Annotated in this window: 51 protein-coding genes and 1 pseudogene (1 of these 52 running past the window's edge); 26 read left to right on the top strand and 26 right to left on the bottom strand. The window is 58.1% G+C overall.

The features are described 5' to 3' along the window. Nucleotides 1–17: 17 nt before the first annotated feature. From RBB75_RS19050 to RBB75_RS19040, 3 genes are all read left to right on the top strand, one after another. Nucleotides 18–1,454, top strand: a complete 1,437-nt coding sequence (locus RBB75_RS19050) for a right-handed parallel beta-helix repeat-containing protein (RefSeq protein WP_218884538.1) — start codon at nt 18–20, stop codon at nt 1,452–1,454. 413 nt (nt 1,455–1,867) lie between these two features. Continuing rightward, nucleotides 1,868–3,439, top strand: a complete 1,572-nt coding sequence (locus tag RBB75_RS19045) for a right-handed parallel beta-helix repeat-containing protein (protein ID WP_179638194.1) — start codon at nt 1,868–1,870, stop codon at nt 3,437–3,439. A 455-nt stretch (nt 3,440–3,894) separates the two neighbouring features. Beyond that, nucleotides 3,895–5,271, top strand: coding sequence for a lipopolysaccharide biosynthesis protein (locus RBB75_RS19040; protein WP_179638193.1), 1,377 nt, complete (start codon nt 3,895–3,897; stop codon nt 5,269–5,271). Nucleotides 5,272–5,306: 35 nt separating this feature from the next. Here RBB75_RS19040 and RBB75_RS19035 read toward each other — a convergent pair whose 3' ends face one another. The 3 genes and pseudogenes from RBB75_RS19035 to RBB75_RS19025 form a co-directional block, all read right to left on the bottom strand. Further along, nucleotides 5,307–5,894, bottom strand: a complete 588-nt coding sequence (locus RBB75_RS19035) for a hypothetical protein (protein WP_218884537.1) — start codon at nt 5,892–5,894, stop codon at nt 5,307–5,309. Between the two features lie 396 nt (nt 5,895–6,290). Then, nucleotides 6,291–6,944: a glycosyltransferase family 4 protein gene (locus RBB75_RS19030; RefSeq protein WP_353070415.1), complete on the bottom strand. Its 654-nt coding sequence runs from the start codon at nt 6,942–6,944 to the stop codon at nt 6,291–6,293. After that, nucleotides 6,945–7,478: pseudogene (locus RBB75_RS19025) on the bottom strand (glycosyltransferase); the annotation flags it as partial. Nucleotides 7,479–7,782: 304 nt separating this feature from the next. Between RBB75_RS19025 and RBB75_RS19020 the strand changes: the two are divergent. Beyond that, nucleotides 7,783–8,556, top strand: a complete 774-nt coding sequence (locus RBB75_RS19020) for a WecB/TagA/CpsF family glycosyltransferase (RefSeq protein ID WP_179638190.1) — start codon at nt 7,783–7,785, stop codon at nt 8,554–8,556. A gap of 50 nt (nt 8,557–8,606) precedes the next feature. Here RBB75_RS19020 and RBB75_RS19015 read toward each other — a convergent pair whose 3' ends face one another. Further along, nucleotides 8,607–11,144: an ABC transporter permease gene (locus RBB75_RS19015; RefSeq protein WP_353068977.1), complete on the bottom strand. Its 2,538-nt coding sequence runs from the start codon at nt 11,142–11,144 to the stop codon at nt 8,607–8,609. A 231-nt stretch (nt 11,145–11,375) separates the two neighbouring features. On the opposite strand from RBB75_RS19015, the gene hemC reads away from it, so the two are divergent. From hemC to RBB75_RS18990, 5 genes are all read left to right on the top strand, one after another. Continuing rightward, nucleotides 11,376–12,356: a hydroxymethylbilane synthase gene (hemC, locus tag RBB75_RS19010; RefSeq protein ID WP_179638188.1), complete on the top strand. Its 981-nt coding sequence runs from the start codon at nt 11,376–11,378 to the stop codon at nt 12,354–12,356. Between the two features lie 75 nt (nt 12,357–12,431). Then, a complete protein-coding gene (locus RBB75_RS19005) occupies nt 12,432–13,181 on the top strand; it encodes a hypothetical protein (protein WP_179638187.1) in 750 nt (249 codons plus the stop codon). Between the two features lie 279 nt (nt 13,182–13,460). Beyond that, complete coding sequence (locus RBB75_RS19000) at nt 13,461–14,618, top strand: glutathione-independent formaldehyde dehydrogenase (protein ID WP_179638186.1); 1,158 nt, start codon at nt 13,461–13,463, stop codon at nt 14,616–14,618. Nucleotides 14,619–14,682: 64 nt separating this feature from the next. Then, entirely contained in the window at nt 14,683–15,141 is a 459-nt protein-coding gene (locus tag RBB75_RS18995; protein WP_353068976.1) for an ester cyclase, read from the top strand. A 146-nt stretch (nt 15,142–15,287) separates the two neighbouring features. Next, nucleotides 15,288–16,058, top strand: coding sequence for a uroporphyrinogen-III synthase (locus RBB75_RS18990; RefSeq protein ID WP_353068975.1), 771 nt, complete (start codon nt 15,288–15,290; stop codon nt 16,056–16,058). Nucleotides 16,059–16,264: 206 nt separating this feature from the next. Here the strand turns inward: RBB75_RS18990 and nth are convergent, their stop codons facing one another. Together nth and RBB75_RS18980 are read right to left on the bottom strand one after the other, a co-directional pair. Continuing rightward, nucleotides 16,265–17,035, bottom strand: a complete 771-nt coding sequence (nth, locus tag RBB75_RS18985) for an endonuclease III (RefSeq protein WP_353068974.1) — start codon at nt 17,033–17,035, stop codon at nt 16,265–16,267. Nucleotides 17,036–17,040: 5 nt separating this feature from the next. Next, a complete protein-coding gene (locus RBB75_RS18980) occupies nt 17,041–17,874 on the bottom strand; it encodes a chlorite dismutase family protein (RefSeq protein ID WP_353068973.1) in 834 nt (277 codons plus the stop codon). Nucleotides 17,875–17,944: 70 nt separating this feature from the next. On the opposite strand from RBB75_RS18980, the gene RBB75_RS18975 reads away from it, so the two are divergent. The 5 genes from RBB75_RS18975 to RBB75_RS18955 all read left to right on the top strand — a co-directional run bounded on the left by RBB75_RS18975 (nt 17,945) and on the right by RBB75_RS18955 (nt 21,902). Further along, the gene (locus RBB75_RS18975; protein WP_179638181.1) at nt 17,945–18,571 is read left to right on the top strand and encodes a DedA family protein; all 627 of its coding nucleotides are present in this window, start codon (nt 17,945–17,947) and stop codon (nt 18,569–18,571) included. Between the two features lie 111 nt (nt 18,572–18,682). Next, nucleotides 18,683–19,009, top strand: coding sequence for a type II toxin-antitoxin system HigB family toxin (locus tag RBB75_RS18970; RefSeq protein ID WP_179638180.1), 327 nt, complete (start codon nt 18,683–18,685; stop codon nt 19,007–19,009). After that, nucleotides 19,006–19,407 carry a helix-turn-helix domain-containing protein gene (locus RBB75_RS18965; protein ID WP_179638179.1) on the top strand — a complete coding sequence of 134 codons (402 nt, stop codon included), beginning with the start codon at nt 19,006–19,008 and terminating at the stop codon, nt 19,405–19,407. The genes RBB75_RS18970 and RBB75_RS18965 overlap by 4 nt, the downstream gene beginning before the upstream one ends. A gap of 117 nt (nt 19,408–19,524) precedes the next feature. After that, nucleotides 19,525–20,370, top strand: coding sequence for an ATP-binding response regulator (locus RBB75_RS18960; protein ID WP_179638178.1), 846 nt, complete (start codon nt 19,525–19,527; stop codon nt 20,368–20,370). A gap of 176 nt (nt 20,371–20,546) precedes the next feature. Further along, nucleotides 20,547–21,902, top strand: coding sequence for an inositol-3-phosphate synthase (locus tag RBB75_RS18955; RefSeq protein ID WP_179638177.1), 1,356 nt, complete (start codon nt 20,547–20,549; stop codon nt 21,900–21,902). Between the two features lie 76 nt (nt 21,903–21,978). Here RBB75_RS18955 and RBB75_RS18950 read toward each other — a convergent pair whose 3' ends face one another. From RBB75_RS18950 to RBB75_RS18940, 3 genes are all read right to left on the bottom strand, one after another. Continuing rightward, a complete protein-coding gene (locus RBB75_RS18950; protein WP_179638176.1) occupies nt 21,979–22,386 on the bottom strand; it encodes a septal ring lytic transglycosylase RlpA family protein in 408 nt (135 codons plus the stop codon). 130 nt (nt 22,387–22,516) lie between these two features. Then, nucleotides 22,517–23,128 carry a ribosome biogenesis GTP-binding protein YihA/YsxC gene (yihA, locus tag RBB75_RS18945; protein ID WP_179638175.1) on the bottom strand — a complete coding sequence of 204 codons (612 nt, stop codon included), beginning with the start codon at nt 23,126–23,128 and terminating at the stop codon, nt 22,517–22,519. 98 nt (nt 23,129–23,226) lie between these two features. Continuing rightward, nucleotides 23,227–24,063: a hypothetical protein gene (locus RBB75_RS18940; protein WP_353068972.1), complete on the bottom strand. Its 837-nt coding sequence runs from the start codon at nt 24,061–24,063 to the stop codon at nt 23,227–23,229. 661 nt (nt 24,064–24,724) lie between these two features. On the opposite strand from RBB75_RS18940, the gene RBB75_RS18935 reads away from it, so the two are divergent. Both RBB75_RS18935 and RBB75_RS18930 read left to right on the top strand, forming a co-directional pair. Then, nucleotides 24,725–26,833, top strand: a complete 2,109-nt coding sequence (locus tag RBB75_RS18935; RefSeq protein ID WP_353068971.1) for a hypothetical protein — start codon at nt 24,725–24,727, stop codon at nt 26,831–26,833. 147 nt (nt 26,834–26,980) lie between these two features. Continuing rightward, nucleotides 26,981–29,500, top strand: a complete 2,520-nt coding sequence (locus RBB75_RS18930; RefSeq protein ID WP_353068970.1) for an Ig-like domain repeat protein — start codon at nt 26,981–26,983, stop codon at nt 29,498–29,500. Between the two features lie 135 nt (nt 29,501–29,635). Here the strand turns inward: RBB75_RS18930 and RBB75_RS18925 are convergent, their stop codons facing one another. The 8 genes from RBB75_RS18925 to RBB75_RS18890 form a co-directional block, all read right to left on the bottom strand. Next, entirely contained in the window at nt 29,636–30,364 is a 729-nt protein-coding gene (locus RBB75_RS18925) for a ZIP family metal transporter (protein WP_179638173.1), read from the bottom strand. A 102-nt stretch (nt 30,365–30,466) separates the two neighbouring features. Beyond that, a complete protein-coding gene (locus RBB75_RS18920; protein WP_353068969.1) occupies nt 30,467–30,925 on the bottom strand; it encodes a DUF4149 domain-containing protein in 459 nt (152 codons plus the stop codon). Nucleotides 30,926–30,993: 68 nt separating this feature from the next. After that, nucleotides 30,994–31,842, bottom strand: a complete 849-nt coding sequence (locus RBB75_RS18915) for a zinc metalloprotease HtpX (protein WP_179638171.1) — start codon at nt 31,840–31,842, stop codon at nt 30,994–30,996. 10 nt (nt 31,843–31,852) lie between these two features. After that, the gene (locus RBB75_RS18910) at nt 31,853–33,166 is read right to left on the bottom strand and encodes a carboxypeptidase regulatory-like domain-containing protein (RefSeq protein ID WP_353068968.1); all 1,314 of its coding nucleotides are present in this window, start codon (nt 33,164–33,166) and stop codon (nt 31,853–31,855) included. 76 nt (nt 33,167–33,242) lie between these two features. After that, complete coding sequence (locus RBB75_RS18905) at nt 33,243–33,536, bottom strand: hypothetical protein (RefSeq protein WP_353068967.1); 294 nt, start codon at nt 33,534–33,536, stop codon at nt 33,243–33,245. 1 nt (nt 33,537) lies between these two features. After that, nucleotides 33,538–34,110: a cytochrome c-type biogenesis protein gene (locus RBB75_RS18900; RefSeq protein ID WP_353068966.1), complete on the bottom strand. Its 573-nt coding sequence runs from the start codon at nt 34,108–34,110 to the stop codon at nt 33,538–33,540. Then, nucleotides 34,103–36,172, bottom strand: coding sequence for a heme lyase CcmF/NrfE family subunit (locus tag RBB75_RS18895; RefSeq protein ID WP_353068965.1), 2,070 nt, complete (start codon nt 36,170–36,172; stop codon nt 34,103–34,105). The genes RBB75_RS18900 and RBB75_RS18895 overlap by 8 nt, the downstream gene beginning before the upstream one ends. A gap of 145 nt (nt 36,173–36,317) precedes the next feature. Beyond that, nucleotides 36,318–36,713, bottom strand: coding sequence for a response regulator (locus tag RBB75_RS18890; protein WP_353068964.1), 396 nt, complete (start codon nt 36,711–36,713; stop codon nt 36,318–36,320). 345 nt (nt 36,714–37,058) lie between these two features. Between RBB75_RS18890 and RBB75_RS18885 the strand changes: the two genes are divergently transcribed. The 5 genes from RBB75_RS18885 (at nt 37,059) to RBB75_RS18865 (ending at nt 44,252) form a co-directional block, all read left to right on the top strand. Next, complete coding sequence (locus tag RBB75_RS18885; protein ID WP_353068963.1) at nt 37,059–38,900, top strand: sodium:solute symporter family protein; 1,842 nt, start codon at nt 37,059–37,061, stop codon at nt 38,898–38,900. 400 nt (nt 38,901–39,300) lie between these two features. Beyond that, nucleotides 39,301–39,555 carry a hypothetical protein gene (locus RBB75_RS18880; RefSeq protein WP_179638166.1) on the top strand — a complete coding sequence of 85 codons (255 nt, stop codon included), beginning with the start codon at nt 39,301–39,303 and terminating at the stop codon, nt 39,553–39,555. A gap of 126 nt (nt 39,556–39,681) precedes the next feature. Further along, nucleotides 39,682–40,908 carry an MFS transporter gene (locus tag RBB75_RS18875; protein ID WP_179638165.1) on the top strand — a complete coding sequence of 409 codons (1,227 nt, stop codon included), beginning with the start codon at nt 39,682–39,684 and terminating at the stop codon, nt 40,906–40,908. A gap of 66 nt (nt 40,909–40,974) precedes the next feature. Continuing rightward, on the top strand, nt 40,975–43,473 hold the full coding sequence (locus tag RBB75_RS18870; protein WP_179638164.1) for a serine/threonine-protein kinase: 2,499 nt from the start codon (nt 40,975–40,977) through the stop codon (nt 43,471–43,473). 257 nt (nt 43,474–43,730) lie between these two features. Then, nucleotides 43,731–44,252: an isoprenylcysteine carboxylmethyltransferase family protein gene (locus RBB75_RS18865; protein ID WP_179638163.1), complete on the top strand. Its 522-nt coding sequence runs from the start codon at nt 43,731–43,733 to the stop codon at nt 44,250–44,252. Between the two features lie 261 nt (nt 44,253–44,513). Here RBB75_RS18865 and RBB75_RS18860 read toward each other — a convergent pair whose 3' ends face one another. Together RBB75_RS18860 and RBB75_RS18855 are read right to left on the bottom strand one after the other, a co-directional pair. Then, nucleotides 44,514–44,822, bottom strand: a complete 309-nt coding sequence (locus tag RBB75_RS18860; RefSeq protein WP_179638162.1) for a hypothetical protein — start codon at nt 44,820–44,822, stop codon at nt 44,514–44,516. A 163-nt stretch (nt 44,823–44,985) separates the two neighbouring features. Next, a complete protein-coding gene (locus tag RBB75_RS18855) occupies nt 44,986–45,912 on the bottom strand; it encodes a hypothetical protein (RefSeq protein WP_353068962.1) in 927 nt (308 codons plus the stop codon). A 371-nt stretch (nt 45,913–46,283) separates the two neighbouring features. On the opposite strand from RBB75_RS18855, the gene eno reads away from it, so the two are divergent. Together eno and RBB75_RS18845 are read left to right on the top strand one after the other, a co-directional pair. Then, nucleotides 46,284–47,576, top strand: coding sequence for a phosphopyruvate hydratase (gene eno / locus RBB75_RS18850; RefSeq protein WP_353068961.1), 1,293 nt, complete (start codon nt 46,284–46,286; stop codon nt 47,574–47,576). Between the two features lie 206 nt (nt 47,577–47,782). Then, on the top strand, nt 47,783–48,532 hold the full coding sequence (locus RBB75_RS18845; RefSeq protein ID WP_353068960.1) for an SIR2 family NAD-dependent protein deacylase: 750 nt from the start codon (nt 47,783–47,785) through the stop codon (nt 48,530–48,532). A gap of 67 nt (nt 48,533–48,599) precedes the next feature. Here the strand turns inward: RBB75_RS18845 and RBB75_RS18840 are convergent, their stop codons facing one another. After that, nucleotides 48,600–49,382 carry a PP2C family protein-serine/threonine phosphatase gene (locus RBB75_RS18840; RefSeq protein WP_179638159.1) on the bottom strand — a complete coding sequence of 261 codons (783 nt, stop codon included), beginning with the start codon at nt 49,380–49,382 and terminating at the stop codon, nt 48,600–48,602. A 335-nt stretch (nt 49,383–49,717) separates the two neighbouring features. Between RBB75_RS18840 and gpmI the strand changes: the two genes are divergently transcribed. Beyond that, the gene (gpmI, locus tag RBB75_RS18835; RefSeq protein ID WP_179638158.1) at nt 49,718–51,340 is read left to right on the top strand and encodes a 2,3-bisphosphoglycerate-independent phosphoglycerate mutase; all 1,623 of its coding nucleotides are present in this window, start codon (nt 49,718–49,720) and stop codon (nt 51,338–51,340) included. 129 nt (nt 51,341–51,469) lie between these two features. Here gpmI and RBB75_RS18830 read toward each other — a convergent pair whose 3' ends face one another. The 6 genes from RBB75_RS18830 to RBB75_RS18805 form a co-directional block, all read right to left on the bottom strand. Then, a complete protein-coding gene (locus tag RBB75_RS18830; protein ID WP_353068959.1) occupies nt 51,470–52,486 on the bottom strand; it encodes a metallophosphoesterase in 1,017 nt (338 codons plus the stop codon). Between the two features lie 133 nt (nt 52,487–52,619). Continuing rightward, complete coding sequence (gene recR, locus RBB75_RS18825; protein ID WP_353070414.1) at nt 52,620–53,198, bottom strand: recombination mediator RecR; 579 nt, start codon at nt 53,196–53,198, stop codon at nt 52,620–52,622. 45 nt (nt 53,199–53,243) lie between these two features. After that, nucleotides 53,244–53,576, bottom strand: a complete 333-nt coding sequence (locus RBB75_RS18820; RefSeq protein WP_179638155.1) for a YbaB/EbfC family nucleoid-associated protein — start codon at nt 53,574–53,576, stop codon at nt 53,244–53,246. A gap of 27 nt (nt 53,577–53,603) precedes the next feature. Next, nucleotides 53,604–55,649, bottom strand: a complete 2,046-nt coding sequence (gene dnaX, locus RBB75_RS18815) for a DNA polymerase III subunit gamma/tau (RefSeq protein ID WP_179638154.1) — start codon at nt 55,647–55,649, stop codon at nt 53,604–53,606. Nucleotides 55,650–55,816: 167 nt separating this feature from the next. Continuing rightward, complete coding sequence (locus tag RBB75_RS18810) at nt 55,817–56,275, bottom strand: SET domain-containing protein (protein WP_179638909.1); 459 nt, start codon at nt 56,273–56,275, stop codon at nt 55,817–55,819. Between the two features lie 261 nt (nt 56,276–56,536). After that, nucleotides 56,537–56,839 carry a hypothetical protein gene (locus tag RBB75_RS18805; RefSeq protein ID WP_179638153.1) on the bottom strand — a complete coding sequence of 101 codons (303 nt, stop codon included), beginning with the start codon at nt 56,837–56,839 and terminating at the stop codon, nt 56,537–56,539. Here RBB75_RS18805 and RBB75_RS18800 point away from each other — a divergent pair. Further along, a complete protein-coding gene (locus tag RBB75_RS18800; protein WP_179638152.1) occupies nt 56,823–57,152 on the top strand; it encodes a tetratricopeptide repeat protein in 330 nt (109 codons plus the stop codon). The two genes, RBB75_RS18805 and RBB75_RS18800, sit on opposite strands and share 17 nt — an antisense overlap. Nucleotides 57,153–57,247: 95 nt before the next feature. Next, nucleotides 57,248–57,671 carry the 5' portion of a DinB family protein gene (locus RBB75_RS18795; protein WP_179638151.1) on the top strand. Its footprint extends 137 nt past the window's final position, so the window shows 424 of its 561 coding nt (coding positions 1–424); the start codon lies at nt 57,248–57,250; its stop codon lies beyond the right edge, outside the window.

Raw genomic sequence — 57,671 nt, 5'->3', positions numbered from 1 at the left:
AAACACCAGGGGCACCCGTGAAGCATAACGACAAGTCGCGCCTCTGTGCGCTAGCCACGATACTAATAGTGTCGGCGGTTACGCCGCTAACGGCACAGATCGTCAAGTTGGCCCCCGGAACTGACGTCGCTGCACGGGTTGCAGCGGCACCGCCAGGTACAAAGTTTGTCTTTTCGCCAGGCATTTACATCGGCCAGCAAATCAATCCGAAAGATGGCGACAGTTTTACAGGGGAAGGGAACGTAATCCTGGATGGGGCGCAGCCTCTCAATTTTCGTGGCTCAGGCAACGTCTGGTCTGCTCCGGTGGGCGTTATTACTATCGGGAAGATTCGCTGTATGCATGACCACCCCCTCTGCAATATTCAACGTGACTTGTACCTTGATGACAAGCCATTGATGCCAGTCGCGAGCTCTGACGCACTAAGCGTAAACACATGGTTTTATGACGAAGCCAACGGCAGCGCTGTGATAGGGTTCAATCCCGCTGGCCATAAACTCGAGATAGCCGTCGCCAAAACCGCGTTCAACAATACGGGACGAAATGTAACCATCTCTCACCTCATCGTGGAAAAGTATGCATCCATTCCGCAATTTGGAGCTGTTGGAGGTCAAGGGTCTCTAGGTAACGGACAAGGTGGCGCGCAAGGGTGGACCTTGACCGACACCGAAGTGCGATTTTCTCACGGTACTGGCATTCAACTGTCAGACGGGGCCACGATCGAGCATTGCAACATCCATCACAATGGGCAAAAGGGCCTTGGGGCGCGCGGAGCGAACGTGCTGGTTGAAAACTCCGAAATCGCGTTCAATAACTACGCCGGTTACGATCCCGGTTGGGAGGCTGGCGGCACCAAATTTGCCCGCACCACCAACCTGCGAGTTCTGAATAACTACGTACACGATAACGTTGGCAGCGGACTGTGGACCGATATCGATAATAAGAACACGACCTACCGCATGAACCGAGTCGAGCACAATGCTGGCAGCGGAATTCAACATGAGATAAGTTACGACGCTCTGATCGAACAGAACACCGTTCGCTGGAACGGAGCACCGCCGCGTATCTCTCTTTGGCAGGCACAGATTAGCGTACAGAATTCAAGCAATGTTATCGTTCGGGACAATATTGTTATCGTGCCCCCTGACGCTGGCAACGGGATAGTTGTTATCAATCAAGAGCGTGGAATGGGAGATTTGGGAACCAGGCTCGGTGCGAATAATCAAATTATTCACAACACCATCACCTTCGAAGGCCGTGGAGGAGCCAGTGGCTTGATGGATGCCTCGGGATCCGCGACAAATAATCACTTCGATAACAATACGTATATTCTCAAAGCCGGTGGTGAACACTTTGAAAACCGTGGAAAGAAAACCTGGGAACAGTTTCGCGCACTCGGAAACGATCCAAACAGCAGCCTGGTAGACCTTGCTGGCAAACAAATAAAGCAGTAAGCGCGAGGGAAAATCGAGGGGAGATCTCGGCCCTTCTGCATCCGAAAGTTGATCGTTCCTTCGCTGAAGTGCCCAAGATCCAACACTCGCAATCTCGCACGCATGTGCGTCACGAATCTTTGATCCGATCCATCAAGCGGCCATCCACTGCTATACCTCCAAAGTTGCAACTATTTGCGCAAAAATCAGTATGCTCACCTCGGATTCTTGGTAGAGTGGTTGCAGTTAGACACAAAAGCACAATTCAACGCACTCGATGTTTCTCTCTAAATAGCGAGGAGGTCGAGGGGCCGCTTCATGCTGCAGCAATGCACATTTTTGCCGGGTATCCAGTTGTAGATGAAGGGGTTCTACAGCTCTGTTGTGGGCTACCACCTCTCAACTGATCTCTTCATAACCTCGCAGGAGTCGGCATGAAACAATCCAAGTTTTTTCTGAAGTGGCGGTTCGCTCATCGTTCTTTCGTCCATTCAGCGGAAGGCTTTAAAACACAAATTTGGACCAGCCTTCTGGGTGTCCAACTCTCCTTTCTTCGAAATTTTGTCTCTTCTCCGAAGCTTCCGAGACGGTTCTTACGTTCTTCAGCGATTTGTGTGTCTGTTTTTATGTTCTCCTCATTGTCTAATGCCGAAACAATCTCCCTAAAAACGGGTGAAAATATCGCCACAATCGTGGCAGGTGCTCCGGAGGGCACCAGTTTCGTCTTTAGCGCAGGCACCTACCATCTCCAACAGATCACCCCCAAGAAGGGAGATTCTTTTGCCGGACCTGCGACAGGAATGGTCGTGCTCGATGGAGCAGAACCAATAAAGTTCTCGTCGGTCGCCGGATCCTCGCCACAACTTTGGCAGGCGAGTATTGGCGCCAATCCACTCGATTTGGGTAGATGTTTCACCGGGCATACGCTCTGCCATTACACTCGGGAACTATTCGTGAGTTCGACAGTTTTGATGCCTGTTGCAAGTACCGGTCAACTCACAGCCAGCACGTGGTTCTATGACAGCACAAATGGAACCGCCGTTATCAACTTCAACCCGGGTTCAAAAACCTTTGAGATTGGTACATCGACCTGCGCCTTCTGTGGATATGCAACCAACGTTACCATCAAAAATCTGACGGTTGAGCGATACGCTTCCCCCTCTCAAACAGGGGCAATTGGAGGCAACGGGAATGGTGCCTATTGGACAGTGAACAATGTTGTCGGCCTTTACAACCATGGTGGGGCTGTTCAAATCGGCGCAAATAGCACCGTTGAGAACAGTTACCTCCATCACAATGGGCAAAAGGGCATAGGCGGCGGCGGTGCCAACTTGCAAATCGTCAATAACGAGATTGCCTACAATAACTACGACTGGTTCGATTATGGGTGGGAAGCAGGCGGCGCAAAATTTGGAGATTTGAATATCGCCGAGATCTCAAACAACTACGTACATGACAACAACGGCACCGGGCTATGGGACGATGGCAACTCCATCTACGTTCACTACAAGAGTAACCGCATAGAAAACAATGCCGGCTCGGGCATACAGCATGAGATCGGTTACAACTCCGTGATCGAAGACAACACCATTAACCGAAATGGCGCTGCACCCCGCATCTCCATGTGGGATGGCCAAATCTCCGTGCAGAATTCAACCAACACTGTGGTGCAGAACAATACGGTCATCGTGGCAGCTGCCTATGGCAGCGGCTTGGTCATCGTCAATCAGGATCGTGGATCTGGAACCTATGGACCCCACCTCGGAGCCTATGACACGGTCGAGAATAATAACGTCACCTACGAAGGAACAGATGGGGCAGGTGGAGTCATGGGCATTGTCGCGACGGGCGTAGCCAACATAATCGACTACAACACGTACCACATCACGGTTGGTTTGGATAAGCATCACTTTGAAGCTTTTGGCGTGAAGACCTTCGTACAATTTCAAGCCGCAGGTTTCGATCAGCACGGCCAAATAGTCTGGAACGCTGCGCCCGCTAAATGAGTTTTTATGATCAGGGGCTAGTTCATGATGGAAGTGGCCCGCGCAGCAACAGAAAAACCATTTCCTGTGAACTCCCGTGTTTGCTCATCAAAAAACCTGTCGCGTGGCCTCGCTTGCAACCGGTAAACTCTTGCATAGCCTAGTCATTTACTGTCGCTAGTCGTAACGACGATTGGCTGTTCCGTCTCACAAAGAAAACCTGCTCAAACATTGCCCTTGATTATGTTCTTTCTCGCTCATGCCTTGTAACATGAGAGAAGCGGGTTGGGTCTGTTTTGATTTGCCTAAGACACTTGCGAGGTGGAGCATTTTCGCTCTGACTACGTTCGAGTACTAGGAACCTGCTGATAGGGCATTTTTTACTTCGCCATAACTAAACAATGATTTTCACATGATCGAAATCTTCCAATCAGGTCTCGACGGGTAATACTTTCAAAACTTAGAGGCGCGCATACGTGGCATTGAACTCTGATGATGCAGAACCAAAGCCGTCCTTTCTTGCTCGTATTCTTGCCAGGGTCGGAGGAGGGAAAACGCCCGCCGCCCTACTTGATCAGGGGCTAGTCAGCGGCGCAAACTTCGTGACGAATGTGTTGCTTGCCCGAGGCTTTGGTCTAAGAGACTATGGCGTATTCGCTCTTGCTTGGGTCGCCGTTTTGTTTGCGAACAGTCTGCAGTATGCGCTAATCGTCACTCCCATGACCAGTGTCGGGCCAAAGCAGGATGCGGAAGAACGACCTGGTTACTATGGCTCCGTCCTCGTCCAAGAGGGAACGTTTGCATTGTTTGCGGCACTCGTGATGTACATCTCGGTTCGACTTTCCGTGAGATTCTTTCCACAATGGGGAGTGGGAAATCTTGCTCTCTCGATGAGCATGGCGACGCTCGCGTATCTGCTTCAGGACTTCCTTCGCCGCTATTTCTTCTGTACCGGTCAGAGCAAAAAGGCTCTCGTGACCGATGCGTTGAGCTACCTCACCCAACTTCCCATTATCTTCTGGCTCGCCCATACCCATAGAGCAAGCATATCCACTGTTCTTACAATCATCGCCGTTACTTCTTTGATATCGTTCTTCGCCTGCCTACGATGGTTAGAACCGGTCATCTTCGATTGGCATACGATAAAGCGCGTTTTTTTGAGGCACTGGGCTATCTCTCGATGGCTTGCGCCAACCGCTTTCATGCAGTGGGGGGCAGGGAACTTGTTCCTGATGGCAGCCCCTGTCTATTACGGCGCCGCGGCCTCCGCAATCTTGAGAGCAGCACAAAACATTGTCGCCGTAGCGCACGTCTGGTTTCTGGGCCTGGATAATGTCGTTCCAGCTCAGGCATCCAGGCAGATGCGACTCGAAGGCGTCGACGGCATGCTGCGATACATCAAGCGCATATTTCTTTTGTGGGGTGGCATTACGTTACTATTCACCTCTATCATTGCCTGCTTCCCCAGCTTTTGGCTAAAGATCACTTATGGGCAAAAGTATTCGTCAGACGGAACCGTGCTTCGGTTATATGCGCTGCTTTATCTTGTCATCTTTGTCTCGGGGCCGCTACGAGCTGCTCTTCAAGCGTTAGAGTACACCGCCCCAGTTTTTTGGGCATATCCGGCCCTTATTGCATTTTCTGTAGCCCTTGCAGGTCCGTTTGCCCGCCACCTCGGACTTAACGGCGTAATGCTGGGTATGTGCGCAACGCAATTTTTCTTTCAAAGTATCATCGGCGTTGCGTTGTGGCTTCGTGTTCGTAAGATTCGCCATCTTGCCATATCAGAAGGAATTGAGTCTTTAGAATCTTCCTCACTCATTCCAGAAGCTGCGCGTCAACTAAAAAAATAAGCAATATCGACTGCAGCACGTCTTTGCCGCGTTTACTAGCGACGCGAAATCTCTTCCAGTTGGGCAATGTCTGATGCCGTGTAGGTGTCGCGAATCTGCTCATCGTTTCGCGCCAAGATCACATTGCTATGGTAAAGACCGCCACTCTGCGTCCCGGGAACAAACGGAAACCGCAGCGGACGGCTCCAAACCTGTCGAGACTTAATCCCTGCTCGCAGGGCGTTTACATGGAGCCACAGATCGTCGGCCTTTGGGCACACCCGCATAAACTCCGAGCCGGCATCCTTTAGGCTGTGTAGAAGACGCAGCGGATAGATGCAGCCCGATACTCCAGTTGCGAAGTGAAGAAAGCTTGGATTCGTTGAACTGCAAGGCCCCCACGTTTGATACGGCGCGATCGTTCCATTCTCAATCTTCATGCGATGTGCCCGATAACAACTCACTGCTTCAGGGTCCTCACGATGCGCTCGCAACAGCCCCTCCAGCCACCACTTGCCATATAAGAGATCATCATCCGCGGTGACCAGCGGAGATCCGAAGGTGTCCGCTGACAGAAGATAGGGATAATACTTGGTGTGCGGCCCAAAGTTAGGGCTAAGGTGTACCTCAGCGCCTCTCTCCACAAGTCTCTTAAGGCTTATGGACTGATTCGCATACGCTTCCTCGCTATCAACCCACAATATTAATCTCGATGGAAGCACCGTCCCCCCTGCAATCGACTCCAGGGCCAAGTGGACCGTGCGAAATCGATCCCCGTGGGTCGTCATCGACACCACTGGACCGCCAGACGCCACAACCGGCGTTTTCGAACTCTCGTTGCGAGAATTCAAGCGCATCAACTGGATCTTCGTGACCTTCGCTTCGTTTCGGAGAAGAAAAAGCCACGTTTCGATGAAGCGGCTGGACAAGTCACTCATCTCGTTGCGGGGGTCCAATGCAAGAGCCTCCTGATAAGTCAAAGATCAGTTATTACCAAAAACTAACCTCCGGCTCCAGGCGTGGGGTCGGAGAAGGCTCCATCAATCTGTAGCACTTGCCGCCACCAGCTTTGTGTAAAGTTTTTCGGCTTTCGCAGCTCGTGCCGTCCAGGTGCTTGTTCTTGCAAACTCCCAGCTCGCCCGAGACATCGCATCCTTCTGCTCAACACTCATAGTGGCAAAACGTTCGATAGCGGCTGCCAGTCCACAGACAACCTCCGAGGGTGTCGTAACGGGGACCTTGATGCCAGCCTCTTCGGGAACCACATCCCGTGCGCCATGCAGATCCAGTGCAATCACAGGCAGACCCAGCGCCATCGCCTCCAGCAATTGCACGCCTGAAGTCTCGCGCAAGCTCGTAAATAGCATGGCATCGCTCGTCAAATAAGCCGCTCGAACCTCATCTACACTAAGACGCCTGCCTGCCCACTGGACACGGCTATTCAAGCCACGCTCGCCGACCATTCTTCTTACTTCCGCTTCTTCCATTCCATCTCCCACAATGGTAAGTGTCGAAGCATGTTGAACCTTGGCAAGTGCATCCAGTGCCATCGGCAGAGCCTTTCTCGGTAGCATCCTTCCGACCCAGATCAAGCGAAGCGGACCAGGCTCTCGCTCGAAGCTCCTTGGTCCCGCTGCGAGATACTCGGTCGCCACGCCATTGTCGAACTGTAAGCTGACGTCTGAGCGTCCCATCGCTCTTATCAATTCCAGCGTATCGCTGTTTGCCGCAAGCACGGTGGTCATCCTTTTCAGCCATCGTTTGTGCAGATAAGAGTAGCGAAGCGCCTTAGTCAAAAGAGTGCGGCGTTCCTCCGCTCCTCGACTGGGGCCGAAATATTCAAGCATAGCCGGGGGCGCCGTCTGACCTCCTCCGACTGGTCCGAACACGGTCGGCCTGCCTAATCGCCACAGCTGCGTCGGCACATGAATGCTTGTGTATGTCACGTGATGGACCAAATCGAAGCGTCGTTGGAGATCAAGGCGCCTCGCAACTTTGACAGCAAACATCTGCCACAGTGCATAGTGGAGGCCGCTTCCAGGCCTGAATAGTCTAGTCGGTACCATCACGTAGCCGAATTTAATTCTGACATTCGGGTGATCGCGCTGGTACGCGTCAATCTTCTCCCTATTGTCACTGCGGGTCAGTACCGTGACGTCGATTCCGCGCTCCGCAAGATGAATCGCCCAGTTCCACCCATTACCAGGTTCAGATCCAGAATTGGGCATGCATGCATAGGCGGATAGTAAAACATTCATTTCGAAAGCGCGCCCCTTTGTAAGCCTGAATCCTTACACCCGATCAAAAGAATATGGACGGCATAGGCGCGGAAGATATCTCTTTCGTTCATAGTCCCTCAACCAATACGCAGTCACAGTGTACCGAGAAGCGATCGACAATGTTAGCTGAATCAAATAGAGCTTCCAAATATCATTCCTCGTCGCATATAAAATAGAGATATCGATAGATAGATACGGTTTCTCAACCAACAGACGATGATCGTCTAGCGCATTTCATAACTGAGGAGTGATCATGATCGCCAGCGACCAGCCACGAGTCAACATCCTTGGTGTAGGCATCAGCGCGTTGTCCATGCAGAGCGCACTGGAACAGACCGAAGGGCTTTTGGATCGCGGAGACACCGGATATATCTGCGTCACCGGCGTCCACGGCATCATCGAAGGTCAATCCGACGATGCTTTCCGAAGCATCCTCAACAAATCATTCCTCTCAACACCAGACGGCATGCCAACCGTCTGGCTGGGACACCTGCACGGCTTCAAAGACATGACTCGCGTCTATGGTCCGGATTTCATGCTGAACCTGTGTAAGTCCTCTGTTGAGCGAGGCTACCGTCACTTCCTTTACGGAGGCCGGCCTGGCATCGCCGAGGAGTTGAGAGCCGAACTCACCCGCCGCTATCCCGGCCTTCAGATCGTAGGCACCTACACCCCACCCTTCCGCCCACTCAACGCCGAAGAGGAGGAAGATCTGCGAGCCCAGCTTACAGTGTCCAAGGCCGACATTCTCTGGTGTGGCCTCAGCACGCCCAAGCAGGAGCGCTTCATGGCCGCCTACAACGGCCGGCTGCCGGTAAAACTCATGGTCGGCGTCGGGGCGGCGTTCGACCTCCTCAGTGGTAACCTTGCCGAAGCGCCCGACTGGATGAAGAAGTCTGGCCTTCAGTGGCTTTACCGGCTTATCAAAGAGCCCAAGCGTCTATGGCGTCGATACCTGATCAACAATCCAAGATTCATCTGGCTAAGCTTTCTACAACTCTCCCGTCTCAAACGCTTCTCCGTATAAAGAAAAACTAAACTTCTACCCAAAGTGTTGCGTGCGATCTCAAGCTCCATCTACTCCGTGCGCAGCGCCGTCATCGGCTCGATATTTGCAGCCCGGCGAGCAGGAATAAACCCCGCAACCGTAGCCGATCCCAGCAGCACAGCCACCGCAATCAGCAGACTCACCGGATCATACGAGCGCACGCCATACAGTTGATCGGCCATCGCCCTTGCTCCAAAGATTGCAATCGGCACCCCAATGGCCAACCCCAGCCCGGCCTGCACAAATGCGCTTCGCATCACCATTCGCACGACGTTACCGCGGTCTGCCCCAAGCGCCATGCGCAGCCCGATCTCGCTCGTTCTTCGCGCCACCTGGTACGACGTAATTCCATATAAGCCCACCGAAGCAAGCACAAGCGCAAGTGCGCCAAACAACATCGTCAGCCGCGCAATCAACCGCTCCTGCGTAAAGTTGTCTGCCACCTGATAGTCCAGCGAGTGAAGGTCAAGCACCGTCAGGTCTGGATTGATATTTGCCAGTGTTCGTCTCACGGTGGCATCAAGATTTTGCGGCTCGCTCCGAAAAAACAGCGTCACCGAGTTGATATAAAGCCCCCTCCCCTCAGCCATCGCTTCATTCGGATCCGTCAGCCCTGTCATCGTCTGAGTCAGCGGACGAAAGTACATCGTCCTCACTTCATCTCGCGGATTCGTGTACTTGGCATCGGCCACAACGCCCACGATCTCGAATGTAGAAGAGTACTTCTGCTCGAATATTCCGAAGTGCCTGCCGACCGGATCCTCCTTCGGAAAGAACTTCTTCACAAACGCCTGGTTCACCACAGCAACCTTCTGTGACGTTGCCGTATCCTGATCTGTGAATCCGCGTCCGCGTAAGACCGGTTGCCCCACAGTCTCAAAAAAGTGGTTGCTCACCCGATCCCAAGACGAACCGTTATGGTCATTTGGCCCCGGTGCAGGCCGTCCATCGACGAACACACCCTCCCCCCAGTTGTTTCCCTCAAGTGTGCTGTAAAGCGCCAGGCCAACGCTCTGCACTCCTGGCAATGACCCGAATTGATCTTCCAGTGTCCTGTAAAACGCTGGAAGCGTCTCCGGCTTGTAACCTGCGCCAGCCGGATCAAGATGCAGAACATACCGGTTTGCCGTCTGAATTCCAAATTTCTGGTGCTCCATATTCCGTAGGCTCTTAGTCAACAACCCCGCGCCTACCAGTAGCACCAGCGACAGCGCCGCCTGAAACACAATCAACGATCTCTGCGGCAGCGACGACCTGTCCCGCGTCGAGCGGTTCGCACCCCGCAACGCCTCGGCGGGGTCAGAGTGCGAGGTAATCCACGCCGGCACAACCCCAAACACCACTCCCGTCAACAGTGACAGCAAGAATGCAAATCCCAGCACGGCCAGTGAAGGGCTCGCCGCAATTGGCAGTTGCGGCGAATCAGGAAAGGCAAGCGCCAGAATCATTCGCGTCCCCGCATAAGCTACTGCCAGTCCGGCCAGCCCACCAGCGCAACCTAGCAGGAGACTCTCCGTCAGCATCTGCCGTATCAACCTGCTCCTAGCCGCGCCCAGCGCCATCCGTACCGAAGTATCAGCCCGCCGTGTTGTCCCCCGCGCCAGTAACAGGTTCGCCACATTCGCGCATGCCACCAGCAGCACCAGCCCCGAGATCGTCATCAGCAGATAGAGTCCCTTGCCCGTCTGCTTCTGCAGATTCTGAATACCCGCGCCACCCGGCACAATCACCACATGCTGCTTCGGAATAATCGTCGACCCACCATTACGAGAATAATTAGGCTGCGCCGAAAGGAACTGCCTCAAGCTCCCCGACATCTTCTCCTGCAGCGCCGTAATGCTGACCCCCGGCTTCATCCTCCCCACGGCATACAGCCAGTTGCTATCCGGAACATGCAAAATCGAGTTCTTCCCTTCAATGGCAGGCTCCATCGCCAATGGAATCCACAGCCCCGGTGGATTACTCCTGATCCGGTCCCCAAAGAATCCCGGCGGAGCGATCCCCACCACCGTAGCTGGCTGGCCCTGTAGATAAAACGTCGATCCCACCACCTTTGGATCGCTGCCATAGTCCGATTGCCACGCCTGGTAACTCATCACCACAGCCGGAGCCCCACCCGGCGTATCGTCCGCATCCGTCAACATTCTCCCGGCAAACGCCCCAATCCCAAACGTCGTAAAGAAGTTTCCCGACACATACTGCGCCCGCTCAGACTTCGCCGGCTCCGAGCCTCGCCGCGTCGTCTTCTGCTCTCCGCCAGCCTGCATCGCCGCAAGCCGTTCAAACTCTGGCGTCGTCTCCTGAAAGTGCTTGTACAACTCGTAAGAAAAAAGATCGAAGTCCCCATTGTCATTGATAAAGCCGCCATTGACGCAGCAATCATCCTGGTCCCCCACGCGAAACAGTGTCTTCGGATCCGCTACCGGCAACGACTTCAACAGGATCGCGTGCACCAGCGTAAAGATCGCCGTATTCGCCCCGATTCCCAACGCAATCGTAAGCACAACCGTAATGGCAAAGCCCGGCGACTTGTAAAACTGACGCAACGCAACCCGAATATCCTGCATGAACTCCCTCCAGCTCTCATGTCTGTCAGGCACTTACGCTCTCACCACCGACTTGGTTCCACGAACGCTGAAATTTTGAGGAATGATTGCCACCGATAATACGTGGCATCGAACCTGCCCCCAAGGAGAGTCAAAACGGAAGTGGAGCAACCTGCTTTTCCTCACCCCGGGTACAAACCACAGCTCTATCATGCAAACACCGGCCCATCATCCCGTATCCTAATTAAGACTATGAGTTCCGAGCACAATAACTCCAGCAACCCAATTCGCATAGGCAGCCGAGGCTCTCAACTCGCTCTCTGGCAGGCCAACCACATCCTCTACGCCCTTCGTGACGCCGGGTACCACGTCGAGCTCGAGATCATTCGCACGACTGGCGACCGCATGCAGCAACCGGGCTTCATCCCTCCGCCAAACCTCGACGGCAAAGGCATCTTCATCAAAGAAATCGAAGAGGCTCTCGAAGAAGGCCGCATCGACCTCGCCGTCCACAGCTTGAAAGACCTCCCGACAAAACTAGCCCCGCAGTTCACCCTCGCTGCAATCCCCAAACGCGCCGACGCCCGCGACGTCTGGGTCTGCGAACCCTACTGGGCGCTCCACACCCTCCCTGCAGGAGGCCGCATCGGCACCACCAGCCCCCGCCGCCGCGCACAGATCCTCGCCCTCCGCCCCGACGTCACCTTCGTAGATGTCCGTGGCAACATAGATACCCGTCTGCGCAAACTCGAGCAGGGCCAGTGTGACGCCCTGGTCCTCGCCGCCGCCGGCCTCGACCGGCTCAAGCGCACTGAATCCGTCCACCAGCGCTTCTCCCCCTGCGAGCTCTGTCCCGCCCCCGGCCAGGGAGCCCTCGCCCTCGAAACCCGCAGCCCCGAACACGCCATCGACGAAGCCCGCGACACCTACCTCCGCAACGCCATCGCCTTCCTCGAGCACCCCTACACCCGCTTCGCCATCGACGCCGAGCGCACCACACTCGACGCCCTCGGCGGCGGCTGCTCACTCCCCATCGGCGCTCACTGCTTCCACGAAGAAGGGAAGTGGAAGATGGTCGCCCAGGTCGTCTCCCCCGACGGCGAATCCATGGTCCAGGTCGAAACTGAAGCCGCTCCCGACACCGACCCCATCACCCTCGGCCTCCGCGTCGCCGACGACCTCAAATCCAAAGGCGCCCTCGATCTCCTTACCCTCGCACTCTCCAACAGCTAACCGTTCTTGTAAAATGATGCCTGCTTCACGGGTCCCGGGCCATACGTCTCCGCGCTTGTTTTATTGGATACGACTATGCCAGAGGAAAACGATAAGCCTGAAAAGCTAAGGCCGCGATTCTTTCTTCTTGCCGCGCTACTTGTGCTTTTCTTCGCCGGTTTGTGGTGGCTGATCTTCTGGGCAGCCTTTCGCATCACCCCAACGGAGATTCACTGGAACGATATCTACCTCAGCTGGATTGAAAAGTGGGGTCCACACCTCGTCATCGTCCACGCCATCGTATTTTTCATCCTGCCGATAGCCGTGTTTCTCTTCATCCTCTACAAAAAGTCTCACGCATTCGAGAAATCCCGCACACGCCAACTCTACTGGCTCCATCTCACCATCGCTGCACTGACCGGCCTTCTGGTCAGCCTGCTCTGCTGGTACCTGGTCTTTCGCCGATCCGTCGGAGACCACTTCGCCTCCCATTCCTTCTACTACAACGTACTCGCGCGCTCTATCCTTTGCACCGGCCTCCTCCTCGTGGGCATCCTCCTCTACCTGTTCAAAAAACATCTGAAGATCTTCTATGGCCTGTCGCAAATCGTTATCGCAATCTTGTCGAATCTCACGCTTCTTCAAAAATCCAACCTCACCCACATGCCCGCACGAGATCTAAGCTCCTTAGGACTCTTTGCATTCGCCGCATTCACCTTCTTGCTCAGCAAAGGTGTCAGCGACGTCGTAGAAGGAGTGCAGGAACGGATCGTCAAGATTCCTGACAAACCCCCCATCCCGGCCCAAATCTCCGAACCTGAGACCCCCAAAGCGCACACACCATAAATAAGACCAATCACACCATCCCACGCAAGCCGGCAAACCTCACCCGGCTCCTTCGCATCTACTTCTTGCATAGCCGGCGACCGATCGCGTCGTCGCCGGCCACATTTCTCTCCGTACGCCGAGAGTGTTTCGAACCTTTCCTATGCAGCGTCTGCTAATAACAGCACCGCCCAGAGCAGCGACGGCAATAAATCCAGAACCGAACCAAACAGGCGAGCACCATTGCCTAACCCGGCTGCGCCACAAAGCAGCCAAGCCTCACCAGAAAAGGAACGTCACATGAAAGCACTCGTCTACCACGGCCCGAAGAAAGTTAGTATTGACTCTGTCCCCGACGCCAAAATCGAAAAGCAGACCGATGTCATCATCAAGCTCACTACTACCAACATCTGCGGCTCTGACCTTCATATGTATGAAGGCCGTACCGACGTAGAAAAAGGCAAAATCCTCGGCCACGAAAATCTCGGAGAAGTGGTCGAGGTTGGGAAAGCCGTCGACTCTGTGAAGAAGGGAATGAAGGTTGTCCTCCCTTTCAACATTGGCTGTGGATTCTGCGCTAACTGCGAGCGCGGCCTCACCGGCTACTGTCTCACCTGCTCCGACCCATCAGTCATGCCAGGCATGGCCGGAGCAGCCTACGGATTCGCCGGCATGGGCCCCTACTCCGGCGGGCAGGCCGAGTACCTCCGCGTCCCCTACGCCGACTTCAACTGCCTCAAACTCCCCGAAGACGCCACCGCCAAAGAGAAAGACTACGTCATGCTCTCTGACATCTTTCCCACCGGCTGGCACTCCACTCGTCTCGCCGACCTCAAACCCGGCGAATCCATCCTCATCTATGGAGCCGGCCCCGTCGGTCTCATGGCTGCACTCTCGGCCAAGATCCAAGGCGCCAGTCAGATCTTCGTTGTCGACCACAAAGCCGACCGCCTCACCCTCGCTAAAAAACTTGGAGCCACTCCCATCGACTCGTCCAACGACAACGTCAGCGAACAGATTCGCGAATTGACCAACGGATTAGGCGCAGACTGTGGCGCAGAGTGCATCGGCTACCAGTGCCACAACTCCAAAGGCAAGGAGGTGCCCAATATGGTCATGAACGCCCTTGTGGACGCCGTCAAAGCCACTGGAACGCTCGGTGTAGTCGGCGTCTTTATCCCGCACGATCCCAAAGCCGACGACCCCCTCGAAAAGAAGGGCCAAATTGCCTTTGACTTCGGTAAATTCTGGTTCAAGGGACAGAAGATGGGTACCGGTCAATGCAACGTTAAGGCCTACAACCGCCGCTTGATGGACCTCATCCACCACGGCAAGGCCAATCCATCCATCATCATCTCCCACGAGCTTCCTTTATCCCAGGCTCCCGAAGCCTACAAGCACTTCGACAACCGCGATGATGGCTGGACTAAAGTAATCCTCCACCCCCACGCCGCATGATCTTCACCTAACTCTCAACCGCCGAGCCTCATCAACGGGCCCGACTTCACCAGGAAGGGAACTCATGAGCAAGGAATCGAACATCGAAGCACAGAAAAAAATGGGCGAAGCTATCAACAGCGGCAAACTCGAGAGACTCCACGACGTCATGGCGTCCGATGTAAAAGACCACGATCCCGCACCCGATCAAGGTAAAGGGGTGGAAGGTTTCATCATGTTTTTCACAGAACTTCGCGCTGCCTTTCCGGACCTGTCCATCGCTGTCGAGCATCTCGTCGCAGACGAGGACAATGTAGGCTTCGCTTATACCATCACAGGCACGCACGACGGCAACTTCCTCGGCATCCCGCCCTCCGGCAAAAAGGTTAAAGCCCGCGGCATGCAGATCTCAAAGTTCAAAGACGGAAAGATCACCGAACGCTGGGGGAGCTCCGACCAACTCGGAATCATGCAACAAATCGGAGTCATCAAACCAGCCAAATCCTTAGCTGCTCCACCCGTGCTAACCGGTAAAACGGCTTAGTCGCCTCTTCCCAGTTATATGTCTTCACTAAAGCCGGACCTACCAGGTTCGGCTTTTCGTTTGGAAGCCGGGAAGGTTACAACTTTGCTTCTCTCGACCCGCTGCATAAGATGCGCTATCAGCGAGAGACATACAATATCCAAAGGATGCCAACCCTAACTAACAAACGCATCCTCATCACGCGAACCCGCCATCAGGCCTCCGAGCTTGCAACAAAACTCGAAGCCTTTGGCGCGATCACCATCCTGATCCCTACCATCGAGATCGTCCCGCCGGCCTCCTTCGCCGCACTCGACGCAGCCCTCACCTGCCTCCGCACCTACGATTGGCTCCTCTTCACCAGCGCCAACGCCGTTGAAGCCTTCCATCGCCGAGCGCAGTTCCTCCACCTCACCCAACTTGCCAAACACATCGCCGTCATCGGCCCCGCCACCCTTCGCGCCGCCAACGCCATCGGCCTCACTGTCGATCTCGTCCCTCCGCAATACATCGCCGAATCGCTGGCCGAAGCTCTTTTGCCCGAAGCCCCCGGCAGATCCTTCCTGCTCCCCCGCGCCGCTGAAGCCCGCGACACGCTCCCCGCAACCCTCACCGCCGCCGGAGCCACCGTCACCATCGCCGAAGCTTACCGCAACCAGACACCACCCGACTCCATCCCCGCGCTTCAACATCTCTTTAGCGCACCGGAGAACTATCCCGACGCCATCACCTTCACCAGCGCCTCCACTGCCCGTCACCTTATGGGTTTGTTAGAAGTTGCCAATCTCACCCTCCCGCCTAAGATCACCCTCGCCTCCATCGGTCCCGTCACCAGCCAGGAGCTTCGCGACCTTGGCCACGAACCCTCGATCGAAGCTGCCGAACCCACCATCCCGGCCCTTGTCCAATCCCTGGCCACTCACTTCACTCATCGGTAAAAAATCAAGTGAGGCGATTTGTGGTTTTAAAAGGGTTTTTTGAGAAATATGTGGTGTTTGGCGTGGTATTTCGCTGGTGAGTTTGTGGTGGTTGGGTGGTGAAACATGGTGAGTTGACAGCCATGTTTTAGGCGGCGAAAAGTACGCCAGGTTTTTGGGATTTATTTTCAGATTTTTTGCGTTATATCGAGAAGGGAGGGAGGGTACTAATGTGAGCTCCACGTTTTGTCCGCTGAGTTGCAAAGCCTCTCCAGCGTACAGTCCGCGCACCTTGGCTTTCGAGCCACGCAAATCTGCCGCCCATGATGAATGAGTTCATGGGAAAACGCGATCCACCGGTCCTGCGGAAGTATCTTCATCAGATCCCGCTCCACCTTCTCCGGCGCAGTCTCTCCGGTCAACTCCAGCCGCCGCGACAGGCGCATAACATGCGTATCTACAACCACTCCTACCGCAATGTTGAACCACGACCCCAACACCACGTTCCCAGTCTTCCGAGCCACCCCCGGCAGCGTAAGAATCTGTTCCATCGTCTGAGGCACCTTCCCCCCAAACTTCTCTACTACCACCCTTGCCGCACCCTGAATCGACTTCGCCTTATTGCGAAAAAAACCAGTCGTCCGAATCAACTCCTCAAGTTCCGGCAGGGAAGCAGCGGCCATCGCCTTCGGGGTAGGAAACGCCTTGAACAGCGCCGGAGTCACCAGATTCACGCGAACATCCGTACACTGCGCCGACAGAATCGTAGCCGCCGTCAGCTCCCACGCACTCTTATGATTCAGCGCACACACCACTCCGGGATAGGCCTTCCGCAGAGCATCAAGAATCGCCGCTACCCGCTCGGGCGAAGTCGGATTCACCGTCTTTCCAGCTTTCTTCTTAGCCGAAACCGGCTCAGTCTTCGCAATCGCGCGAGCCTTCGCTCCAACCACGGCCTTACTCTTAGCAGCAGTCCGAGCCACAGTCGTCTTCGTCATGCGCTCTAACCCAGACGATCCAGCATCTCTGACGCAGGCACCCGCACACAGCTGAAGATCGGAGTATCAGCCAGCGTATAAAGACTGATCTCGGTCTCCCGAAGCTGCTGCACCAGATCCAGAAAGTCCTCCGGAAAGTTGGTCTCAAACGCCACCACAAACTCCTGGTCGTCGATCCCGAACGAGTAGGTCGTATTCAGTTTCACCCGCGGATACATCAGCCCAATCCGGATATGCTCATCCATCAACCGCTTCCGCTCCGCAGCTGACAGCAGATACCAGGGCCGCGTCTTCCAGAACGGGTAGATAAAGATGTACTTCTGCCCACCCGGCCGAATCGCTCCACGCCCTTCGCCCTCGCTCTCATCCGGCCGGTCAATCTGATACTGCGAACGCTTCGTCATCGCCAGAAAGTTATGCGGCGAGTTCAGATATCCCCCCAGCGGCGTCCGCATCAACTCGCTTCGCATCTGGTTCAGCTCATCCACCCCATACCCAATGGACCACACGCACATATCCACATCGCCGCGTGTCCCAATCGTCGAGTACGTCAGCGACACAAACTCCCCCGGCTTATTCCACTTCGCCAGCACCTCGGCAAACGCAGCCTTATGCGCCGCCTTCTCCTGCGCCGGCAATCGCCGCCACTCCGGCATCACCTTGTAGAAGCTGAAGCAAACAATCTGCCGCTTCACCGCCGGCTTCGAAGGGTCATGCGGAGCCGCCTGCGGCTGAGAACCCGTCCCATAGCCACTCGCTGGCCGTCCCGCCTGAGTCGGCGCACTAGGATTAGTCTCGGTAGCAACAGAGGTTCCCGCTTCGGTAACAGTATTCGACATGGTGCAGATCTCCTGACTCTTCCATGCTAGCTCATCCTCACCAAACCCTCACCCCGTATACTGCACCTGCATGTCAGAAAAAATCATTGCACTCCTCATCGGCGCCATAGCCGCGGGCGGTTACGCCAGCGTTATCCTCCTGATGGCGATTCAGTCCGCCTGCATCCCCATCCCGTCTGAAGTCATTATGCCGCTTGCCGGCTACGCTCTCGCCCACACGCAGCTCCAGCTCATCATCCTGGCCACGGTGGCATCGCTGGCCTCGAACCTCGGCTCCATTCCCGCCTACTGGGTCGGCGCAAAGGGCGGTCGTCCCATGGTGGAGCGCTACGGCAGCATGATGCTTCTAAGCCGTCGCGATCTCGACCTGGTCGATCACTTCTTCTCCAAATACGGCTCCATCACCGTCCTCATCGGCCGCATGCTCCCCATTGTCCGCACTTTCATTGCCTTCCCCGCGGGCGTCGCAAAGATGAACCAGCTTCGCTTCCATCTCTACACCTTCATCGGCTCGTGGCCCTGGTGCTACGCCCTCGCCTGGGTAGGCATGAAACTAGGCGCAAGCTGGAACACCAACCCCCAGTTCAAAGCCATCTTCCACCGCTTCCACCTCGGCGTAGAAATAGTCCTGGTGATCGGCGCAGTCTGGTTCATTACCTCCCACTGGAAGAACCGCATCCGCACCGAAGCTGCCTAGCCGCAACCGCCTCTACCGCATGGCACGGCGTCGGTTGACTACTTTGCATTATGCAAAGTAAGATTGGAGAGATTGGAGAGTAAGTTAGGCTCTCATGACAGGCTTTCGTCTATGAATGTAGTAACCCGAAAGCATCTGCTCGAAGCCGAAACCCGGTATCCAGAGGCCGCAAATGAGATAAGAGCCTGGTACAAGATCGCGACCGCTGCACGGCGGAGAAACTTTGTGGAGGTCAGGCAGGTCTTCCCAGACGCAGATGCCGTCGAGGGATACGTTATCTTCAATATTCGTCAGAACCGCTTTCGACTCATTACCATCATTCACTATTCGCGGCAGAGGGCCTCACGCATCACCGAAGGCCACATCTACATCCGGTCTTTTCTTACGCACAAGCAGTACGACAACACAGCCAACTGGGACAAGGGGGTCAAACGATGAGTACAACGCTAGCCAATCCCGCCAGGATGATTCGCCTGGGAGCGCCCCACCTCATACGCTCCGACAAGGAACTTGCCGCCTATTCGAAAGCATTGTTCGAGCTCACCGCGAAGTCTGCCCCGACCGCTTACGAGGACGAAGCGATCGCGCTCCTCACTCTGCTCATCGACCAGTATGAATCTCAACATCACGTCGTGCCTGACGCCGAGCCTGCAGAGGTGCTACGCTTTCTGCTCGACCAAAACGGTCTCACCCAGCGCGACATCGCCAACGAACTCGGGAGCGAAACCACCGTCTCACTCATTCTCTCCGGGCGCCGCCAGCTTACGCGCGACCATATCCAGCGTCTGAGCCGCCGCTTTCACGTTCCCCCGTCCGTCTTCTTCTCCGAAATCTAAGCACCCGCCGTCCGTGATAGACCTCGGTTTGACGGAATGAAGAATATCGCGAAAACCTGCCACGACTCTGCGAACGAGATAATCTAAAGTTAAACGTGACCTTCCTCGGAGCCAACCATGAGCCGTGTCCTGGTCATTGGAAGTGATACCCAAGTCGCCAAAAGTATCGGCGATGCACTCGCTCTCGCCCGTATCCCCAGTGACTATGCCTCTGGTCACGCCGACGCCCTGCAGCGCCTGCGGATGCGATCCTTCAGCGTTGTCATCACCTGCGCCAACAGCTCCGTCGAAGAAGATCTGGCTCTGCTCGACGAGATGCGCCACATCCGTCCGGGCGTAAAGTGCATCGCTCTCGCCCACCACAGCACGCCGGAAGACGTAATCGCGGCCTTGCGAGCCCACGTGTTCGCCTGCTTTACGCCCCCCTTTGATGTGCAGGCGATCGCGAACCTGGCCGCCGATACAACCTCCGACAATCGGTGGCAACAGGACATCCATGTTCTCTCCGCTCGTCCTGGCTGGGTCTCCGTCCGTGTCAGTTGCCGCCTCATCACCGCCGAGCGCCTCCTCACCTTTGCTAAAGAGTTCACCAACCTTCTACCCGACACTGCACAACTCGACCTGATGCAGGCGCTGCGAGAGATCCTGCTCAATGCCATGGAGCATGGCGCCGCCTTCAATCCCGAGCAGGTCGTCGAGGTCACCGCCATTAGCACCGCACGAACACTGGTCTTTCACGTACGCGACCCCGGCGCAGGATTCCGCCAGGAGTCTCTCACCCACGCCGCCATCGCAAATCCTCCACAGGATCCCACCGCCCATATCCGGAAGCGCGAAGAGGATGGAATGCGCCCCGGCGGATACGGCCTCCTCCTCGCAAACGGCACCGTAGACGAGCTGATCTACAGCGAGATCGGCAACGAAGTCCTGCTCATCAAATACCTGGATACGCCTCCGAGGTAGAAACCCTATCCCACGCCTCTGGCTATCGTCAGAGTTGCGCAAACATAGTTGCGAACAAACATCGCCCTGTGGATGTTCGGACAGTGCCTCCCCATTTGCACCCCTCCTCTCCGCTAAGCGATACTAGAGAGTCCGCACTACACGGAATATCGCACGACAGAAGGGTACCGCCAAGAATGTCTACACCCCCGGCCGCTAAGCCAGCATCCGCTGCGCAGGACGCGGCAACCATCAAGCCTGCCACTGGAAAACTAGGCGTCATGATTCCCGGCATGGGAGCCGTCGCCACCACACTTATCGCCGGTGTAGAAGCTATTCGCCGCGGCTTCGCTAAACCCATCGGTTCCACCTCGCAGATGGCCACCATCCGTCTCGGCAAACGCACCGATGCACGCACCCCGCTCATCAAGAACTTCGTCCCCATCGCAGACCTCAACGACATCGTCTTCACCGGCTGGGACATCTTCGGCGGCAACCTCTACGACGCAGCCAAGACCGCGCAGGTACTCGACCGCGACCAGCTCGAACAGATGCGTCCCTTCCTCGAGTCCATCGAGCCGATGCCCGCCGTCTTCGACCAGCACTACGTCAAGCGCCTCACCGGCCAGAAGATCAAGACCGGCAAGAACAAGTGCGACCTCGCCAACCAGATTCGCAACGACATTGCGGAGTTCAAAACCAAAACCGACCGCCAGGTCATGATCTGGTGCGGCTCTACTGAAATCTACCTCGAGCAGACAGCAGTCCACCAGACGCTCGAAGCCTTCGAGAAGGGCCTCGTCGATAACGACCCCGGTATCTCGCCCTCGATGTTGTACGCCTGGGCCGCGCTCAAGGAAGGCATACCCTTCGCCAACGGCGCACCAAACCTCACCGTCGACATCCCCGCACTGCAGGAGCTTTCGAAGAAGATGAACGCTCCCATCTGCGGCAAGGACTTCAAGACCGGCCAGACCTTCATCAAAACCGTTCTCGCTCCCGCATTCAAGGTCCGCAACCTCGGCGTCGCAGGCTGGTACTCCACCAATATTCTTGGCAACCGCGACGGCGAAGTTCTCGACGATCCCGACTCTTTCAAGACCAAAGAGGTCTCGAAGCTCGGCGTTCTCGAGCACATCTTTCAGCCCGAGCTGCACCCAGATCTCTACAAGGATCTCTATCACAAGGTCCGCATCAACTACTACCCGCCCCGCGGCGACAATAAAGAAGGCTGGGACAACATTGACATCTTCGGCTGGCTCGGCTATCCCATGCAGCTCAAGGTAGACTTCCTCTGCCGCGATTCCATCCTTGCTGCTCCACTCGCTCTCGATCTGATCCTCTTCATGGATCTGGCCGCCCGCACACCTTCACTGCGTGGCCTCGGCATTCAGGAGTGGCTCAGCTTCTACTTCAAGGATCCGGACTCCGCCCCCGGCGTCTACCCAGAGCATGACCTCTTCATTCAGCACATCAAGCTGAAGAACACCCTCCGTCACATCATGGGGGAAGACCTCATCACCCATCTCGGCCTCGAATACTACGGCGACTAGCCCACCACACGTTCCAAGAAAAACAAGGGCGGCATGACAAATCTGTCATCGCCGCCCTTTCCATCTCTACGGCACCTTACTCCGCGTGCTGTCGAGTCGTCTTGCCATTGCCTTGCTCGATCACCTCGACCGGTACATCCCGCATCGCCTTTCTCGGAATGCCCAACCGTGCCGCTGCAGCCGGAGTGATATCGAGAATGCGGCCAGCCTGCACAGGTCCTCGATCGTTGACCTGCAACACCACGCTCTTATCATTCTTGGTATTGGTCACTTTGATCTTGGTTCCGTAGGGAAGCGTCTTGTGCGCTGCCGTCAAGGCCGATCCGTTATACATCTGCCCACTCGCCGTAACATGCCCATTGAGTCTGCTGGAATAAACGGCCGCAAGCCCCGTCTCCTTTTGGCCGACCGTCTGCCCCTGCGCCATCACCACCGGGGCCAAGCCCAGCACTGCAACAAAAAACATCATCAACGTGCGTTTCATAAAAACTCCTTCGGAAGAATTGCCTGGGAGATTTTGGCCCGTCTCAGCCACGACGCCAAAATTGTAGCCCCGTATGATTAATGGCAGTCGCGCCGGAAATCGCCTTTCATCCGATGAAGGTTTCTTCCAGCTACTCCGCCACCTCCATCATCTTCGCCCAAAGCACCTTTGTCCCCGCATCCGTCTTCGCGGACACCGGCAAAATCTCCTCTACTTCATGAGCCTTCTTCAACGCCGCAACAGACTTCGCCAGTTGATTATTCGAAAGCCGGTCCGCTTTGGTCCCTACCACCAGGTAGGGCCGCTGCGTCTGTTTGAAATATGTAATCAATTGAGTATCATTCTCCTGCGGCGGAATATTCGTATCCACCAGGCAGATGCAAAGGGTCAGCGTCTCCCGCTCCGCAAGATAAGGCTCGATAAACGACGGCCACTCCGCCGAGATCGACTTCGAGATCTTTGCATACCCATACCCCGGCAGGTCCGCGAAGATCAACGTCGGCCTCACCTTCATCTTGTCTCCCGCGCCCTCATGCAGCGCAAAAAAATTGATCGCCCGTGTCCGCCCCGGCGTCGACGACACCTTCGCCTCGCGCGAACCCAGCAGGGAGTTGATCAACGAGGACTTTCCAACATTCGACCGCCCGAGAAACGCCACCTCAGGCGCGCCGAAGGTCTTCGCTTCAGTAGGGAAGTGTGCCACATCGGTGGCGGACAACAAAAAAACAGGATTCAGTCGCATCTTTCAAGTCTACCGTCATCCAACCGTGTTCTCTGCGCACAAAAAAACACCTGCCCGGAAGATCGAGCAGGTGCTTATCAATCAAACCATTGCGGATCTTATGGTGTATCGCTTGGTCTATCGCTGTTGTCCCGATTCCGATCTCGATTGCGGACTGTGATCGAGACCGGCGCCGTCAGGTGAAAGGTGACAGTCGACTCCGACGGAATCACCACATCCTTATTCCCCGTAAACGCTGCGCCGGCCGTTCCTGCGCCCGCTCCAAGTAAACCGCCCAGCAATGCACCCTTGCCGCCGCCGGCGATTCCGCCAATCAGAGCGCCGCCACCGGCGCCGCCGCCAATAAAGCCAGCCGAACGCTTTCCTTTGCCCGACTGATCCTTCTCATAGGAGCTCGTACTTACCGCCGTCCCAGAGATCTGCGTCACCGCGATGCCAAGCGCGCCTGATCCCTTGAACCGTCCGCGACCCTTAGCCGCAACTACGGTGCCGACGACATGGGCTCCTCGCGGGAAGACAACCCCGCCTCCGGCAGTCTTCACCGGAGCCGCCAACACCCCGGAGAACCCATCGCCAACACTGTTTTTGCTTGCACTCAGCTGCTCGGTCACCGTAACCGTCACCGAAGCCCCTGCCGGGGCGGTCAATCTCACCGGAGGCGGCGGAGGTGGAGGTAGATTCGGAGCCGCTGCAGCTACGGGGCCTGGAGGCGGCGGAGGGGGAATCGCAGGAGTCGAAGTCGTAGGCGATACCGCAGGAGTAGCCGGCGCCGCCGCGCTCGACGAACCCGGGTTAGCAGGTGTCCCATCCGGATTCAGGCTTTGGGTTGGAGCCGGAGTAGCAGCTGGAGCCGGAGCAGGCGTGGAACTTTTGCATCCGCCCAGGAGTAAGGTCGTAGAAAGAGCTAAGCTTGCTGCAAGATACATTGGTTTCATGGTCTTCTCCGTTAGCGAACGATCTAATGGTAGCAGTCTACTCGGTTAGATTAGCTCTCTTTCCCGAACGTTGTCACCGGCCACCCCGCCAGTCAAAATCACCCTCAGTCACCCCTCAACCGGGTCGGCAAAACATTAAGCTCCGGGGGCGAACCGCCGGCAGTTTGCCCAAGCGAATCAGTCGAATAATGGTCAAAGTCCCACCCGCATCCCTAAGAAGAAACCAGGCCGTCGGTAACGCCTGCATCGGAGGACTGCAATTAGTTGCATATTGCGGGCAGCTACGCCGTCGAGCCTGTTAACTCTTCCATATGAATGACCCAAAAGTGTCACGAGTTATTTAGCAACAGAATGGCCAACCTCGGTTATGCTCCATCATGAGATGTTGAAAGACTTTCCGTTGTCCTGTAACTGTCCTCCCCCCTCAGGGGCTCTCCGACCCGAAGAGGCTCCGTTATCAAAGGAAGTTCCAGATGCTCCATAGTTTTTTGCATTAACCTTGCAGCCTGCATTGACCTGACAGTTTGTATTTATCCGACAGACCGACATTTTTCCCCCAGCCTGTCTCACTCTTGATATCGTGCTCTTGATTTGACATTCGTCTCTGGTCAGCATCACCTTGAACAGCAAACCGCACTACCACCTTTCGGAGGGAACACCCATGATTGGCAACTCTTTCGCCCGGCTGACGGGCTCAAAGCGAAATCTGCTCGCGCTTATGGCATCGAGCGCGGTCTTCACCGCCGGCTGTTCGAATATGGCGACGACGGCTACGAACACAAACCCACTCAGCCAGGCTGCCACCCTCAGCGGAAAGATCCACGGCGGCAACCAACCTGTCGTCGGCGCAACCGTGAGCTTGTACTACGCCGGACTGAAGGGCAGCCCAGGAACGCTGCCCAGCGTCGCCGCGACCACAACCACCGACGCCAGCGGAAATTTTGCCTTCATCAAGGACCCCGTCAACGGCAACACCGATACCGGAAACACCTTCTCCTGCCCCGCCGGCAACAATGACCCGCTGGTCTACGTCATCTCGAAGGGCGGAAATACCCAGAACAACGGGGATACTTCGCAGAACAATACTGCCGCTGCTTTCATCTCTGTCTACGGCACCTGCATTGAACTCACCGCAGCTAACCACGTCGATATGACAGAAGTGACCACCGTCGCAACAATGGCAGCCGTGCAACAGTTCTTCAATCCGACCGGCGGTGCGATCCCATATGCCATCGTTTCCGACGGTACTGGCCAGCAGTCCACCATCATCAAACAGATTCCAGCGACCATCGCACTTCTGGCTGACTCCTCCGCAGGTACCGCCGTCTCTTCGACCACACTGAACGCAGCCAGCGGAAACATCGCTCCTGGCGTCTCCGTCACGGCAACGCCCGAGGCCGGCAAACTTAATCTGCTCGGAAACATCCTCTCTGCCTGCATCAACACCGCCACCAGCGCCTCGGCACCCTGCACCTCACTCTTCGCAGCCGCGGTACCGCCAACCTCGGCGTACACCAACAACTTCAACACTAATTTCACCGCAGCAACCGATACTCTCCAGGCGATCTACTACATTCTCACCAATCCCAGTAACGGCAGCACAGCCAACGTAGCTACGCTCTTCGGCCTCGCCGGCGGAGTCGCCGGTCCCTATCAACCCGCGGCTGCCACCCAGCCTACGGATTGGACCATCGCGGTCAGCTACTCCAGCATGAGCACCTGCGGTACCAGCACAGGCGGCAGCGGCGGCTTCATCAGCTCGCCCATCGACATCAATATCGACGCGGCGGACAACGTATGGATCGCCAACTCGCAGGCCGGTACCGGCAACCTCTCTGAGATCTCGGGCGCTGGAGTACCCACCACCTGCGTCCTTCTCGGCAGCGGCGGATCGCAAGGCGGAGCGACTATCGACTCCAACAACAACGTCTGGATCGGTTCCGGCGCAAGCCTTTATCGCTACAACCCGTCCAACTCCACCGCTCTCGCCTTCCCAGCCACCGTCTCGCCCGTCGGCGGGGTTACAGCAGATGGCGTCGGGAACGTTTATTTCACCTCCGTCGCGGGCGCTGTTGGCTCTCTCTACAGGATCCCCAACGCAGCGGCAGCAACTACCGCGGTCACTCCGATTCAGATCTCCAGCAACGTTGGCACAAACCCGGTTCGCCTCATGCCGGACTACCAGGGAAATGCTATCCAGGGCAACATCTTCGTGACCACCGGTACGACGTCAGTCGCCGAGGTATCGCCCAGCGTCGCAGGTGGAAACCTGAATGGCTTCCTCACCAGCTCAATCCCAACCTCCGGCAACTCCTACGGCATCTCGCTCAGCCATGACAACAGACTCTTCGTCTCGTCGTTCAACAACGGCAACATCGATGGACTCATTCTCTCTGCTGGCACCTACACCAACCTCAACGGCTTCCCCTACAATACTCCGGCAATGATCGGAGCCGCCGCCCCAACCTCCATCGCAGTCGATGGCCGTCTCAACGTGTGGATTCCTAACAATACAAATGGCACTGGTACCGGTAGCGTCAGCGAACTCGGAAGTCAGAACATCGCGGGCGGACTCTCTCCCGCCACCGGCTACCAGAAGGATTCGACCGTCTTTACCTCCGGTCGCGCCACCGCAGTCGACCAGGCCGGTAACGTCTGGGTTGCAGGCGACGGTGCCAACTTCATCACCGAGATCGTCGGTGCTGGTGTACCAATCTATGCGCCCTACGCGGTTGGCCTGAAGAACGGCCGCTTCCAGACCGTCCCCTAACCCACTACGCTACAAACCATCAGAAGACCCCGGATGCTCTCGTCCGGGGTCTTCTGCATGGAGAGCCCTCATCTTCCGGTAAAGTAGGACAAGGTGCAACAAACCAGCCACAAGATCTTCTTCGCAGAGTACGTTTGACCAGCCTTCATGGGTAAGCAGAGCCTCCCTCACCCTCTCCGCACAAGAATCGTTCCCTTCAGGATCGCGCTCCCCCTCCTGCTCTGGCTCCTCTCCCTCTCGAGCCTTCCCGCACAAACCACATCTGTCTCTGCGCTGACGATCCCTCTCGTCCTTCCCTCCGCCATCGCCTTCGATTCAGCCGGCAATCTCTACTTCGCCGAAACAGGGAACCACGTCATCCGCAAGGTCGACACCAACGGCAATCTCACGACCATCGCAGGCACCGGCACTCAGGGCTTTTCCGGCGACACAGGTCCTGCCACCTCTGCCACCCTCGACTCCCCCCAGGGCCTCGCCCTCGACTCGGCAAACAACCTCTACATCGCGGACACCCACAACCACCGCATCCGCAGACTCAACCTAACCACTGGCTTCATCACCACCATCGCAGGTACCACCTCGGGCTTTTCAGGAGACGGCGCCCCCGCCCTCTCCGCCCAACTCAACCTCCCCACCGCTCTCGCCATCGACGCCTCCGGCAACCTCTATCTCGCCGACACCGCGAACCACCGCATCCGCCGCATCGATGCCAGCACTGGTCTCATCACCACCATCGCCGGCACAGGCACGCAAGGCTACTCCGGCGACGGGGCCGCCGTCCTCTCCGCTGCCATCGACTCACCCACGGGCATTGCCATCGACCCCTCCGGCAATCTCTACCTTGCCGACACCCACAACCACCGCATCCGCAAGATCACCTCCAGCACCGGCCTGATCACCACCATCGCCGGCACTGGCCTGCCCGGCTTCTCCGGCGACTCCGCTTCCGCGTCTGCCGCAACCCTCGCACTCCCTCACGGCCTCACCGCCGACGCCTCCGGCAACCTCTACCTCGCCGACACGGCGAACCACCGCATCCGCCGCATTGACGCCAGCACCGGCCTCATCACCACCGTCGTCGGTGACGGCACCCAGACCTTCTCCGGCGACAACGGCCCCCCCACAGCCGCCTCGCTCGATAGCCCAACCGCAACCTCCCTCTCTCCCGCCAGCAGCCTCACCCTCTCCGACACCGGCAATCAGCGCATCCGTCAGGTCGAGACCCAGCCCGCAGGCAGCAACATCACCACCATCGCGGGACTCGGTTCCACTACACCCGGAGCACTCACCCTCACCGCACCCTCAGCCATCGCCTACGGCACCGGGCAGCTCACAGCCAACCTCGCCACCAGCACCGCGGATAATACAGCCACAGGCAGCATCACCTTTCTAGCGACCACCTCCGTCATAACGAAGACACTGGGCACCGCGCCGCTCGTCTCTAACACCGCAACCTTCTCAACCACCACCTTGCCTGCTGGCGCCTATAGTCTCACCGCAATCTACTCCGGCGATCAGACTCATCCCTCCACCCAGAGTCCCCCGCTGGCTCTCACCATCAACCCTCAGCAACTCACTGCGACCACCGATCCTATTTTTGTTCTGTACGGTCAGTCGATCCCACGCCTCAGCGGTACTCTCACCGGCGTTCTCCCTCAGGATGCTGCAAACCTCACCGTCGCCTTCACCACCGCCGCTACTACAGGTTCGTCCGCCGGAACCTATCCCGTCACGCCTGCTCTCACCGGACCGACAGCAGGGAACTACACCATTGCTGCACCCTACCCCTCCCTTACCATCACCCCGGCCGGCACCGTCATCACGCTCAGCAACCTCGTAGCTACCGGCACCACTGGAGCCACCGGATCAACCGGATCAGCCTTTACCCTCACGGTGCACGTCGCCAGCACCACTACCGGCACGCCAACCGGCTCCGTCACCTTGCTCGATGGCAGCAGCCCTCTCTTCACCAACCCACTCTCCTCTGGAGACGCAGTGTTCCTCACCAGCCTCCTCGCTCAGGGCTCTCACACCTTTACTGCTGTTTATGACGGCAGCACCAACTTCACCCCCAGCCTCTCTGCGCCGCAGCTGATCACCGTCGGAACTGGCCCTCCCGCCACACCCGACTTCGCTCTCTCCGCCACTGGCAGCACAACGCAGACCATCCTCTCCGGCTCCACTGCCAGCTTTACCTTCGCCGTTCAGACGCAGAACAGTCTCTCCAGTCCCATCACCCTCGCCGCCACCGGCCTGCCGAATCTCGCCACCGCCTCCTTCAACCCCGCCACCCTGCCTCCCGGTGCCACGCCCAACTCCTTCACCATGACCATCGCGACACCTACGACCGTCGCAACAAACAGCCCCTCAGCCCACGGCCTCTACCGATCCTTCCTTGCAGGAGTCTTACTCGTTTGTCCCCTTGCACGCGCGGCTCTACGCAGACGCAAGCACCACCTCACCGCAACCAAACTTATCATCCTGGCCATCGCCGGCGTCACCCTCACCCTTGCCAGCGGCTGCGGAGCCCGCATCAACTCCGACCCTCAGCTAACCTCACCCGCAAAGAGCTACACCATCACGGTAACCGGCACTGCCACCTCCCCCACCGGAAGCCCCCTACAGCACTCCGCCACCGTAACCCTCACTCTCGATCCAGCCAGCTAACTCCAGCCGATTCCGACCAACGGGAGGACCAGCAAACTCACCATACCCCGGAAAAGGTGTACAAGTCACGAAGTGACCGCCTCCCGCGCAGGGAGCCCGTTCGGCAGGACAAGCGTATTCCCAAAAAACAAAAACCTACCCAGGCCCCAGCAGCCGCAGAATAAAAAACACCACCACCCCAGCGAAGAACACCAGAGCCATCCTCAACCCAGGTTCCCGGTTCACCTCCGGCACCAGATCCGTCGCCGCGACATAGATCGTCACCCCGGCCGACAACGGCAGCCCCACCCGCACCCAGCTAGGCTCGAGATTAATCACAAGCACCCCAAGCACCGTCATGGCCCCCAGGAACAAAGCCGAGTTCAACGCCGCCGCCGCGCCCCGGCCACCCGCCAGCATCACGCTCGCCATCGTAAAGCCTTCAGGAATCTTGTGCAGAAATACCGCAAAGAACAAAATCCATCCCAGCCAATGCGACAGCACAAACCCCGACCCTATAGCCACCCCGTCAAAAAAAGTGTGCGTCGCCAATCCCAGCAGAACCGAGTAGCTGGTCTTCGCTGAAAGAAACTCGTGGTGGTGCGTCTCCTCCCCAAAGTGAAAGTGAGGCACCAGCGAATGCTCCAGCAGATGCACCCCGCAGTACCCAGCCAGAATCAGCAGCGGAGCAAACCGCGCATTCACCCGCAGACCCTCCGGAATCATCTCCAGCATCGCCGCTGCCAGCATAAAACCCGCGCCTAGCGCGACGAAGTAGCGCAGAGCCCGGGCCGAAGGCGACTGCCGCACCAGCAAAAATCCACCCAGAAAATCAGCCAGACCCGCTACCAGCCCCAGCGTCAGGCTCAACCACAACGCCGACACCGCTAGCTCCTCCAGACGATCTTCAACTCATCGCCATCCGTCCCGGAAAATAAAGTCGCCGCATCTCCTCGCAGCAAACCAATCGCGCAGATCTTCATGATCTTAAGATTCTACCGTCTCCTGATGCGACTCACGAGACAGTACAAACACCACACCCAATCCGCAAAAGAAAACGAACCCCTCCAACTGCTCCGACAAAATATGCAGCCGCTCAAAGTCCGCTCGCCCCGCGTTCCCCACCGGAGCCGTCTCCACCACTCCACCTGCCAGCGCCCGATCCACCTCCATCGCCGGCAGTACTTTGAACTGCGAATAGTACGTTGTCGCCATCATCATCCCGGCAAGAATCATCTCAATCGCAAACTCCATCCTCGCCGCCACTTTGGCCCGCAGCCACAACAACGCTGTCGCAACATAGAACACTGCACCCCCCACCAGCCCGATCCAGTGCAGCACCCGCAGCGTTCCACCCACTACCCTCCCTGCATCATGCGCACTCGCCAGACTATGAAAAGCCACAGGCGCCACCACAAAGGCGAAGAATCCCAGCCTCCCACCCACGCCACTATCGCAAACAACCGCAGAGCCCGAAGCAAAGTCTGCATCCTAGAGTTGGTCCCCTCGAATCACTAGATGTGATCCCTTCCAATCAGCCGTTGAATTCGTTCCTTCATCGGAGGATGCGTCGAAAAAAGACCCGCAATGCCGCCGCTTCCTAGTAGCGGAGCCACGATAAACAGATGCGCGTTTGAAGGCGAAGCCTCCATCGGAATTCTCTTCGAATATTCATCCAGCTTCTGCAGCGCACGAGCCAGCGCATACGGATTCCCCGTCGTCGCCGCCCCTGTCGCATCGGCCTCAAACTCCCGCGTTCGCGAGATCCACAGTTGAATCAGCGAAGCTGCAATCGGCGCAACAATAATCATCAAGAGAGCCTGCAGCCCGCCACCGCCGCGTCTGTCTCTACCACCGCCCCCGCCAAACAACGAAGCATAGTAGCCCATCCGCGCCACCATCGTAATTGCCCCGGCCAGCGTCGCAGCAATCGAGCTGGTCAGAATATCCCGATTTCGCACGTGCCCCAACTCATGCGCCAGCACACCCTCCAGCTCCTCATCATCCAGTAGCTGCAGAATCCCATGCGTCACCGCCACCGAAGCATGCTGCGGATTTCTCCCCGTAGCAAATGCATTCGGAGACTCCGTCGGCAGAACGTAGATCTTCGGCATCGGCAGCCCCTGCTTCGCCGTTAGCCTCTCCACCGCCGCGTAAGCCCGAGGCAACTGCTCCCTCGTCACCGCCTGTGCGTTGTACATCCGCAGCGCTATCTTGTCCGAGAAGAAGTAAGTCCCGAAGTTGAACGCAACCGACAGGACAAACGCCAGCACCATGCCGTTTCGGCCGCCAAAACGATCCCCGATCAAAATCAGGAACACCGTTAGCAGCACCAGAAGTAACGTCGACTTGAACGTATTCATCGCCAGTCCCTCAGACTACGGGTCCCGCCACATCAGACGTCTCTTTACTCCGTTCGCCACGCGCTAATGCCCTGCGCAGCATCACCTCGAGCGCAGCCTTCTGCTCAACATACTCGCTTTCGGTTAACTTCCCTTGCAATCGATCCGTTTCAAGCGAGAACAACTCTTCCTTCATCGCCGCAAGCAGGGAACCAGGCCCCGCCGGCGAACCACTCCCCCCCGCAACCCCAGCGGCTGATCCCACCGCAGGAGCAGGCCCATTCTTCAACATCACACCCGCACCTACCGCCAGCACTAGCCCAAGCCCACCCAGAATCCACCACTTGTACTTCGCCCATGGATCGTTCGTTCCCTCAGGATCGAGGGGCGTCCCAAGTCCTCCACCCGGCCGCGTATCACTTGCTGCCGCACTCGTGGTCCCGCCCGCACCAGGCTGCGCCGAAGCATCCCCCGCCGCTCCACCTTCACCAGCCGTTGCCGCAGCACCGGTATCCCGCGGCATCTGCCCCGTCCCTGAGATCGTAAAATCCAGCGCCTGCGATGGAGCCACACTCCGCGCCACATAAGTCTGCGCCGTAGTCTCCTCCGTCACGGGAGCATAAGGTGCAGAAGGCCCCGCCTTGAACGTCATGCTCTTCGGCATCATCACCGCAATCGTGTCGGTAGGCATCATCACCCGCGGCGAAAACTTCAAACTCCCGCTATACGGCAGCTTGTAGGTAATCTGAAACCGCGTCTCTCCTGGCCGAATCGGAAAGATGAACGCGTAGTGATTCGCGTCGCCCAGCGGCACCGGCGACGCCTGCACCGGCATCCCACCCGGCGACAGCGCAGCCGACCCCTCCACCACCGCGCCCTCCGGCAGGTAAAACTCAAAAGGCCGGTCACTGAACTGGGTCAACGGAGGACTCGACTCGTTCTTCACAAAAAAGTTTTCAACCACCCGCAGCGACTTCCCACTCTCATCCGTCTGCAGCCGCATCACATCAGCCTCGCTGCTCACACCCTTCACCTTCGCCGCAGCGTTATAGACATCCACCTCAACCGACTGCGTCCCCGGAGGCGCCGGCCGAAAATAATTCGCCTTATCATGCGTCACCCGCACCAGATGAATCGCCTGGCTCTCGTTCGCCGGAACATCCAGCGAAAAGCGGCCCTTCGCATCTGTCTTGGTCCGTGTCGCCTCCTGCATTCCCTGCTGCAGACGAATTAACACCACATCATCACCAGCCGCAGGCTTGTTCGTCGTCTTATTTGTAACCGTGCCGGTGATCGAATCAGCAAACGCCAAACTGGAAGATGCCGCCACCACAGTAGCAGCCAAAACAACACGCCAAAGAAAAGAAGAAGGTAAGTATCTCACCCTTCAAGTTTACGTCAAACCCACTGTCACCAACGCCTCAGGCCCTGCTCCGCCGCCCAAAATCCCCATGAGCCTCCAGCGCCTCCATCTCCGCAATCACCCGCGCCGCCTCATCTTCAAGCCCTGCCCGCTGCTCCGCGTAGTCCTGCTCTGGATACTTCCCAGCCAGATACTCGAAGTTCAGATCCCGCAGATTCTCATAGATCACATCCTTCCGCTCCCGCAGATAATCCACCCGCGTCTTATCCGCCTGAACAAAAGGATTCCTTTCCGGCCAAAAGATAAATCCAAACAGCGCCAACGTCAGTACCACACCCGCAATCATACCCATCTCAGTACTCCGTCTCCCGCCGAATCCGCTCGCGCACAGCATCGCCACCCAACACAGGCCCCGCCGCGCTTACAGACCGACGCTGCGCCGACCGCTGCGACCACATCCTCACCAGCAATCCCGTTCCAATCGTAGCGAGCAAGAACACCGCCATCGGCGCGATCCACGCCACGTTATCGAACCCCCCACGTATCGGTGCCGCCAGCACCGTCGCCCCATACTTCGTCTCGAACCAGCTCATCACCGCGCTGTCAGAGCCTCCACCCGCAATCTGGTCGCGCAACTCCCCAATCATCCTATCTGAATCCGGGCACCCCACGTGGTTGCACTCCAGCAGAATCTGCCCGCATCCGCAGGCACACATCATCTCGTGTCCCACCTTATCGAATCGCGATGCAGGCGTAGCCCCCAGCATCACCACTGCGAGCAAACAAACCAAACCAGCACCGACAAAGCGACGAAACTGAAAGCGACCAGCGGGAGCCGCACCCGAAGGGGTACACAAGGCACGAAGTACCCGCACTCCGCGCAGGAGGCCCGTCCGGCAGGACAGCTCTGCAGCAAACTCAAACATGATGAACCTCAGCCTCAATCACCGGCGTCTCCGCAGCCGCACGCGCAGAGGTCCGGGCAAGGTTCGGCACCAGCGCCAGGAACGTCCCCGCCACCACAATCAAAACCCCAATCCAGATCCAGTTCATCAGCGGATTCAAAAACACCTTGATGATCGGCCGATCCGTATCAGGATTTTGCCCCTCATAGATCACATATAGATCGCTCGCCAGCGTCGAGTGCAGCGCCACCATCGTCGAAGAAGTCTGGCTCGCAATGTAAAACCGCTTCTCCGGAGCAAGCTGCGTAATCTTCTTACTCCCACGGAAGACATCCATCAGCGCATACTCTGTGTCGTAGTTCTTGTTGCTGTCCTGCGTATAGCTCTTGCACACCAGCCGATACGGTCCCAGCTTCAACGTATCGCCAAAGCCCATCTCCTGCTCATGCGACTGGTTGAACGCGCCACCAGCAATCCCGATAAACATCACCACTATTCCGAAGTGAACAACATACCCGCCATATCGCCGCGTGTTCCGCCGCACCAGAAGCACAGTAGAAGCCACCAGATTCTTTCCCGTCTGCGTAGCCACCACATTGGCCCCACGCAGAAACTCAGCAGCAATCGCCGTGATTACACCAGCCGCCAGCGTAAACGTCACCAGTGAAAACAGCGTAGCCTGCCAGTCATCGCCAGCCTGCCACGGCCTGACGCCCACACCCAGCAACACCACCAGCGCAACACCCATAGCAATCGAAGGCAGAATAAAATTCCTGCGAATCGATCGCAGCGAAGTAGAACGCCAGGCCAGCAGCGGACCAATCCCAGTCAAGAATAGAAGAAACAATCCGATCGGCAGATTCACGCGGTTATAAAATGGAGCACCCATCGTAACCTTTGTGCCCTGCACATACTCGCTGAGCACCGGAAACAGCGTGCCCCACAGCACCGTAAAACAAGCCGCCAGTAGGATCAGATTGTTAAACAGAAAACTGGACTCACGGCTCACCAGCGACTCCAGCCTGTTCTCCGACTTCAAATGATCCCGCTGCTTGAAGAACGTAAACAAACACACCGCAAACACAATCAGGATGAACCCATAAAACCAGTCGCCGATCGAGCTCTGCGCAAACGCATGCACCGAGCTCACAATCCCCGACCGCGTCAGCAGCGTCCCCAGAATCGTCAGCATGAACGTCGAGAAGATCAGCCACACGTTCCAGCTCTTCATCATCCCACGCTTCTCCTGCATCATTACCGAGTGCAGAAACGCTGTCCCGGTCAGCCACGGCATCAGGCTCGCGTTCTCCACCGGATCCCAACCCCAATACCCGCCCCACCCCAGCACGCTATAAGCCCAGTGTGCTCCCAGGAAGATCCCGCACGTCAAAAACAGCCACGTCACCATCGTCCAGCGCCGCGTAATGTGAATCCACTTCTCCCCCGGATACCGCATCATCAGCGCACCCAGCGCAAACGCAAACGGGACAGAAAATCCGACGTAGCCTAGATAAAGCATTGGAGGATGAATCACCATCTCCGGATACTGCAACAGCGGATTCAACCCAAACCCATCCGTCGCCACCGGTCCCGGCTGAATCGCAAACGGCGGCGCCGCAAAGTTCAGCAGCAGCAAAAAGAAGACCTGAATCCCAGCCAGAATCGTCGAAGCAAACGCCGACAGCCGCACATCTACCTTGTGCCGTATCCGCAGTACAAACCCGTACGCCGAAAGCAACCAGGCCCACAGCAGCAGCGAACCCTCCTGCCCCGACCAAAGCGCAGAGAACTTATACGCCGTATTCAAATCACGATTCGTATGGTGCAGAATGTACGAGACCGAATAGTCGTTGGTAAACGAACCCCACACCAGCGCAAACGCTGCGCAGCTCAGTGCGACGAAACTGGATATCCCCGCTCGCCGAGCAGTCTCCCCCAGCCGCCCTGCGCCGCCGTCGACGCCCGCCGCCATCCCGCGCGTACGCCACAACGCGATCCCACCCATCACCAGCGTGTAAGCGCTCAGTGCCAGAGCCAGCAATAGCGTAAAACTACCAAACTCCGGCATAGGATGCAGTCGCATGAATTCCTCTGCCCTTATTCTCTCAAGCGCAGAGCGTATCAGCAATCAACCAATGGATGGACGCATCGGTTACCGGACAAGTCCACAGGAAGCATGCCAGTCACGACGGGCCGCAGCCAGGCATACGGCCAACAGCCTAGACTCGCTACTGTGGCAATACGTCCGTGTCGCGCCGTCCATCCCGCACCAAGCCGTGCACAGTCGCCAGCAGATGATCCGGTAGCAGTGGCTTCATCCGAAACGTCACGTTCAACTCCCGGTACTCTTCTTCGGCCTCCTGTAGCCCGCTAATGACCAGCACAGGCAGCGCCGGATTGGTCTTACGCAAAGCGCGAACAAAATCCGCACCCGTCATCCCCGGCATCAAGTGGTCCGTAATCACCAAGCCAATCTCTGCAGGAAACTCGCCCCGCTGAATCTGCTCCAGCGCCCGCGACGGATTCAGAGCCGCAATTACAAAGTACCCCGCCCGCTTCAAAATCGTCTGCCGGGTCGCAGCCTGTACAGCATTGTCATCGATAAGGAGAAGGGTGGCCGGCATTCGAGAGGTCGTTTGCTCCAAAGGAGAGTTCACCAGTAAATCCAATTCAGAACCTCTTTTCAGAAAATTTACGTCTCGTGCAGCCACAGGTGATCCGACCAATTCAATCTATGTGATGCACGCTCTCGATCAAACGTTGGTAACCAGATTCCCTACTTTAGGAAAAAAAGGGAGATCCCTGCAACATTTTGTCCATGTCTCAGGTCTAAATCTCCCTGGAAATCCTACTCCAACACCCTACAAAATTTGGAAGACCATACCAAAACAATTTACAGTTGGCCCAGTACCATCCAAACTTCCCGTAGCGAAACTGCGCCGAGCAGCAGTAGAACAACAAGGGTTACCGTGAATCTCTCCATCATCGACTGGCTCATCATGCTGGTCTATTTCGTCTTCGTTCTGGGCATAGGCTTCGCCCTCAAGCGCTACATGCGCACCTCGAACGATTTCTTTCTCGCCGGCCGCTCCATTCCGGCCTGGGTCTGCGGACTCGCCTTCATCAGCGCGAATCTCGGCGCCCAGGAGGTCATCGGCATGGGCGCTTCAGGCGCCAAGTACGGCATCATCACCAGCCACTTCTACTGGATCGGCGCCATCCCTGCGATGGTCTTCGTCGGCATCTTCATGATGCCCTTCTACTACGGGTCTAAAGCGAGATCGGTGCCCGAGTACCTCCGCATGCGCTTCGACGAGAAGACCCGCGCCGTCAACGCCTTCTCCTTCGCCATCATGACCGTGCTCTCCTCCGGCATCTCCATGTACGCCATGGCGCTTTTGATTCAAACCCTCGGCCTCTTCCACGGCATCATCCCCGACGCCTATGTCTTTCACGTCTCAGTCTTCCTATCGGCAATTATTGTGCTGGGCTATATCTTTCTCGGCGGTCTTACCAGCGCCATCTACAACGAGGTCCTTCAGTTTTTCCTCATCGTCGCCGGCTTCGCCCCCCTGGTCTGGATCGGCCTTCGCAACGTAGGCGGCTGGCAGGGAATCAAGCAAACCCTCCCCGCCACCATGACCCACTCCTGGCGCGGCATGGCCCACGCCTCCACCAACACCCTCGGCGTCGAGTGGGTCGGTCTCGCCATGGGCCTTGGCTTCGTTCTCTCCTTCGGCTACTGGTGCACCGACTTCCTGGTCATCCAGCGGGCCATGGCCGCCGACTCCGAAGTCTCCGCCCGCCGCGTCCCCCTCATCGCCGCCATCCCCAAGATGTTCTTCCCCTTCCTGGTCATCCTCCCCGGCCTCATCGCCGTCACGGTCACCAGCCACATGGCCGGAGCAGGCCAGACCACACCCGTCGTCACCCAGTCCCTCACCGTCACCCATCACGGCGTCGAAGGCACCGAGCCCGCCCTCTACACCCCACCCCTCGACGACCAGCACCCTCACGGCATCATCCCCGAAAAGACCAACCCCGTCACCGGCCAGGCCGTCCTCGACAACCACGGCAACCCCGTCTATAACTACGACCTCGCCATCCCCGTCATGCTCCTCCACTTCTTCCCAACCGGAATCCTTGGTCTAGGCCTCACCGCCCTACTAGCCAGCTTCATGTCCGGCATGGCAGGCAACGTCACCGCCTTCAACACTGTCTGGACCTACGACATCTACCAGGCCTACATCAACAAAAAGGAAACCGACGCCCACTACCTCTGGATGGGTCGTATGGCCACCATCGGAGGCGTCGCCCTCTCCGTCGGCGCCGCCTACCTCGTCACTAACTTCAACAACATCATGGACGCGCTCCAGCTTGTCTTCTCAATCGTCAACGCACCCCTCTTCGCCACCTTCCTGCTAGGGATGTTCTGGAAGCGGACGACAGGCCACGGTGCCTTTACAGGATTGATCGCCGGCACCGGCGCAGCTCTCGTGCACCACGGCCTCACCCTGCCAGCCGATGTGTCCCCCGGCATCCACGGTGGCTGGATCGCCATCCTCCACCACTACCCCAGCGATATGGCGCAGAACTTCTGGACCGCCATCTTCGCGTTCACCATCAACCTGCTCGTCACTATCGCTGTCTCCCTCGTCACCAAGCCCCGACCCGAGCCTGAACTGGTAGGCCTCGTCTACTCCCTCACTCCCAAGCCCATCGATACCCACCTCAGCTGGTATCAGAAGCCCGCTCCCCTCGGCCTCGTCGTCCTCGCCATGCTCATCGTCCTCAACCTCGTCTTCGCGTAGTCATGCCAAAACAACAAGCAGCCCTTACCATCAACCATTCAGAAGATGGAAGACGGTGACGGCACTGTCTTTCGTGTTTTCAGAGTTGCTGATCTATCTCGGTACCGTCTGCTGATCCACCGGCCTCTGAAAACGAAAGAAACGGCGATCGCAACGGTCACATCGGAACGGAAACAGAAAGATCAGGCTAAGTAGTTTATCGAGTGGATGACGATGGGATCGTCTCACTTCACCTTGACTTACACATTCGGGACACTTCGGCATCATGTTTTTGCTCCGGGGAGGCGCAAAGAATAGTCCCACGCCGCAGGGTGTAACGGAGCACCACCTTTGTGGGATTTACGGATAGCCATGCTCCTCTTCGGTGCATAATTAACCTCAACTACGAAAAGGACACATCTTGGGACTAGACATCCGCATCCCCCTCGGCCTGATCTTCCTGCTCATCGGCGGCCTCATGAGCGTCTACGGCCTCATCACCCGCCACAGCGCCGCCGTCTACGAAAAATCCATGGGCATTAACCTCAACCTCACCTGGGGTCTCCTCATGTTCCTCTTCGGAGCCATCATGTACTTCGTAGGCCGCCGCCAAAAATGGCAAGACGACCCCGTCGACCCCCGCCCCTGGGAAAAACCCACTGGCCCCCGCCACTAATCCAAGCACATCGAATTTGACATGACCGAGGATGACTTCGTCGCCGAGACAACTCTCAACTCACTATCCGGCTTCATAGGAAAAATCTATACAGCTATGCCTGCCCGGACACGCTACCCTTAATCCATGGGTCAGACCTCCACCGTAGCCACCCCACTCTCCGCCGCATCCTCCTCCCGGACTCTGCTGCGCGTCCTCACTGCCGCTAGCTTCTGCCATCTCCTCAACGACATGGTGCAGTCCCTGCTGCCCTCCATCTATCCCATCCTTAAAAGCTCCTTCCACCTCAACTTCACCCAGATCGGCATCCTCACTCTCACCTTCCAGATCACCGCCTCTCTCCTTCAGCCCGTCATCGGCCATCTGGGAGACCGCACTCCCCGTCCCTTCGCTCTGCCCATCGGCATGACCTTCACCCTTGCCGGCCTGCTCCTCCTCGCCGTGGCACCCACCTTCGGATGGCTCATCTTTGCGGCCTCCTTTGTCGGCATCGGCTCCGCCATCTTCCACCCCGAATCCTCCCGCATCGCGCGCATGGCCTCCGGTGGTCATCACGGCTTCGCGCAGTCTTTCTTCCAGGTTGGCGGAAACGCCGGCTCAGCCATCGGCCCACTCCTCGCAGCCTTCATCGTCCTGCCGCGCGGACAGATCGGCATGGCCTGGTTCGCCATCCCTGCTCTCCTCGCCATCTGCATCCTCATCTGGGTTGGCCGCTGGTACCGCACCACCCACGCCAACACCGCCGCCAACAAGCGCCCCGAAGTCACTCCCCACACCCACCTCTCCCGCGGCAAAGTCATCGGAGCCATCGCGGTACTCATCGCACTCATCTTTTCGAAGTACTTCTATCTCGCCAGCCTCACCAGCTACTACACCTTCTACCTCATCAGCCGCTTCCAGGTCTCCGTCCGCACCTCGCAGGAGCTGCTCTTCCTCTTCCTCGCCGCAGTCGCCGCCGGAACCCTTATCGGCGGACCCGTAGGCGACCGCTATGGCCGCAAGTACGTCATCTGGGTCAGCATCCTCGGCGTCCTGCCCTTCACCCTCATCCTGCCCCACGCCAATCTGCTCTGGACTGCCATCCTCACCGTCATCATCGGCTTCGTCCTCGCCTCCGCCTTCTCAGCAATCCTCGTCTACGCGCAGGAGCTTGTCCCCGGCCGCGTAGGCATGATCTCCGGCCTCTTCTTCGGCTTCGCCTTTGGCATGGGAGGCATCGGCGCCGCCGTTCTCGGCAAAGTAGCCGACGCCACCAGCATCATCCACGTCTATCAGCTCTGCGCCTACCTGCCCGCCATCGGCCTCCTCACCTGGCTCCTTCCCAATCTGGAACCGGCCAGAAAGCGCCCATAGAAGGTATACCCCACAAATAACCCTCCCTCAACCATCCACACCCTTGCGCCTTGCGATAATCAATCCATGAAGCGCCGCGAGATCAAGCAGTACGAGTTCGTCCGCAAGATCGGCACCGGCGGCAGCGGCGTCGTATACCTCGCCAATGACACCCTCCTCCAGCGCCCCGTCGTGCTCAAACTCCTCAAGCGCGGCAACCTCACCATCGAGCAGATGCGCGCCACCCAGCTTCGCGAAGCCCGCCTCGCCTCCGCCATCGACCACCCTAACGTCTGCGCCATCTACGACGTCGGCGAAGCCCTGGAAGAGAACGGCAGCGGGGAAGAAGCCTACATCGTCATGCAGTACATCCCCGGCAAGTCCCTCGACAAGCTCATCGCCGAAGGCCCCGCCAGCCTCCAGCTCGTCCTCTCCGCCGGCATCCAGACCTCCGACGGCCTCTCCGCCGCCCACTCGCTCGGCATCTTCCACCGCGACCTCAAACCAGCCAACGTCATGCTCACCGACGGTGGCCTCATCAAGATCCTCGACTTCGGCCTCGCTCGCCGCCTCCGCCCCGATCAGACCGAGTTTGACCCCGGCGGACCCGTGAACAAACGCACCCCGCTCGCCGGAGCCACCTACACCGCCCGCGGAGGCACCATCGCTTACATGGCGCCCGAGCAGTTCGTCACCGGCCAGTCCAGCGTCCAGTCCGACATCTTCGCCCTCGGCCTCATCCTCTACGAGCTCGCCACCGGCCGCCACCCCTTCCACCGTCCCGACGCCGCCGAGTTCCAGTCCATCCGCGCCATCCAGTTCGCCGACCCGCCCCCCATCCGCGACATCGCCCCCGACCTCCCCGTCGAACTCGAATCCGTCATCCTGCGCTGCCTCGAAAAGCAGCCCTCCGCCCGCTTTGGCTCCGCGGCCGAGGTCCGCGATGCGCTCAAGACCATCATGCGCGCCATGCAGCTCGACTCCGTCCTCCTCCCCGGCGACAACATCTCCCTCCGCCCTAATCAGGCCCGCCTCCCCCTCGACACCCCTGATGAAGAAAAGCGCACCACCGGTATCCTCTCCATGCTCGCCGAGCGCTTCCGGGAGTCCGGCACCTCCTCCACCAGCAATCAAAACAGCATCGTCGTCCTGCCCTTCGTCAACTTCGGGCCCGCCGACGTCGCACCCCTCTACGGCTACGCCCTAGCCGACGCCATCGCCACCCGCCTCACCCGTATGTCCACCCTCGTCGTCCGCCCCTCCAGCTCTTTTATGAACATCCCCACCCAGCAGCTCGACCCTTTAAGCATCGGCAAAAAGCTGCTGGTTAACTATGTCCTGGCCGGTAACTTTCTTCGCTCCGACAAAGGCTTCGATCTCAACTGGCAGCTCCTCGACGTCCCCAACCAGAGCGTCCGCGCCGGCGGCTCCATCAACGTAGCCTCCTTCGATCTCGTCTCCGTGCAATCCGAGATCTGTAACGAAGTCTTCAGCACTCTCCAGGGCTTTGGCGACCTCGCCCCTCAGGAAAACAACCGTGCCGGCGCACCACCCGCGCGCTCCCTCAATCAGGCGCTCTCCGAGGAGTATCTCCAGGCCCGCGCCGTCCTCTCCTCCTTCATGACCCGCACCGGCTCCCGCGACGACCTCAACCGCGCCTGCGAGCTCTTCACCTCTGTCGTCAGCCAGGATGAAAAATACTCCCCCGCCTGGTCCGGCCTCGGTGTTACCCATCTCCAGTACGTTCGCCACGGCCTCGGTGGCCAGATGCACGTCCTCGAAGCCCGTCGCGCCTTCGACAAAGCCCTTCAGCTAGACCCAGGCTCCGTCGAAGCCAATCTCTACCGCGTCTACATGCTCCTCTCCCGCGGAGAAAAAGAGTCCGCCCGCCACGGCATCGAAAACCTCCTCCAGACCGCAGGCAACGACTGGAACGTCCGCCTCGTCGCCGGCCAGACCCTCCGCATCGACGGCATGTACGACGAGGCCCTCGAGCAGTTCAACGCCTCGCTCCGCATGAACCCCTCGAACGCCGCCATGATCTACAACCACCGCGCCCGCGTCTACCAGTACCAAAACCAGATGGAGCTGGCCTCCGACGAGATCGAAAAGGGCCTCACCCTCGAACCCCGCCAGCCGTTGCTCAGAATCTCTCTCGGCTACCAGCAGATGCGCACCGGCGACCTCCCCAAGGCCATCGAAACCCTGGAAAACGTCATCCGCGACGACACCTCCCTCCGCATCGTCTTCCCGACGATCGCCCTCTGCTACGTCCAGCTCGGCGAACGCGAAAAAGCCGCCACCTTCATCGTCGACGAGACCCTCTCCGCCGCCGAAGCCGACAGCGAGATGGCCTACCGCCTCGCCACTTACTTCGCCCTCGAAGGAGACGAGTCCGAAGCTCTCCACTGGCTTCGCCGCGCCATCTACTTAGGCAACGAGAACTACCCTTGGTTCAGCATCAACCCAGCCTGGCGCAAGCTAAAGGGCCACGCCGACTTCGAGCGAATCCTAGAAGACCTGAAAAAAAGCTACCGCCGCAATCAGAAAAACTGGAAGCGCCTACTGGCCCAGGTCCGCAACTAGCCGCAGGCAACGAGCAAGCATCAAGCCGCAAAAAAGGCGCCGAAGGCGCGTCAGCCCGCCCTTGCCGTTGCTGTTTCCTGCCTCTCACTATCAAAATAGCAATATCCTTCACCTCAATCGACCCGAGCGGAGCGAAAGGATCCCTAGCTTTTGCCTGTTCATCTCTCTGTTCATCCGCTCGTCGGTAGGACTCTACTACTTTGACGGGGCTCTAAAATGCAACGGGCGCGCAGCCACCATCGAGCATCCTTAATGACATGAGACCCGCAGCCTTGGCCTTCATCGCCTTCGTCTTCCTCTTTCGTCTCGCAACTCTGGCGATATCAATCCGCCACCAGCGAGCCCTCCGAAAGAATGGCGCCACCGAGTACGGTGTGCTCAACTCTAAGATCCTCACCATCGCCTACACCAGCTACCTCATCGCTGCAGCTATCGAAGGAGCGATCCGCAACGCACCCTTTGACCTCGTCTCTGCCGTCGGATTCGTACTCTACGGCATCAGCGTCATCGCCCTCCTCGTAGTCATCCACCTTCTCGGCCGCCTCTGGACCGTCAAACTTCTGATCGCCCGGGATCACGCCCTCGTGCTTCATCCCTTCTTTCGTCTCACCAGGCACCCCAACTACTTTTTGAACGCAACTCCGGAGCTGGTAGGTGTTGCCCTTGTACTTCACGCCTATCACACGCTCGCAGTCGGTCTGCCTATTGTCCTCATCCTCTTCGCCAATCGCATCCGCCAAGAGGAGAGCGCCATGAAAGCAACCTTCGCGGCCTACTAAACCGCGGCCCACTAAACCGTTTCTGTCGTCTCCCCTCATGATTCGTCATCTCGACCGAAGTCGCGCAGTCTCATCGCTCGACGCAGCGTAGAGATCCCCGTATTTCATCTTTGCCTCTACGTTGCCTAACCACCGCCTATCAACGAGGAATCGCGTCAGCACTCATCACACCGACAAAGAAAAAGGGGGCTCCGCAAGAGCCCTGCTAAAACATACTCAACCGCAGTAGCCATCGAATGAGCGGGCACGCTAAGGAATCCATCACCCCTTTGCCGGGACCGCGGCCGCCTTTACGCTTGGAGTCGCACTGGCTGCCGGAGCAGCCTTCGGCACGGTAACACCCAGATAGCCATCGACGGTTGCAACCGGGATGCCAAGGTTTGAAGCTATTTGAAAGAGTGCCTGCCCCTGTTGCTTCATCAGGTGAATCTGCGCAGCTTGCGAGAGCTTCACCGTGTCCCCGGGTGCCGAAACCGGTCTCTGAACGACCTCCGTTGGGGTCGATTCAGAGGGCGAGGGAGCAGCAACGGGCGATTGAGACGAGAGAGAGCCAGAGATAGAAACAGCCATGAAGTGTCCTTTCCTACACACGGGGTAAGATCGGCAGACCGGCTGAAGACATCTCGTTGTATCAAATGGTGTCGCTTGTGTCGTAGAACGACACAAGACTCACGGAACATTCGCAACCTGTTCACGCAGAGAATTGGGTGAACAGGCTGTATCGCTCGCAAAGTTACTGCGTAGCGCCCACTCCACCCACCGCAACAGGATTCAAGCTACTCACGGGCGAGCCACTCAGCGGAGTCAAAATCATTGGTGTAGTCAGACTGAACACCAGCAGCTCATCCTTCGGCAGCGTAGCCTGTCGATCCTGCTTCAACCAGATCACCGTGCTCACGCCCGCTCCAATGCCAGCACCCACCACTGCGCCAACGCCGCCGCCAACCAGCGCTCCAGCCACCGCGCTCGCCCCAGTCACGCCGCCCGCAACCGCCAGCATCTCCTTCGGATGATCCTTGCGCTTCAACGTTCCTTCGTTGTTGACATTGAACTCGCTCTTGCCCGTATCGATCAGCTGAGCATGAACAATATAGTGCGTCCCATCCGGCAGCGTGACATCGTTCGTCTCCAGATGCAGCAACGCCGCACCCGTAATTCGCCGCCCACCGCGAACCTCCGTCACTCGCCCCTCAAGAATTGATCCAGCGGGAATGATCACACGTCCATTCCTCTCGATTGCTTCCGTAACAGTCGCCGAAAATCTCGTCCCCGCGATCGTCCTGTCTGTAGCCAGCGTCTCACCAATCTTTACCTTCAGCAGAGTCCCTTCCCGCAACGTGCCAGTACGCTCCGGCACACTCGTCACAATCATCGCGTCCGGATCGTTCGGATCATCCGCCGAAGGTTCAGCCATCATCAAGCTCGAACCCGCAGCTGTCGCACCCTGGTACGGAACATAAGGCCCATACTGTGCCGCAGGCGACGAAGGAGCAACCACCGGCACATCCGCACTCGGCTTCGCTATCGGCGTCTGCTGAGTCGCATCATCTGTACTCGAGATTGCAGCAGAGTCAGGGTGCGAAACTCCCGTCATAGCACTCTGAGAGAACGCGGGAGCAGCAGCAAGAACAAGAGCGGCGGTGGTGATGTGCATCTTCATGGCGATACCTCGGTGAAAATTTCTTGGACCAACTAGAGCGCCCGGTCTTTCAGCACCCTTATTACTCCAAAGAATAAAACTCCCCCGGCTTCCATGGAACAAATTCCTTACCCCGGAATCGACCCTGCTAATAAGCCCTTCAACGCTCAGGTAACGCTCATCGATTCATTGGACGTTGCGGCAATCTCAACGTCTCCTTTGCTAGAATCCGACAGGTGAGCCCATCCGACGCAAAGCTTGTCGAGTCCATCACCCTCGCAGGTGGCAGCACCCTCCCAGTCGACCGTCGCCCAAAGTTAAACGAACGCTTGAACCACCGCGTCGTAGCCCAACATTCCGCAACGCCAAGCCAATCACAATTCAGGAGCAACATGACCGAGATCGTCTCAATCCATGCACGCGAAATTCTTGACTCCCGCGGTAATCCCACTGTCGAGGCCGACGTCCTCCTCGACAGCGGAGCCAAAGGCCGTGCCGCCGTACCCAGCGGAGCCTCCACCGGAGAGCACGAATCCGTAGAACTTCGCGACGGAGATAAAGAGCACTACCTCGGTAAAGGCGTCCTCCAGGCCGTCGAAAACGTCGAGACCATCCTCGGTCCCGAACTCACCGGCATGGACGCCAGCAACCAGCGCCTCATCGACGCGACCATGATCAACATCGACGGCACGGAGAACAAATCGAAACTAGGCGCCAACGCCATCCTCGCCGTCTCCATGGCCGTAGCCCGCGCCTCCGCCGAAGCCCTCAAACTCCCGCTCTACCGCTACCTCGGTGGAGTCAACGCCTGCCTCCTCCCCACGCCCATGATGAACATCCTTAACGGCGGCAGTCACGCAGACTCCAACGTCGACTTCCAGGAGTTCATGGTCATGCCCGTCGGCGCCGAAACCTTCTCCGACGCGCTCCGCTGGGGCACCGAGGTCTTCCACACCCTCAAAGGCGTTCTCAAGAAGAAGGGCTATAACACCGCCGTAGGCGACGAAGGCGGCTTTGCTCCCTCACTCAAATCCAACGACGAAGCTCTCGACCTCATCCTCGAGGCCATCCAACTCGCCGGCTACACCGCAGGCGAAGATATCTCCATCGCTCTAGACCCCGCCTCCAGCGAGTTCTACAACAAAGAGACCGGCAAGTACGTCTTCAAAAAATCCGACAAGCGCGAGCTCTCCTCCGCTGAGATGACCGCCTATTGGGAAAACTGGGTTCGCCAGTATCCCATCATCAGCATCGAAGACGGCCTCGCCGAAGACGACTGGGACGGCTGGAAGCACCTCACCGAAGTCCTCGGCGACAAGGTCCAGCTGGTAGGCGACGACCTCTTCGTCACCAACACCCAGCGCCTCCAGCAGGGAATCGAACAAAAAGTAGCCAACTCCATCCTCATCAAGGTCAACCAGATCGGCACTGTCTCCGAGACCCTCGAAGCCATCGAGCTGGCCCGTCGCTTCGGCTACACCAGTATCATCAGCCACCGCAGCGGCGAGACCGAAGACACCTTCATCGCTGACTTGGCCGTAGGCACAGGAGCAGGCCAGATCAAAACCGGCAGTGCCTCCCGCACCGACCGCATCGCCAAGTACAACCAGCTCCTCCGCATCGAAGAAGAGCTAGGCCAGTCCGCCGAATTCCTCGGCATCGAGTCCGTCAACTTCGGCGAATAAAAATGTCCTGCCGGACGGGCCGCCTGCGCGGCGCGCGGTCACTTCGTGACGGGTATACCGGTCTCGGCAGCCAAGCATCAAAGGTCCTCGCGTTGCTCGGAATCCAAAGCCGAGCAACGCGAGGACTCATGCCTCTAAACAAGCAACACAAGTCACGAAGTGACCGCCCGAATCGGGGTCCCCGCAAACAGGTCTTTGTTTGCGGGGTGACCAAGCGCAGCGGGCCCGTCAGGCAGGACAACCGCATCAAAACCCTCATGCACGTAACCCCACAAGACCGTCTCTTCGTCCTAACCGGAGCCGGTATCTCCGCCGAAAGCGGCCTCGCCACCTTCCGCGGCTCCGGCGGCCTCTGGAACGGCTATCGCGTCGAGCAGGTAGCCACTCCAGAAGCCTGGGCCGCCGATCCCGAACTCGTCTGGCACTTCTACTCCCAGCGCCGCCGCAATGCCATCTCTGCCCAACCCAACGCTGGGCACATCGCCCTCGCCAAAATCGAACATCAACTAGGCGACCGCTTCTACCTCTGCACGCAAAACGTCGATGAACTCCACGAGCAAGCCGGCTCCCAGCGCATCCACCACATGCACGGCAACCTCTTCCAATCCCGTTGCACCCGCTGCAACCAGCCCTTCTCAGACACCGCTCTCTACGAGACCGCCGCAACCCTCCCCACCTGCGATCGCTGCGGCTCCCCCGTCCGTCCTCACATCGTCTGGTTCGGCGAAATCCCCCTCGACATGGACGCCATCTACCGCAAGCTCGAACGCGCCACTGTCCTCCTCGTCGTAGGCACCTCCGGCTCCGTCTATCCTGCTGCCGGCCTCGTCCACATCGCCAACCAGCAGGGCACTCGCACCATCTACATCGGCCCCGAAGAACCACTCAACCATGAAGCCTTCGACGAGATCCTCCTCGGCACCGCCACCGAACTCCTCCCCGCTCTTGTCCCGTAAATCCCGTAGAAAAGGCGCCCGAGGCGCATCAGGCTCGCTGTGAGCATTTCCATCGAACCACCGCACCCTAACCCGCTTTGGCGTGCCTCACCAGCGCAAGCGCAGTCAGATCCTCATCGTCCCGTCGCGGCCCAAAGGGATTGAGCCCCCTATACCAGGGAACCCGCTTGAATTCCTCGGCCGCCTTCAACGCCGCGCGGCAAATCTCCGTCGCCGATTGGGTTTGGGTCTCATCCAGCAGCGGAATCAGACGCTCTACCCCAAAGTGCGTCCGTCCATGCTGCGTCTCCATTACACCCTTGGTCACCAGCAGCAGCTTTGCCCCTGGCTCAAACGCCTGCATCACAGGCTCATGCGTCAGGTGCGTAAACAGACCCAGCGGAGCCGATTCGCTCGGCAGAATTCGCGCACCCTCCGCGTCATGAAACACCGCCGTCAGGCCACCCGCATTCACATAGGCAAGAACCCCAAGCGACACATCGTAGCAACCCAGAAAGGTCGGGGAAAATCGAACTCCCTTCGCCGCCCGGATCAACGCATGGTTCACCGCCTGCGCCAGCTGAGCCGTAGCATCCATCACATTCGTGCCAGCCGGCCCCAGCAGCTCTGTAGCGCTCCCGCGAAAGATCCTCTGAACCTCGGCCGCAATCGGTTGCGTTGCTTCTTTGGTGCCCGCAATATCGGTCAGCAGAAAGATCACATGCGAGCCAAGGTCCACCGCATCAAAAAAGTCTCCGCCCGTCCGCACCGAGTGATACTCCGCATGCAGGTCAACACCCTGCAGCCCTGGCAGCTCCATTCGCCGAGGAGTTCGGTCCACCGCTGCCGCATCCTCTTGAGAAGACTTCATCGCATATCCACCCAACGAACCACCCTCGTGATTGTAACCCCCCGCGTTACTCACGGAACTCCCCGAAGAACTGTCCTTTCGACAGGAACGAGATTTTTGTTTCGCGAAGTGAAAAAACTGCTGTTCGTCGTTACCGGTTCTCTTTTTTGCCAACCCAAAGAGGTGGTGTCATCCTGAGGAAAGGCGCTAATAACACCATCGTGAGTGCCACGGTCGAAACAAGCATTTGCCGCTGCCAGTTCAAACGCCGATCCCCGAATCAACACTCCCCGGCTTTGTTGATATCCTGACCACGAGCCTCGAACCCACAACCATCCGCGAGAGACAAGCCCATCATGCCCAAAGCACCTGTAGTCCTCACCATCCTCGACGGATGGGGTTACCGCGCCGAGACCCACGGCAACGCCATCGCCCAGGCCCGCAAACCCACCTACGACGCGCTCCTCCGCGACTACCCCAACACTCTCCTCCGCGCCAGCGAACACTTCGTCGGCCTCCCCGACGGCCAGATGGGCAACAGCGAAGTCGGCCACCTCAACCTGGGTGCCGGCCGCATCGTCCGCATGGACATGACCCGCATCGACACCGCGATCCTCGACGGCAGCCTCTACACCGACCCCACGCTCGTCCGCGCCTATGAGCTGACAGCCCAGAAGGGAAGAGCACTCCACCTCATCGGCCTCCTCTCCGACGGCGGCGTCCACTCCCACCAGCGCCACCTCGACGCCCTCATCCGCATGGCCGCCCGGCATAGGCTCACCCGCGTCTACATCCACGCCTTTATGGATGGCCGCGACACCATGCCTACCAGCGGCCTCGGCTACTTAGAACTACTCCAGCAGACCCTCCGCGAAGCCGGCATCGGCCACATCGCCTCCGTCAGCGGCCGCTACTACGCCATGGACCGCGACTGCCGCTGGGAGAAGGAGCACCAGGCCTTTGACGCCCTCGTTACCGGCCACCCCGAAGGCGGCACCTACCCTGACCCACTCCTTCGAATCAAGGACCTCTACAACAGCGGCATTACCGACGAGTTCATCCCACCCTTCACCTGCACTAACTCAGAAGGCGACCCCATCGCCCTCATCCGCGACGAAGACGTCGTCATCAACTTCAACTATCGCGCCGACCGCGTCCGCCAGATCACCCGCGTCCTCACCCGCAAGTCCGGCCTTACCGCCGACCCCATCGGCAGCCAGGGCCATCAACTCCCCAAAGCCGCCGAACTCGACGCCGAGATCCCCCTCGACCTCATCCCCTCCAACCTCCACTACGTCTGCATGACCCAGTACGACAAAAACTTCAAACTCCCCATCGTCATCCCCGCCGAGTCGATGGACAATCTCCTAGCCAACCTCATGTCCCAGGCCAACCTCCGCAACCTCCGCGTAGCCGAGACCGAGAAATACGCCCACGTCACCTACTTCTTCAACGGCGGCATCGAAAAGCCCTTCCCCGGCGAAGACCGCGCCCTCGTCGACTCGCAAAAGGTAGCCACCTACGACCTCGCCCCCGAGATGTCCGCCGCAGGCATCGCCGATGCCGTCCTCAAAGCCGTCAACGACACCGCCTTCGACGTCATCATCGTCAACTTCGCCAACGCCGACATGGTTGGCCACTCCGGCAAGATGGAGCCCACCATCCGCGCCGTCGAAACCGTGGACACCCAACTAGGCCGCATCTATCAAGCCATCAAACAACGCGGCGGCTCGCTTCTGGTCACCGCCGACCACGGCAACGCCGAGATGCTCATCGACCCCGCAACCGGCGGCCCGCACACGGCCCACACCACCAACCCCGTACCCTTCCTCTACATCACCAAAGACGGCAACAAGCCAACCATGCGCGAAGGCGGCAGCCTGCGCGACATCTCCCCCACTATCCTGTCGCTGCTAAACGTAGAACAACCCAACCAAATGACCGGCGGCAACCTCCGCGCAAAACCTAATGCCGACTAATTTTCTTCCGACCAAAGGGAGGACCCACACTCCTAACCCATCGAGACCGGTACACACGTCACGAAGTGACCGCCTCCCGCGCAGGGAGCCCGTCCGGCAGGACGATACGGCGCGAAGCGCAAGCAGTATTCAAGCGAAGTTAGTAACCGTCCCATCCACCTTCTTAGTAAACGCGTGGATCAACCGCCCCTTCTCATCCAGATGCCTCAGCGTAAGCGTCTCCGGAGTAACCTCAAGATCGCTGAACCCATAAACCCGCTGCGCATAAGGCCCACGCTGAGCCTCATCAATCACAAGAGGATACAAGTCCGCGCCACCCCCACCGGACAACACAAACGAAGTAGGATGCCCCTCAAACTCCAGATGCTGCATATCATGATCATGCCCGGCCAGATACATATGAGCTTTATGCTTCCTTAGTAGCGGCTCCCAGTCCCGAACCAGCACCTTATGATCCCCATGCGGCCCATTCGAAAAGATCGGATGATGCCCCATCACAATAAGAAACGGAGTCGTCCTTGGCTTCTCCAACTCCGCCGCCAGCCAGGTCAACTGATCCGCCTGCTGCGCTGGAGTCAAGGTAAAGTTCTCTCCTTTGTTCGGCTTGCCGTCCTCGTGCGGCATGTTGCTGTCCAGCGCAATCACCGTCATCAACGGCTTCTTCGCCGGAAACTCAAAGCTGTACCAGAGCGAAGGCATCGTCCACCGCGTCCTACCTGCCTTCGCATACTCTAGCTCCGCCGCCACCTTGCTCGCCGGCATCGTCTGGTAGTCATGGTTGCCCGGAATTGCATACGCCTGACAGTCGAACACGCTCTTCGGATACATCTCCTCAAACTGCGTCTTCCACCGCGGGTCTTTCACCCCGCCCGGCAACGGCCCATACCAGTTATCCCCCAGCATAAGCAGCCCCTCGGTCCTGAACCCCTGCTCCCGCACATACGCCTGCATCGCAGCGGCCACGCGGCTCTGGGCCTGGAAGTCCTCATAACCCCAATCCCCCACCATCAACAACCGCGACCCACCCCGGGACCCCGCAGGTTTCGCACCAGCCAAAGAAGGTAAACTGCCAAGCCCGGCTAGCGCACTAAAAGCAAAACTCTGTCGAAGAAAGCCGCGGCGGGACAGCGCGTTATTCACAGTCATACTGTTTTTATAACACTGCCTTGTTACACAGTGTTGACGAGGCATTCAGCGATTCTTAATCTTGGGAGCGACAAAGAAGGCGAGTTCACTCAAGAAAACGAGCCACACAAGCAAATCATCTCAGGTCATGCAGCTAGAACTCGCGCCGTCCCTCCATCGCTCGTGTCATCGTCACTTCATCGGCGTATTCAATATCGCTCCCCGCCGGGACTCCCGTAGCAATCCGCGTCACCTTTACCTCGCCCTTTGTCTTGCGCAACTCCAGCGCAAGATACCCAGCCGTCGCCTCGCCCTCAGTCGTCGGCGAAGTCGCAAGGATCACCTCATCCACCTCCGCCAACCGGGTCAGCAGATTCGCAATTCGCAACTGCTCCGGGCCCACTCCACCAATCGGCGACAGCGTCCCATGCAGCACGTGATACACCCCGTGATAACTCCGCGTCTTCTCAATCGTCGCAATATTGGTAGGCTCTTCCACCACGCAAACCACCCGCTGATTCCGCACCGGACTCGTGCAATATCCACAAGGATCGACGTCGGTGATGTTGTTGCAGACTGAGCACAGCCGCAGATGCAGCTTCAACTCACGGATCGCAACTGACAAAGCCTCGGCATCCTCCGCCGAGGACCGCAGCACATGAAACGCCAGCCGCTGCGCACTCTTGCTTCCAATTCCAGGGAGCTTCCTCAACTCCTCGATCAGCCGCGACATCGGCTCCGCAAAGCGGCTCGGCGCTGCATGGAACGAACCAGCCACCTAGCCCAACCCCGGCAGATCCGGCAGGCCCAGCCCACCCATCATTCCGGCCACGCTCGACTTCATCGCCTCATCGGCCCGCCGCCCCGCCTCATTCACCGCCGCCGCAATCAGATCCTCCAGCAACTCCAGATCGCTTGCCGAACTTCCCATCGCAGTCGACTCAATCTTTACCCGAAGGACTTCCTTCTTGCCATTCATCCGCACCGTCACCACCCCGCCGCCGCTTGAAGCTTCCACCACCGTCGCAGCGAGCTTCTTCTCCATCTGCTCCTGCATCAGCTTCGCCTGCCCCATCATCTCTTTCATCTTACCCAGATCAGAAAAATCCATCCTCACCCCCAAACCTGCTCTTCGTGCCTAATCGTTATCCCGCAGATCGATCACATTCCGAACCTCGGCATTGAACAACGTCTGCGCCCTCTGCACAATTGGATGCTCCAACGCCTTTGCCTGAACGCTTCCACTCTTCGCTGCCCTCGGCTTTTTTGCGCTGTCAGCACTCTTCACGCCCGGCAGTAGCACCAGCTTCAACGCTCCAGCACCTGCACCTCGCAGTGCAGTCTTTACCAGCTTCTCTGCCTCCGCGTTGATCACCATCGGCAGCATCGTCTTTGAAAGCTCCGTCTGCACCCGAATTTCGTTCTCCGTTACGGTCCACTCTGCATCCGCCAGAGCATCCGCTGCTGTCGCCTGATTCTTTGCAGCCGACGACGCATCAACAGCCACCCTCTGCAGCTCTTCCGAAGAATGTAACGAAGTCGGTTGCATATCAGAGCTGCCCGCACTCTGTGCCACCGCTTCTTCAATCGGCACGAACACCGGCAAAGCCACAACTGCCGTCTCCGCCAAATCCCCAGTCTCCATCAGCGCAGCTCCGAGCACATCACCGTCAGTCAGCACCATCTCCGCAGGAGTCGCCACGGGTGCTGGTGTCGGAACAGCCACACGCATAGGCATCGGCGCAACGATCGACACAACAGGAGCCACAGGCAAAACTGCAACCGGTGCAGCCGCTACCGCCTTCTCATCAAATCGATTTCTACTCTGGTCTTTTTCAAACGGAGAAAACGCCGGTCTGGCGCTCGCCACCGTTGTGCTCGTCTCCAACACCCGCGCCGTCGCAGCTCCGCTCACCGGACCCCTGGCAGGCGCGGAAGCCGAGCTCACCGTCCTCGCCGTCGCCACACCCGGGCCAGGCCGCGAGCCGCCGCCAACAGGGAACTGGCTCAACACCTCTTCAATCGGCAACAGCCGCCGCAGATGCACCAGTTTCAACAGTCCCAGTTCGAAGTGAAACCGCTGCTCCTGCCGATATCCCAACTCATCAAACGTCCTCAGCATCACCTGCAAAAATCGCGTCAGCTCTTCTTCGCCGAACAACGCAGCCGACCGCCCAGCACGCCGCTGCTCATCGGCCGAGATCTGCAGCAGTTCCCCCGCAACCCCATCCGCACCGGCCCCATCCACGCCGATCCCCGCAATCTTTGCAATCACTGCATTCCGCAGATACCTCACAAACTGCCGTGCCAGCTGCGCCGGAGAGTTTCCCGCATCCAGCAACTGGTTCGCAACCGTAATCACCTCTGCGCTGCGATTTCCATCTACCGCCTCGAGTATCCGCTCAAACACCGCATTTGGAACCGTCCCCATCAGCTCCCGAATCTGTCCCGCATCCAGCCGCGCTCGCCCGTCTTCCACCGGTGCGCTCGCAATCGCCTGGTCCATAATCGACAGCGCATCGCGCATCGACCCATCGCCAGCCTCGGCCAGCAAACTCAGCGCAGACTCATCCGCATCTACGCCCTCCCGCTCTGCAATGCCGCGCAACTCACCCAGAATGTCCACCAGCTTCACCGCATGAAAGCTGAAGTGCTGACATCGCGACCGCACCGTCTGCGGAATATCCTCCGGCTGCGTCGTCGCCATCATAAAGACGATATGATCCGGCGGCTCTTCCAGCGTCTTCAACAGCGCATTGAAAGCCGCATCCGTAATCTGGTGCGCCTCATCCAGAATGTAAATCTTGTACTTATCCCGAGCCGGCCGATAGCGCGCAGCATCCCGCAGCTCACGAATCTCATCGATACCGCGGTTAGTCGCTGCGTCGATCTCAATCACATCCACCGCATTGCCTGCTTTGATCTCCGTGCAGCTCTCGCAGACCTCGCAGGGCTCTGCCGTAGGCCGCACCGCCGACCCAATCGCATTCCGGCAGTTCAGCGCCATCGCCAGGATTCGCGCAATAGTCGTCTTTCCAATGCCGCGATGTCCGCTAAAGATATAACCATGCGCGATGCGGCCCTGTGTCAGCGCATTCATCAGCGTCACGGTCACGTGGTCCTGTCCCGCAACATCTACGAAACGCTGGGGCCGGTATTTCCTAGCAAGTACCTGATATGCCATATAGAAAAGATAGGGAAGTCACAACTGTCGCGACCGGTCCGCAGCCTCTATTGTATCGCCCATCGCCCAGCCATTTATCCTCTGCAACGAATGGCGCCGAAGGCGCGTCAGCCTCGATGGCAGATCGCGCCGTGCGCGCAGCACGCCTTTAGCTTTTGAAGTTATATCTACCGCCCAGTCCGAGCCAAAGCCCGAGCCTTCCGCGCCCGCCGCTTCACCTCAGCCTCGCTGAACATCGTCCCCCGGCACTTCGTCGCTCCGCAATAGCAGTTCTGCTCGTCATCGTCGCTGTCGTAGAGGTTGTACTCATAGGTCAACTCCTCGCCGGCGGCGATATCCCGGATCGCAACCACAAACACGCGACCATCGACGTTCTCCGACTCGCAGTTTGGATCGCAAGAGTGATTGATAAACATGGCCGTACCAAACCCGTCGATCACCAACCCATTCTCCCCGCAGCTGAACAGGTAGGTAATATCCCGATCCTGATATCTGTCGTCCGCCTCGTCCTTAGTAAACCGCGGCCCGTCATACTCGCAGACCCGCTTCCCTTTCTTGATCGCCCGCGTGGTATAACAGCCCGCTGCATGAATCGACGAAGAACGAATAATTAGCCCATCAACCATAGTCAAAGAAGTTCCATCCAATAAAATAATAAAAATAAAACGGTTAAAATAGTGGCAGAGAAACAGCCAAGGTGAGCTGACTATAACAAACCACCTCGCAACACCGTCCAAGTACCGAATAAGAACTCTGAACCTCATGACAACCGGCTCTAAAACCCGCGCAACGCTCGCTGTGTTCCTCTTCTCCGCAGCCTGCCATGCCCAGTCCACGCCAGCGCAAAACCCACCCGCACCATGCCCGGCTCCCGGTCAAAACACATCTCAACCCGCCACGCCATGCTCCCCGCCGCCATCGGTAAAGAAGCCCTCAACCGCCGAACAGTTCCCCTTCCCCGGGAGCCCCGCAAAGCCTTCGACCCCTTCAGACTCTTCCCCAACACCTCCGCCCGACTCCCCCAGTCCCGCCACAAAACCCTCCTCAGCTGCAGAGGAGCATCCCTTTCCCACAACGCCCGCCCCCAGACTTCCAGGCGACGACTCCAGCAGCAGTAGCAGCAGCTCCGACTCCAGCTCCACCCCAGACCCCGACGCCGTTCCCGACACCGACATGCCGAAGCCAGGCACCGAAGGCAGCTCCGTCCACCGCAAGCTCCCCAAGGTCAAGCGTGTCCAAACAGACGACGAGCGCGTAGACGAAGACCTGAAAGTCGCAAAGTTCTATATGCGCGACGATAACCTTCCCGGTGCCTACCTTCGCGCCCAGGACGCCGTCAAAACCCAGCCTGACTACTCAGCCGCGCACTACGCCCTCGCCGAGATCGCACAAAAGATGAAGAAGAAAGACGAGGCTATCGCCGAGTTCCAGACCTACCTGAAGCTCGATCCCGATGGCGAAAGAGCGAAAGAAGCTCATAAGGCATTGGATCAACTCAAGTAACCGGCCACCGCAGATCCCTGCCAGTCCATCTCCTCCGCACACCCGCAGAGACACTAGCCCCCACGTCTGTAACCGGTGTAACGTAGTCCTGTCTTATGAACTCAACCCTCCATCGCCTTCAGCGCGAGATCGCCTTCTCCCTCGGCGGACTCGACGCCGCTCAAACCCAGCTCCAACCACCCTCGCGCCCCCATAAGTGGACCATCCAGCAGATCATGGAGCATCTCCTGCTCAGTTACTCCGGCACCGAGCTGGCTCTCAACGCCCGACTCGCCAAACAAGCTCCCACCCGCGCAAAGCCCAGCATCCCCCAACATCTCGGCCAGTACACGCTTATCCGTCTCGGCTACTTCCCGCACGGACGCAAAGCTCCGCCCATGGTGACGCCTGCTCCCACGGCCCATCCTCTCTGCGGCGAAGAGCTCACCACCGCCGCCGCCGAACATCTCGCTCACCTCGACCTGCTCTGCGCTGAAGCGGAAGAGTTCTTTGGAACCAAATGCAAGTTTGCCAGCCACG

It is taken from the genome of Tunturibacter empetritectus (assembly GCF_040358985.1).
GTDB classification, from domain to species: domain Bacteria; phylum Acidobacteriota; class Terriglobia; order Terriglobales; family Acidobacteriaceae; genus Edaphobacter; species Edaphobacter empetritectus.
The sequence above is the reverse complement of the archived record's forward strand: the minus strand, read 5'-3'. Positions and strand labels throughout refer to the sequence as shown.

What these genes read in the sequence shown, in the direction of transcription:
- RBB75_RS18960 (WP_179638178.1), top strand. Translation starts at nt 19,525, where the DNA reads ATGAGCCGTGTCCTGGTCATTGGAAGTGATACCCAAGTCGCCAAAAGT.
- RBB75_RS18870 (WP_179638164.1), top strand. Translation starts at nt 40,975, where the DNA reads ATGAAGCGCCGCGAGATCAAGCAGTACGAGTTCGTCCGCAAGATCGGC.
- RBB75_RS18800 (WP_179638152.1), top strand. Translation starts at nt 56,823, where the DNA reads ATGCCGAAGCCAGGCACCGAAGGCAGCTCCGTCCACCGCAAGCTCCCC.
- RBB75_RS19030 (WP_353070415.1), bottom strand. Translation starts at nt 6,944, where the DNA reads ATGGGACGCTCAGACGTCAGCTTACAGTTCGACAATGGCGTGGCGACC.
- yihA (WP_179638175.1), bottom strand. Translation starts at nt 23,128, where the DNA reads ATGCGACTGAATCCTGTTTTTTTGTTGTCCGCCACCGATGTGGCACAC.
- RBB75_RS18865 (WP_179638163.1), top strand. Translation starts at nt 43,731, where the DNA reads ATGAGACCCGCAGCCTTGGCCTTCATCGCCTTCGTCTTCCTCTTTCGT.
- RBB75_RS19045 (WP_179638194.1), top strand. Translation starts at nt 1,868, where the DNA reads ATGAAACAATCCAAGTTTTTTCTGAAGTGGCGGTTCGCTCATCGTTCT.
- RBB75_RS18970 (WP_179638180.1), top strand. Translation starts at nt 18,683, where the DNA reads ATGAATGTAGTAACCCGAAAGCATCTGCTCGAAGCCGAAACCCGGTAT.
- RBB75_RS18915 (WP_179638171.1), bottom strand. Translation starts at nt 31,842, where the DNA reads ATGAATACGTTCAAGTCGACGTTACTTCTGGTGCTGCTAACGGTGTTC.
- RBB75_RS18895 (WP_353068965.1), bottom strand. Translation starts at nt 36,172, where the DNA reads ATGCGACTGCATCCTATGCCGGAGTTTGGTAGTTTTACGCTATTGCTG.
- RBB75_RS18860 (WP_179638162.1), bottom strand. Translation starts at nt 44,822, where the DNA reads ATGGCTGTTTCTATCTCTGGCTCTCTCTCGTCTCAATCGCCCGTTGCT.
- RBB75_RS18990 (WP_353068975.1), top strand. Translation starts at nt 15,288, where the DNA reads ATGCCAACCCTAACTAACAAACGCATCCTCATCACGCGAACCCGCCAT.
- RBB75_RS19000 (WP_179638186.1), top strand. Translation starts at nt 13,461, where the DNA reads ATGAAAGCACTCGTCTACCACGGCCCGAAGAAAGTTAGTATTGACTCT.
- RBB75_RS18855 (WP_353068962.1), bottom strand. Translation starts at nt 45,912, where the DNA reads ATGAAGATGCACATCACCACCGCCGCTCTTGTTCTTGCTGCTGCTCCC.
- RBB75_RS18810 (WP_179638909.1), bottom strand. Translation starts at nt 56,275, where the DNA reads ATGGTTGATGGGCTAATTATTCGTTCTTCGTCGATTCATGCAGCGGGC.
- dnaX (WP_179638154.1), bottom strand. Translation starts at nt 55,649, where the DNA reads ATGGCATATCAGGTACTTGCTAGGAAATACCGGCCCCAGCGTTTCGTA.
- RBB75_RS18820 (WP_179638155.1), bottom strand. Translation starts at nt 53,576, where the DNA reads ATGGATTTTTCTGATCTGGGTAAGATGAAAGAGATGATGGGGCAGGCG.
- nth (WP_353068974.1), bottom strand. Translation starts at nt 17,035, where the DNA reads ATGACGAAGACGACTGTGGCTCGGACTGCTGCTAAGAGTAAGGCCGTG.
- recR (WP_353070414.1), bottom strand. Translation starts at nt 53,198, where the DNA reads ATGTCGCGGCTGATCGAGGAGTTGAGGAAGCTCCCTGGAATTGGAAGC.
- RBB75_RS18875 (WP_179638165.1), top strand. Translation starts at nt 39,682, where the DNA reads ATGGGTCAGACCTCCACCGTAGCCACCCCACTCTCCGCCGCATCCTCC.
- RBB75_RS18930 (WP_353068970.1), top strand. Translation starts at nt 26,981, where the DNA reads ATGGGTAAGCAGAGCCTCCCTCACCCTCTCCGCACAAGAATCGTTCCC.
- RBB75_RS18840 (WP_179638159.1), bottom strand. Translation starts at nt 49,382, where the DNA reads ATGAAGTCTTCTCAAGAGGATGCGGCAGCGGTGGACCGAACTCCTCGG.
- hemC (WP_179638188.1), top strand. Translation starts at nt 11,376, where the DNA reads ATGAGTTCCGAGCACAATAACTCCAGCAACCCAATTCGCATAGGCAGC.
- RBB75_RS18890 (WP_353068964.1), bottom strand. Translation starts at nt 36,713, where the DNA reads ATGCCGGCCACCCTTCTCCTTATCGATGACAATGCTGTACAGGCTGCG.
- RBB75_RS18935 (WP_353068971.1), top strand. Translation starts at nt 24,725, where the DNA reads ATGATTGGCAACTCTTTCGCCCGGCTGACGGGCTCAAAGCGAAATCTG.
- gpmI (WP_179638158.1), top strand. Translation starts at nt 49,718, where the DNA reads ATGCCCAAAGCACCTGTAGTCCTCACCATCCTCGACGGATGGGGTTAC.
- RBB75_RS18900 (WP_353068966.1), bottom strand. Translation starts at nt 34,110, where the DNA reads ATGTTTGAGTTTGCTGCAGAGCTGTCCTGCCGGACGGGCCTCCTGCGC.
- RBB75_RS18955 (WP_179638177.1), top strand. Translation starts at nt 20,547, where the DNA reads ATGTCTACACCCCCGGCCGCTAAGCCAGCATCCGCTGCGCAGGACGCG.
- RBB75_RS19005 (WP_179638187.1), top strand. Translation starts at nt 12,432, where the DNA reads ATGCCAGAGGAAAACGATAAGCCTGAAAAGCTAAGGCCGCGATTCTTT.
- RBB75_RS18965 (WP_179638179.1), top strand. Translation starts at nt 19,006, where the DNA reads ATGAGTACAACGCTAGCCAATCCCGCCAGGATGATTCGCCTGGGAGCG.
- RBB75_RS18940 (WP_353068972.1), bottom strand. Translation starts at nt 24,063, where the DNA reads ATGAAACCAATGTATCTTGCAGCAAGCTTAGCTCTTTCTACGACCTTA.
- eno (WP_353068961.1), top strand. Translation starts at nt 46,284, where the DNA reads ATGACCGAGATCGTCTCAATCCATGCACGCGAAATTCTTGACTCCCGC.
- RBB75_RS18975 (WP_179638181.1), top strand. Translation starts at nt 17,945, where the DNA reads ATGTCAGAAAAAATCATTGCACTCCTCATCGGCGCCATAGCCGCGGGC.
- RBB75_RS18995 (WP_353068976.1), top strand. Translation starts at nt 14,683, where the DNA reads ATGAGCAAGGAATCGAACATCGAAGCACAGAAAAAAATGGGCGAAGCT.
- RBB75_RS18980 (WP_353068973.1), bottom strand. Translation starts at nt 17,874, where the DNA reads ATGTCGAATACTGTTACCGAAGCGGGAACCTCTGTTGCTACCGAGACT.
- RBB75_RS18950 (WP_179638176.1), bottom strand. Translation starts at nt 22,386, where the DNA reads ATGAAACGCACGTTGATGATGTTTTTTGTTGCAGTGCTGGGCTTGGCC.
- RBB75_RS19015 (WP_353068977.1), bottom strand. Translation starts at nt 11,144, where the DNA reads ATGCAGGATATTCGGGTTGCGTTGCGTCAGTTTTACAAGTCGCCGGGC.
- RBB75_RS18830 (WP_353068959.1), bottom strand. Translation starts at nt 52,486, where the DNA reads ATGACTGTGAATAACGCGCTGTCCCGCCGCGGCTTTCTTCGACAGAGT.
- RBB75_RS18905 (WP_353068967.1), bottom strand. Translation starts at nt 33,536, where the DNA reads ATGGGTATGATTGCGGGTGTGGTACTGACGTTGGCGCTGTTTGGATTT.
- RBB75_RS19020 (WP_179638190.1), top strand. Translation starts at nt 7,783, where the DNA reads ATGATCGCCAGCGACCAGCCACGAGTCAACATCCTTGGTGTAGGCATC.